The following is a 57,671-nucleotide window of genomic DNA, read 5'->3' as shown; positions in this document are numbered from 1 at the left end:
ACATGCACATGGTTCGACATCACCACGGTGGGGTGCACCGGCTCGTGCAGCTCGGAGACCAGCGCCTGGAGGGGGTGGGACTGCACGGGCAGCCGGAAGCCGGCCAGCCGTGCCAGCACGCCGCTGTGTCCGGCGGCCGCGAGTCCGACCCGGCCGGTGAGGATACGGCCGCGGCTGGTCTCGACGCCCACGACCCGGTCGCCGTCCTTGAGGAAACCGGTGACCTCACAGCCCTGGATCAGGTCCACGCCCAGCTCGTCGGCGCGGCGGGCCAGCGCCCAGGCGACGTGGTCGTGCTTGGCGATACCGGCCCGCGGCTGGAAGGTGCCGCCCAGGACCGGATACCGGGTGCGGGGCGAGACGTTGAGGATGGGGCAGACCTCGGCGACCTCGTCCGGCTCCAGCCACTCGGCGTCGACTCCGTTGAGGCGGTTGGCATTGACGCGGCGCACGCCCTCGCGGACGTCCTGGAGGGTGTGCGCGAGGTTGAGGACGCCGCGCTGGCTGAACAGGAAGTCGTAGTCCAGCTCCGCCGGGAGGCCTTCCCACAGCTTGAGGGCGTGCTCGTAGATCGCCGCGCTCTCGTCCCACAGGTAGTTGGAGCGGATGATCGTGGTGTTGCGGGCCATGTTGCCGCCGGCCAGCCAGCCCTTCTCCAGGACGGCGACCTTGGTGATGCCGTGGTTCTTGGCGAGGTAGTAGGCGGTGGCCAGGCCGTGGCCTCCCGCGCCGACGATGACGACGTCGTACGAAGTGCGCGGCTCGGGATTGCGCCAGAGGAAGTCCGGATGCTCCGGCAGCGGCTCGGCGGTCATGCCGCGGCTCCGTTCAGGTGGGGATAGAGGGGGAACGCGCCGGCGAGCTTCTCGACCCGGTCGCGCAGTTCGTCGTCGGCCTGTTCGCCCTTCAAGGCTTCGGCGACGATGTCGGCGACCTCGCGGAACTCCGTCGCGCCGAAGCCCCGGGTGGCCAGGGCAGGCGTGCCGATCCGCAGCCCCGAGGAGACCATCGGCGGGCGTGGGTCGAACGGCACCGCGTTGCGGTTGACGGTGATGCCGATGCGGTGCAGCCGGTCCTCGGCCTGCTGCCCGTCGAGCGCGGAGTCGCGCAGGTCGACCAGGACCAGGTGGACCTCGGTGCCGCCGGTCAGCACCGTGATCCCGGCCTCGGCCACATCGTCGGCCAGCAGCCGGCCGGCGAGGATGCGGGCGCCGTCCAGGGTGCGCCGCTGGCGCTCCTTGAACTCCTCGCTCGCCGCCACCTTGAAGGCCACCGCCTTCGCCGCGATGACATGCTCCAGCGGGCCGCCCTGCTGGCCCGGGAAGACCGCGGAGTTGATCTTCTTGGCCAGACCGGCCCGGCTGAGGATCACACCGCCGCGCGGGCCGCCGAGGGTCTTGTGCGTGGTGGTCGTGACGACGTCGGCGTACGGCACGGGGTTCGGGTGCAGGCCCGCGGCCACCAGTCCGGCGAAGTGCGCCATGTCCACCATCAGGTAGGCGCCCACCTCGTCAGCGATCCGCCGGAACGCGGCGAAGTCGAGCTGTCGGGGATAGGCCGACCAGCCGGCGACGATCATCCTGGGCCGGTGAGCGAGGGCGAGCTGCTCGACCTCGTCCATGTCGATGCGCAGGTCGGACTGGCGCACGTGGTACGGCACGACGTCGTACAGCTTGCCGGAGTAGTTGAGGCGCATGCCATGGGTGAGGTGCCCGCCGTGCGCCAGGTCGAGGCCGAGGATCGTGTCGCCGGGCTGGAGCAGCGCGAACATCGCGGCCGCGTTGGCCTGGGCGCCCGAGTGCGGCTGCACGTTCGCGGCCTCGGCGCCGAACAGGTCCTTCACCCGGGCCATGGCCAACTGCTCGATGACGTCCACGTGTTCGCAGCCGCCGTAGTAGCGGCGGCCCGGGTAGCCCTCGGCGTACTTGTTCGTCAGTACCGAGCCCTGGGCGTCCAGGACGGCGGCCGGGGCGAAGTTCTCCGAGGCGATCATTTCGAGCGTCGACCGCTGACGGCAAAGCTCGGCGTCCACCGCGGCGGCGACCTCCGGGTCGAGCTCGCTCAGCGGGCGGGAGAGGGAGGAGGTGACCGTGGTCGACGGGGTGGTTGCCATCTGTACACCATCCTGGGAAGACGACTAATAATAGCCAACTGATATATCAGTCTCTGCGGTAAGGTATGGGAGCTAGCCGGACAGGTCAAGAGGGCCGATGCGGCCAAGGGGGCTTCATGCAGCAGATGGCGACCGAGCCCAGGGGCGAGGAACTGTCCCTCGCCGAGCGCGCCTACCGCGCCCTCCGTGACCGCCTCGTCATGCTCGAGATCCGCCCCGGCGCGCCGATCAACGAGGACCAGCTGGCACAGTCCCTCGGTGTGGGCCGGACACCGGTGCGCGAGGCCCTGAAGCGGCTCCAGTACGAGCGCCTGATCACGACCTACCCCCGGCGCGGCACCTTCGCCACCGAAGTGAACATCACCGACCTGGCCCATATCTCCGAGGTGCGCCAGGAGCTGGAGCCCCTGGCCGCCGCCCTGGCCGCGCGGCGCGCCACGGCCACGGACCGGGCGACCCTGACAGCCCTGCGCCAGGAGCTGGAGCGCGCGGATTCCCGCCGGCGCGACGCCGCCGAACTCCTGCACCTGGACCTTCAGGTCCACCGCGCCATCTACGCCGCCACGCACAACCCGTATCTGGACGACACCCTCGTCCGCTACGACAACCTGGCCACCCGCATCTGGTGCCTGTTCATCGACCGGCTGTCCGACATGGCCGGCCATGTCGGAGAACACGGACCGCTGATCGAGGCGATCGTCGCCGGTGATCCCGACACGGCGGCACGGCTCGCCCGCAGCCACGTCGAGGGCTTCGAACGCGCCATTCGCGACGCCGTCTGAGACGGCACTGTGCGGCTGGCAACTCGCTTTTCTTTCACGCGAGTTCGCGACGGGGCCGGCGATTCTCCGTGTCAGTGCACCGGGCCCGGAGAGCCCCCGGTCGCAGCCGGGACCTGTCCGCCAAGGTGGTCCCAGACACGTCTCGGTGGCATCATCGTTGGTGATGTGTCGCAGGCCTGGCTGTAGTTCATGTCCAGGACCGTCACGAACATGCGGTGGAGTCTCTCGTCCGCACGGGCGCCACTGCCGAGATCGTCACTCCCGAGCGAACGCTCTCACATGTCGGCTCGTTCACGGCGTGCGGTTACTTCAACTCACTGGCGGAGAACGGCGTCGCGATCACGCCCCTCCGACCGGCCTCGGGGCCGTCGACTTGACGGAGCTCCTGGCGCGCAGGCCCCAGATGCTGGTGCGCAACGGTAGGAACGTCCATGCCGCGATGCTGGACGCCGCCCGCCTCTGCCGCGGGATCCGAACCCGCACCGCGGGAAAACCGGCCGCTGTACATTGGCGTTTGCGCAGCTCCGGGGCGCGAGGGAGGCCCCCAGGTCAGCAAGAGGCCAGCATGCGTCCCAGCCGCATCTGCGCCCGCTGACCTTCCGCCCGCTGCGCGGACGCGGGTGCGTGATCACTGACTTGTCGATCGGGGTGGACGCGACACGGTTCGGGTCTGAGGGCAGGGCCTCTTGGCAGCTCGGAGGTGTTTACGCCAACGAGCAGTCCAGGACGCCCTGTTGTCGCAGGCGCACGCCACCGCCGAGGCGGCATCCACCTCGGCCACCCCGTGTGTGACTGCTGGGCTCTCCGTCGACCATCCGGCGACTGCTGCCGACGCCCAGCTGGATGCGTGGCCGGGGCGGGCGGCCGGAGGTGTACTGCCACCCCGCGATGCCGGATGCGATCCGCTCTCTGGTGGACAACGGCATCAAATGGCGCGCCATGCCTGCCGACTTCCTGCCGTGGGATCGGATGTACGCGTTCTTCCGCCGCTGGCGTGACCACGGCTTGTCGCCGAGGCCGGATCCGAATGCCGGGGCTTCGACGGCGGCAAGCAGATCACCCAATTTCGCCATACTATAAGTAGTATGAGGTGCGATGTATCAGTGGCTCACGCAAGGTCTGGAGGTGCGCGGAGTTAATCTGATGATCGGTCGGTCGAAGCGGCGTGTCTCAGATGGACCGAGGCCACGCCGACTTGCTTGTCCTGACGACGGAAACGGGAGGCATCGTGGTCGCGTCTGGTCAGACAGCTTCGAAGGCTGGGGGAAGCGGCACCACTCCGGTGAGGCCGACTGCGGGAGAGGCGACCCCCGTTGACAGCAAGCAATCAAGGCACGCCTCGTATCTCGGCCTGGAGGTTTCGGCCGAGAGGACCAGGCTTCAGATCCCGCGAGATCTCTCCCTGGAGGCATGGTGCCGCCTCGGCGGAAGGATCCTCGCGGTATGCGACTCGTCGGCCTGGTGGATCGGTGATTGGTTGGTGTTCGGACAGAACCAGTACGGTGACCGATACCGCCGGGCAATGAAGGAGACCAAGCTCGACTATCAAACGCTGCGAAATTATGCCTGGGTGGCGAGGAAATTCGAGCCGTCCCGCCGGCGAGACGGCCTCACATTCCAACATCACATGGAAGTGGCAGCTCTCTCGGAAGCCGAACAGGACCACTGGCTCGACTTCGCAGTGCGACTGAACTGGTCGAGGAACGAGCTGCGCAAACAGATCCGGGCCAGCATGTCGGGCGAAGAAGGTGATCTCCGGCGCCAGGTTCAGCTCAGCCTCCAGTTAGACGAGTTACGTCTCGAACGATGGAGGGAGGCGGCGCGGCGTAGCAACCTGACTCTGACGGATTGGATCTCATCCGTCGTCGACGAAGCCATTTGATCGAATGCGCTCATACGGCATCGCTGCCTTACGGCACTGCTGCGTGACGGCCCCGAAAGGATTACGGGAGATCAACGTGCACACGGCCGTGATAATCGGGACCGGAATGATCGGCACGTCGATCGGTCTGTCGCTGCGGAAGCAAGGCGTCGACACCTACCTCATGGACGTCAGTCCCGTCGCACTGCGCATTTCCGAAGCGGTCGGTGCCGGGATGGCCGAGGAACCGCCGGAAGCGGTGGACCTGGCGGTGGTCGCCGTGCCGCCGGCCCAAGTGGCACCGGTGATCGCGTCTCACCAGTCGAGGGGAACCGCTCGCTTTTACGTCGACGTGGCGGGAGTGAAGGTCTCGTCCTTGCGTGAACTCGAAGCACTGGGTTGTGACCTTGCCACTGTGGTGGGTGGTCATCCACTGGTGGGACGGCCGGGATCCGGTCCTTTGGCGGCGCAGGACGACCTGTTCGACGGACGGCCGTGGGCGCTCGTGCCCGCAGCGGAAACAGATGCTTCCGCACTGAACTGCGCTCTCGAACTGGTCGCCTTGTGCGGGGCGATACCGGTCGTCCTGGATGCCGAGGCGCACGACCGGGCGATCGCCCTCGGCACGCTCGTCCCCCAGGTCGTTCTCACGCTCGCCGCCGCTCGCTTGACGGAGGCGGACAGCATCGCGTTACGGCTGCTGGGAGGCGTGTGGTCGGAGATACCCCAGCTCATCGGGGTCGACTCCGCCACATCGTGGACACAGGCCCTCGCCGCGAATGCGGCTCCGGTCGTGAGTGAGCTGGAAAAGCTGAGTCTGGACCTGACAACTCTGTTGGAGACACTCAGAGCTGTCGCGGACGGAAGCGGCTCGCCCGCGGAGCCTGATGGTCATCTGCTGGAGTTCATCCAGCGTGGCATCGATGGCTGCAACCGCATTCCCGGCAGGTACGGGATCCCCACGGAGACCGGACTCGCGGACATCGATGTTTTCGTCGAAGACCGGCCGACAGAGTTGGCTCGCCTCTTCAGGGACGTGGCAAGCGCCGGGGTGGTGATGCGCGGCATCAACATCTCGCAGCGGCCGGACAGCCTCGACCGTACGGTCACCATTTCGGTCACTCCGCGCAAGGCTGAGGACCTCCTGCACGAACTACGTCGCAGGAAGTGGCCAGCGGACGCCTGACATCGGGGGAGGGGGGTCACAGGTCGAGGGAGGCTGCCAGGGCCTCCTCAGCGATGTGCCCGAGGCTGTCGGAGGGCGCGGCGTAGACGCCCTCCGCGCGAGCCCTCCCGGGGTCCGTTCACCGCGCGGCACGGTCCGTCGGTGAACACTCGCGCATCAGCGGCGCTTACGGATCCGGCACCGATGCCCAGGACGAACCGTCGCCGGCTGCGCCGGCGAGGGCGATCGAAGCGGCCCACCTCGACCAGCAGCGAGGGGTGGGCCAGGGCCGACACCTCGGGTGAGCGTGCTCGCCGGGCGCACCTGCGCGAAGAACTCGACATGCACGGCGCCGATGGCCTACAGGGCGCTGATGCCGGTGACTTAGAATCGACCGGGAGGAATCGGCGATGGGCTCACCGCCAACCACTCACAGGCCGCGCCGAATAGAACCGACGATTCCGCACTTCTGCGCCGCCCGGCGGCGAATGAGCGATGAACGTGCGTGGATGCTGCTGAGCCTGGCCAAGACCTGCCTCTGGTCACCCATGTCCTGCACACGCTGATCCGGACCGAATCATTATGTCCTACGGGGGTCATATGAGTAACAGCGGTGATGAGGAGATCACGTCAATTTCGCCTAAAATAACCGGAAAAAGGGAACGAGTCTCGATCGGTTCTTTATTGCCGCCATCTAAACTACTGCGGTCTGGCGAGAGTACCGAACACATTCGTGCACTGGCTGAGACAGAGGAGACCCTGCCACCGATTGTCGTGCACCGTGAGACACGGCGGGTCATCGACGGAATGCACAGGCTGCGGGCAGCTCGTTTCCGTGGCGACGAATTAATCGAGGTCGTTTTCGTCGACGGTTCCTCAGCCGATGTGTTTGTCCTCGCGGTCGAGCTGAATCGTGCGCACGGCCTGCCGTTGACGATGGCCGAGCGTAAATCCGCCGCCGCGCGGATCATGGATTCGCACCCGCACTGGTCCGACCGCAAGATCGCACGGACCACTGGATTGGCAGCCAGCACTATCGCGTCTTTAAGGTCGTCATCCATCTCTGGCACGGTCGAGCGTAGAACCGGGCAGGACGGCCGAATCCGACCCAACGATGGCACGGGCGGACGGCAGCGCGCCAGCGACCTGCTGGCCCAGAATCCGAACGCGTCGGTTCGCGAAGTTGCCAAAATAGCGCGGATTTCGGTGGGCACCGCCAGCGATGTGCGCGCCAGATTGCGGCGAGGCGAGCCGGCGGTAACCGCCCGACAGCAGGCGGTCCTGAAACTGCGCCCGGCCGCGGCGACGCAACGGACCAGTCCGGACTATGGCCGCGTGCTGCAGAGCCTGCGCAAGGACCCATCGCTGCGTTTCACCGACGTCGGCCGACGCTTGCTCCGGCTGCTTGACGGCGCCGCCCCGGGCAGTGTCGAGCAGATTGCCCAGATCGCGGACAGCGTGCCGGAACACTGTCGAATCGTGGTGGTAGACATGGCCCGCGAGTGCGCGGCCGCATGGCAACATCTAGCCGACCAGCTCGCGGGCCGAGACACCGCCTGACGGAGAAATACGGTCTGATCCGGTGGCTGCGGGATGTTCAACTGCTCGAACCATACGGTTGAACATGGTCACCGGGTCCGGATCGGCATCTTGAACCGCCCCGGTGTGATGAAGAGGATGGAGAGACGGCTCAGCCCTCGAACCACCCTCGCAACACTCCGGGCGGTCAATGGTGGAACAAGACGCGTGAAATAACATCTGGGAGGTATTCGTCATGGCGACGAACCCGTTCGAGGACGAGAACGGCTCCTATCTGGTCCTGATCAATGGCGAGGGGCAGCATTCTCTGTGGCCTTCGTTCGCTGATGTTCCCAACGGGTGGACTGTCATTTTCAACGAGGCGTCGCGGCAAGACTGCCTCGATTACGTCAATGAGCATTGGACAGACATGCGGCCGTTGAGCCTGCAGCGGGCGATGGGTGGCGAGTAGCATCTGCTCATTCAAAAGTGGATTTGGCAATATGAGATAAATTATCGAAGGTTGTTCGAAGGCCGCCCCGCTTTACGGCAGGAGCAAGGCGTGATTCAATCGCGCAAAGCGTTCGATGCATGACTTCCCAGCGCTTGGAGTGTCGTCGAGATAGATATCGTGCAAGCTATCTCGGAAGTCACCTGTTCGTGCAGCATTCCCCTTCGGTCATTCGGGGAGTATGTTCCAATGGCATGGAGACTTAAGGGGGAAGTTTGTTAAACACGGGTCTGAACAAGGCTTCTCATCAGTCGGCGACAACAAGGACGGCACCGGTCACGCTGGCCGAACTCTGGGAGCGGACGGTACGCAGTCGGCCTAGCAGCCCGGCGATTGTCTCGAACAGCGAGATCCTGTCCTACGACGAGGTGAACGCCAGGGCGAACCAGCTGGCCCGACTGCTGCTCAACGAGGGGGCGGGGCCGGGCCGTCTGGTGGCACTGGCGCTGCCCCGATCCAGTCACATGGTGATCAGCGTGCTTGCCGTGGCCAAGGCTGGGGCGGCGTTCCTGCCGGTGGATGTCAACCACCCGAAGGAGCGGATCTCCTACCTGCTCGCTGATGCCGGGCCCGCATTGCTGTGCACCATCCGGGGCGCTGTCCCGAAGCTGCCTGCTGACATCGGGGTGCCGCAGCTGGTGCTGGACTCGGCCAAGCAGACTGCCACGCTCGACGCACTGCCCGACACCGACATGACTGAGGACGAACGCGGCGGCTCACTCGCCGCGACAAACCTGGCTTACGTGATCTACACCTCGGGCTCGACAGGCCGACCGAAAGGCGTCGCGCTGACCAGTGCCGGGTTGCCCGCCTTGGCCGCGGCCAAGGTCGCCACGATGCAGGTCACTGAGGACAGCCGGGTGCTCCAGTTCGCGTCGCCGAGCTTCGACGCCTATGTGACCGAGCTGCTGGCCGCTTTTACTGCCGGCGCCACATTGGTGCTGCCAGGACCGGACGCACTGGCCGGTGACCCGCTGGAAAAGGCGTTACGGGATGGCCGGGTCACCCACGCGGTGCTGCCGCCTGCCGCAGCCGCGACCGTGTCCCCGGACGCGGCGCAGGACCTACGCGTGCTGGTGGTGGCCGGCGAGGCGTGCCCGGCCGGCCTGGTGGAACAGTGGGCGCCAGGACGCCTCTTGGTCAACGCCTACGGTCCGACCGAGTGCACCGTGTGCGCGACCATGACCGGCCCGCTGACCCCGACGGACGAGGTCACTATTGGCCGGCCGATTCCGGGCGTGTCTGTGCACATCCTCGACAACGCGCTACGGCCAGCCGCGGTCGGAGAGATCGGCGAGCTGTACATCAGCGGTGCCGGGCTGGCGCGTGGCTACCTCAACCGCCCCGACTTGACCGCGCAGTTGTTCGTGGCCAACCCGTTCGCCGCCGACGGCGAACGGATGTACCGCACGGGCGATCTGGCCTCCATGCGGGCCGACGGCGACATCCTGTTCCATGGCCGGATCGACGACCAAGTCGAACTGCGCGGATTCCGAATCGAGCTGGGAGAGGTGGAGTCCGTGCTCAGCCAACATCCGGACGTGGCACAGGCGGTGGCCGTGCTGCGGGCGGGCGCAGCCGAGGGGCCGCAGCTGCTGGCCTACGTGGTGCCGACGCACGACACCACGCCCACAGCGGGCGAACTGCGTGAGCACGCCAGCCGCTTCCTGCCCGACTACATGGTGCCGTCTGTCTACGCGACCATCGACGCCGTTCCTCTGACTCCGGGCGGAAAGACAGACCGAGCCAAGCTGCCGGAGCCGATCAAGACCACCCGGTCCGCCGGCCAGGGACCGCGCACTCCTGCCGAGAAGATCCTTTGCGATATCTTCCGAGACCTGTTCGACCTTGTCGAGATCGACGTTCGCAGCAACTTCTTCGAAATGGGCGGGAACAGCATCTTGGCTGTCGACCTCATTCAGCGAGCGCAGGAAGCCGGCTTGGTGCTCTTGCCGAGGACCGTGCTCGACCACCCGACCATCGAGCAGCTGGCCGCGATAGCGACCCTCGGGGAGTGAGAGATGAGCACCCGTCCCACGGTGTCTCCCGACGAACTCGAACAGATCGACCTGGCCTCGCCGATTCTGCACGCCGAGTACGAGCTCGGTGAGGTCTTCCGCTACCTGCGGGCCAATCGGCCGATGTACTGGCAGCAGCCACGGGGTGAGCAGCCCGGCTTCTGGGTGATCAGCCGGTATGCCGACGTGAACGAGGTGTACAAGGACAAGGCGCACTTCACCACGGAGCACGGTAACGCGCTGGCGACCTTGCTGACTGGCGGTGACTCGGCCTCGGGCGCCATGCTCGCCGTCACCGACGGTGTGCGCCACCACCAGGTGCGCAACTTGTTGTCCAAGGGATTTTCGCCGCAGATGCTCGACCTCATCGCCAACTCGCTGCGGGAAACTGTTGACGGGCTGCTGCTGGCAGCGCTGGACCGAGGCGAATGCGATGCCGCGCAGGACATCGCGGCGAACGTGCCGCTGGGTGCCATCTGCGACCTGTTGGAAATTCCCCAGACAGACCGGAAATACCTGCTTGGCTTGACCGCGCACGCGTGGAGCACGGACTACGCGGACGAAACTCCTGAGGAGGGCTGGGTCGCCAAGAATGAAATCCTCCTGTATTTCAGCAAGTTGCTCAAGGAGCGTCGTGGTGGTGACCGGGACGATATGGTCAGCCTGCTGGCGAATTGCCGGATCGACGGCCATCCGCTCAATGCAGCCGAGCAGGTAGCCAACTGCTACGGGCTGATGATCGGCGGCGACGAGACCGGCAGACACGCCATCACCGGCACGATCCTCGCGTTGATCGAGAATCCCGACCAGTGGCGCGCCCTGAAGAACGGCGATGTCGATCTGAAGACGGCGACCGAGGAGGCACTGCGCTGGACCGTGCCGTCGCTGCACGGTGGCCGGAAGGCAACCGGAGACGTCGTGATCAATGGCCAGCAGATCAAGGCCGGCGATGTGGTCAGCGTGTGGATCTCCTCGGCCAACCGAGATGAGGCCATCTTCGATGCAGCGGACGAGTTCAAGCTCGCCCGCACCCCGAACAAGCACTTCACCTTCGCCTACGGCTCGCACTACTGCCTCGGCCACTACCTCGGCCGGATGGAGGTCTACGCCGTGCTCGACGGGCTGCGCCGGCTGGTAGGCGACCTGGAGCAGATCGGCGAAGAGCGGTGGATCTACTCCAGCATCTTGCACGGGATGAGCTCACTGCCGATCAGGATCACGGTCTGAAGGCCGGGGGGACGTGCACATGACGAGCACTGCCGACGCGGCCAACGCATTCGAGGACGGGCAGGGCACCGAGTTCTGCTCGGATCGCCGGGCAGTCCGCCTTGCGTACATCGAGCGGAATCGGTTGGCGCGCCGACCGCGGAGCGCAACCCGATGACCGGGCCCGCCGGATCCCCAGTGGCTTACGAGCCGGTCGCCATGGTCACCGGAGCCGGCCGGGGCATCGGCGCGGCCACGGCCGAGCGCCTTGCCGCGGAGGGCATGGCGGTGATCGTCGTGGACCGCGCCGAACAGGACACCACAGCCACCGTCTCAGCCATCCGCGCGGCTGGCGGACGGGCCCGCGGGATCGGCTGTGACGTCGCCGTAGCCCACGCGGTGACGGCCGCGGTCGCCTCGGCCGTCGAGGAGTTCGGTCACGTCGACGTGCTGGTGAACTGCGCCGGGGTCAACCAGGATCGGCTGCTGCTCACCATGAGCGACCAGGAGTGGGACACGGTCCTGGACGTCAACCTCGGCGGCACCATGCGCTGTTCGTTCGCGGTCGGCAGGCACATGTGCCGGCAGGGGCACGGCCGGATCATCAACTTCAGTTCTGTGGCCGCGCGCGGCAATGCAGGTCAGACCAACTATGCGACCGCGAAGGGCGCGATTGCCGGGTTCACCCGCACGCTCGCGGCCGAACTGGGTCCTCACGGCGTGACGGTCAACGCGATCGCACCGGGCTTCGTGGCCACGCCGATGGTGGACGAGCTGATCGAACGGCTCGGCGTGGACCGGGACACGGCCCTGCTGGAGGCGGCGATGTCCTCGGCCGTGGGCCGGATCGGGACGCCTGAGGAAATCGCCGCGGCGGTGGCCTTTGTCACCCGGCAGGAATCGGGCTACCTCACAGGGGAGACCATCCACGTGGAAGGTGGTCGGCGATGACAGGAGTCGCGGTCGTGGCCGGCGGCAGCGAGCACACGGGGCTCGCGGTCGCGCTCAGGTTGGCGGCGGGGGGCTTTGACGTCGCCCTGCTGGACACCGAATTCACGGCGGCCGACAAAACTGTCAGACGGATCGAGGAGTCCGGCAGGCGGTGCATCACCGTTGAGGCCGAGTTGACCGACGCCAGGTCGGTCGGTGTCGCTTTCGGCCAGGTGCGTACCGAGCTGAGCAGCCCGGCCGTGCTGGTCACCTGCGTCGGACCAGAGCCGGTGCCGGACGGGTTGCCCGAGGACGAATTCGCGGACGAACAGCGCTATACCCTGGTACGACGGTCGCTGCGCCCGGCGTTTGTATGCTGCCAGGCTGGGGCGGGCCAGCTACTGCACCACCGGTGCGGACGGATCATCATCGTCACCGAGCCGGTAGACGTCAGCGAAAATGCCTGGCGCACCTCCCAACCCGTGCTGGCCGGATTGATCGGTTTCACCCGGTCCGCGGCGCTGGAGCTGGCGAGGTCCGGTATCACCGTGAACCTCATCGCGCCCGCCGACTGCGCGGTCGACAGCCGGGCCCCGGCGCACCAACCGGCAGTCAACGACAGCGCGGGCTCCTACGCGGACGGGGTCGCGCACGTGACGGAGTTTCTGGTCGACGAGCAAGCTGCCGGAATCACCGGGCAGGCGATCTACGTCGCCGCTTCCCCAGCGGAAGTACCTCTACTTCGCGAAAGGTAGTCACTGGTGGCGAACAAGGACCACGGACCGGAGCACTACGTCACCCGCATCCTCGCCGAGGCGACCCGGGACGGCGCGCAACCGGTTGTCCGGTGGCGGGACACGGTAATCACCGGCACGGAGCTCCACCGATCGGTACAGCGGGTCGCGACAGCACTGCGCGAGGCAGGTGTGGCACGCGACCACGCGGTGGCCATCCTGACCCAGGTGAACAGCCCATGGATGCTGATCGTCCGCTATGCCGCACACCTGCTGGGCGCATCGGTCGTGTACATCACCGGGGCCAATCACGGCACCGTGACGCACGACCTGCCGGTGACCACCCGGGTCCGGATGCTGCGTGAAGCAGGCGCATCCGTACTGGTGTTCGACGAGCGCAATGCTCAGCTCGCCGAGACCGTCAACGAGACGGTTCCGGACAAGCTGGTGCTGTGCGGCCTCGGTCATCCGGCGTCCGGCACGGTGACCGTCGACGGCCGGCCGGTCGAGGACGTGTCGGTGGAATTCGCGCCCCAGGCACCCGAGCTGGCGATGGTCCTCTACACCAGCGGCACCACCGGTCAACCCAAGGGCGTGTGCAGACTGTTCCGGTCGTGGAACGCGTCGGTACTCGGCGGGGCCATGCATCCCCGGCCGGCTTACCTGGCCATGACCGCGGTGAGCCACACAGCCGGATTGATCGTCGACATGGCGCTGGCCGCCGGCGGGAGCGTGCTGCTGCGTGAGAAGTTCGACCCCGGCGACTTCCTGCGCGATGTCGCGCAGCACCGGATCACCGAGACGGTCATGGGCGTGGCGCAGCTCTACGCGATCCTCAACCACCCCGATGTCCGCACCGCGGACCTGTCCTCGTTACGACACCTGTTGTACCTCGGCTGCCCCGCATCGCCGGAACGCCTGCAGGAGGCGGCCACAGTGTTGCCTGGCGTGCTGGCCCAGTCCTACGGCTCCACCGAGGCCGGTCGGATCACCGTGCTCCGCGAGGCCGACCACGAACGTCCTGAACTGCTGGCCACCGTGGGCCAGGCGATGCCAGGGGTCACTATCGCCATCCGCGACCCGGAAACAGGACGAGACCTGCCGGTCAACCAGATCGGCGAGGTGGTGGTGCACAGCCCGGAAGCCATGGGCGGCTATGTCGCCGATCCTGAGCACACCGCGCGGGTGGTCCGGGACGGCTGGGTGCATACCGGCGACTTCGGCTCCGTTGACGAACGCGGGTACGTGCGGCTGTTCGGCCGGATGCACGAGATGGTCAAAGTGCAGGACACGCGAGTCAGTCCGACCGAGGTGGAGAAGGTACTCGTCGGCTGTCCCGGCGTGGTGGATGCGTGCGTGTACGGCCACCGCCGGTCGGACCTGATCGAGGAATTGCACGCCGCCGTCGTGCTCAGCACCGACGGCGCCCCGAGTTTCGCCGCTCTGCGCGACCACGTCGCGCAGGCCATGACCCCGACGCACGCTCCGATCCGGTTCGTCCGCTGGCGGCAGTTCCCGATCAACAACACCGGGAAGGTGGATCGGCTGCGGATCCGTGAGGTCAGCGCTGAGGCTCGCGGTGAGAGCCCGGACGTGCTGGTGGACAGGTGAGGTGAGTCATTCGATGAGAGTGCTGTTCACGAGCCTGCCCGGTATCGGCCACCTGTTTCCCATGGTGCCGCTCGCCTGGGCGCTACAGGCGGCCGGGCACACCGTGCTGGTCGCCACCGACCGTGAGTTCCTCCCGGTGGTGACGGCAGCCGGACTGCCTGGCGCGGCCGTGCTGGACCCGATTGACCCGGTCGAGCTGTTCAGACCGGCAGGCCCGTCCGGCGGTCCGGTGAGCCCGGCTGAGAGCACCGGCCACCGGTGCGCCGAGAGCGGTATCCGAGCGCTGCCCGCCATCCGTGCACTCGTCGACGTGTGGCACCCGAACCTGGTGATCGCCGAACCGATGGAGCTGGCCGGGCCTGCCGCAGCGGCGATTGCCGGCGTGCCCTGGGTGCGGCACTCCTACGGCCTGGCCCCGCCCCAGCGACTGCTGAGCGCCGCGGTTGCGGCCCTGGACACCGAACTGGCAGTACTCGGGCTGTCCCCGTTGGGGAGACCGGCCCGGACGATCGACGTGTGTCCCGACAGCCTCCAGCCTTCGGACGCGGTGGCGACCACGCCCATGCGGTATGTGCCCTACAACGGCCCGGCCTGCGTGCCCGATTGGCTACTGGCCGGGCCGTCGGCCCGGCCCCGGGTATGCCTGACCCTGGGCACGTCCCTGCCCCGGCGCGATCCGCAGGTCGCACCGCTGTGGCGGCTGCTGCTGGATGAACTGGTGGCTCTGGACCATGAGGTGGTCATCGCCATCGACGAGCGCCACCGGCCGCTGCTGGGTCACTTGCCCGGCGGTGTGCGTGCCGCGCGGATCCCGCTGTGCGACCTGCTGCCGACCTGCACCGCGATCGTGCACCACGGTGGCTCCGGGAGCACCATGGCGGCGGCGTCGTTCGGCGTGCCGCAACTGGTCATCCCGCACTTCGCCGACCATTTCGCCAATGCTGAGCGAATCACCGCAGTCGGCGCGGGCATGAGCCTGCCGCACGACACCGATGACCCAGCGCGGATCGCAGCAGCCTGCGCGCTGATCACCGGAGACGGCCCGTACCGCGCGGTCTCAAGCCAACTCGCCAACGAGAACGCGAGCCGACCGAAACCAACCGAGGTGGCCCAGGACCTGGTGGCACTGGCCCTCGAGCACGACACAGTGGAACACAATCGATGGGGGAATTACGCGAGATGGTAAGTGGGCCCACCGAGCTTGAGCACGTCCTTACCCGCCTGGAAATACTGCTGAACGACGTCTGGGACCAGCGACCAGCGGGGGCGGCGACGTCTGCCACCGCACCGCTGGTGAGCCTGGGGGTGGACTCGCTCACGCTCGCGCTGCTGCTCGACAAGGTGGGCAGAGAATTCCACATCGACTGGACCGCCGACACTCCTCCGGGCGCAGCAAGCTCGCTACGTTCTATCGCGGATCTTGTTCTGCGACGGGACGGTGGCGGCGCCACCGCTGCCGAGGCATAGGCGCAACAGATGCGGACATCAGGTATATACGTGGCCGGGATCGGAGTCTTCCGGCCCAAGACGGAGAGCGTCGATGTCGCAGTGCGGCAGGGGCTCGTCTCGAAGTACGCTGCTGACGCCTCCGGGATCACTGGCGTGGCCGTCGCCGGCGACGTCTCCCCTCCCGAAATTGCGCTGATCGCTGCACAACAAGCACTCAAGAGTAGTGGGCTGAGCGCCGATGACATCGGGCTGTTGCTCTGCACAGGGGTTTGGCACCAAGGACCCGACGGGTGGGGACCGCAGTACTTTCTCCAGCGACACCTGCTCGGTGACGATCTGCTGGCCGTGGAACTCAGGCATGGCTGCAACGGGACTTTCAGCGCATTGGAATTGGCCGTCCCGTATCTGAGGTCCGCACCTCACGTTGGCGGGGCACTGATCACCGCCAGTGACAATTTTGGTACCCCGCTGATCGACAGATGGAATCCCGGCGAAGGGCTGGCCTTTCTGGGTGACGGCGCGGGCGCGGTGGTGCTGGGCACTTCTCCGGGGTTCGCGGAACTGTTGTCCATATGCACCGCTTCCTTCTCCGGGATGGAGGAGGTCCACCGGGCCGGCGAGCCGCTTTTCCCGCCCGGCGCCACCACCGGTACCTTTCTGGACTACGGTGCCAGAGCCGCACGCTTCCAGCAGAAGGCGACCGATGACGGCACTTGGGTGCAGTTCCTCCTGGGCCACCAGAAGCACAACCTGGAGTGCGTGGAACAGGCACTCCACGAGGCCGGTGTGGACGCCCGCGACATCAAGACCGTCGTGATCCACAGCATGCCGCGACAGGCTGCCGCCTCCTACCTGAAGATCCTCGGTTTCTCGCTGGAAAGCTCGACCTGGGAGTTCAGCCGGACAACCGGCCACCTCGGGGCTGGCGACCATCTCGCTGCCCTGCACCACCTCTTGTCGACGGGCAAGGTCGGCCCCGGCGACAACCTGCTGCTCTGCGGTTCCTCGCCGGGCGTGACATACAAGGCGGCCGTCATCCGAATCCTCGACACCGCCGCCTTACGGAACCAGGAGGCTCGGCCCGATGGACTTTGACCTCAGCCCACAGCAGCAACAGCGGGTCGACCACATTCGCGCAGGGGCCGGCAAGCTGCCGTCCGCGAAACCCGATGGCGTCGCTGGAAAGGACAGCTGGCTGGCTGCGGCCGAACTCGGCATGACCGGCCTGTGCCTGCCCACGGAACACGGCGGCGGCGGGCTCGGCGCCCTGGACACGGCGCTGTGCCTCGAAGCGTTCTGCGCCGGCGGCGCGGACACCGGCCTCGCCTTCGGGATCGCCGCACACCTGCTCGCCTGCGGTACGGTCCTGACCGACCACGCGGGCGACCCGGTGCGGGCCGAGCTGCTACGCGGACTGACCTCGGGAACCGTGATCGCCGCGAACGCGATGACGGAGGACGACGCGGGATCGGACCTGAGCAGACTCGCCACGACAGCCGTAGCCGACAGTGACAGCTACGTCCTGAACGGAAAGAAGTCCTTCGTCAGCAACGCCCCGCTGGCAGACGTCTTCATCACCTACGCGGCCACCACACCGAGCGCCGGTTATCTGGGGATGTCGGCGTTCGCCGTCCCCCGAACGCTGCCCGGCTTGCGGATCAACTCCCCACTGGCCAAGATGGGGTTGAACGGCTGTGCCGCCGCGCAGGTCGAGTTCACCGACTGCAAGGTTCCTGGCCGCTATCTGCTGGGCCCCGAGAACCAGGGCAACAGCATCTTCCAACGCTCCATGATCTGGGAACGCGCCTGTCTGCCCGCGATCTACTTGGGTGCGATGGAGGTTCAATTAGCCCAGTGCGTGGACCATGCCCAAAGTCGCCGGCAGTTCGGCCGCAGCATCGGGACCTTTCAGGCGATCTCCCACCGGCTCGCCACCATGAAACTGAGGCTGGAAACCAGCCGCCTGCTTCTCTACCGCGCGTGCTGGTACCTCGACCAAGGCCGTTCGGCCGTGGAGGCGGTCGCATTGGCCAAGACGGCAGTCGCCGAAGCCGCCGTAGCCAACGCGCTGGACGCGGTGCAGGTGTTCGGCGCGCGGGGGTATCTGGCCGCGGACGGCATCGGCCAGCAGCTTCAGAACGCCATACCGCTGAACATCTTCTCGGGAACGACGGAGATTCAACGGGAGGTTGTCGCAAGGAGCATGGGGTTATGAGCGGTCGGGTCGAAAGCTGGAGTAGCAAGTGATCTCTGACGGTAGGACCAAAGCCTTTCGTGCCGTCAGCCGCTCACTTGACCAACCAACCTTTCCTACTGCGCACAGGAGCCGAAGCATGAGTGATCGGCGCGGCCTCCACGACCTGCTTGCCGCCTCCGCAGCTCGCACGCCCAACGCTCCTGCGGTTATCGGACCCGCCGGTTCGATGAGCTACGGAGAACTCGACGAACGAGCCAACGACCTGGCGGGCAGGCTGTCCGGTCGTGGAATCGAAAAGGGGGATCGAGTGCTGATCTGGTCCCCAAAGTCTGCCAACGCGATCGCCGCTATGCAGGCGGTCCTGCGCCTCGGTGCGATCTACATCCCGGTCGATCCCCTCACTCCCCCCGAGCGGTTCGCGGCGATCGCGCGCGAGTCCGGGGCGCTCGCCCTGTGTGCTCCGGACGACCTGTCCGCGCGGGTTCCCAGCCCCCTTCGCGACCGCCTAGCGTGTGTTGATCTCGACGCCGCGCCGGTGCCCAACGCCCTCCCGACTGCACCGGTGAACACGCGCGTTGAACCAGACGATCTCGCCTATATCCTCTACACCTCGGGTTCGACCGGGACACCCAAGGGCGTCTGCGTCAGCCACCGCAGTGCCCTGGCCTTCATCGATTGGGCCGTTGCGGAACTCGCTCCCGGCCCGCAGGACCGCTTTGCCAACCATTCAGGGCTTTCGTTCGACCTCTCCGTCCTCGACCTCTATGCAGCCTTCACCGTGGGGGCGGCCGTGTGTCCGATACACGCCGAGTTCGCGTACGCCCCGGAACGGCTGGTCGAGTTCCTGCACCGCGAGCGGATCAGCGTGTGGTATTCCGTGCCTTCCGTTCTGATTCTCATGCTGCGTGACGGCGGTCTGCTCGACCGGCCCGCGCCCGAGACGCTCCGCGCGCTACTGTTCGCCGGCGAGCCGTTTCCGATCGGCTATGTCCGAGCCCTCGCCGCCTGGTCCGACGCCCGGCTGCTCAATCTGTACGGACCTACCGAGACCAACGTGTGCACCTATCACGAGGTCCGCCCCGCGGACCTCGCGCGCGACCTGCCAGTCCCGATCGGAAGGCCGTGCAGCGGCGACCGGGTCTGGGCTCGCCGCCCCGACGGTTCGGAAGCCGAACCCGGTGAGGAGGGCGAGCTGGTCGTCAGCGGGCCGACAGTCTTTGCCGGTTACTGGGGCCGGCAGCCACAGGAGGGCCCCTACGCGACCGGCGATCGAGTCAAGGTCCGGCCAGATGGTTCGTTCGATTACCTAGGGCGCCACGACGACATGGTGAAAATCCGTGGACACCGGATCGAACTCGGAGACGTGGTCGCCGCGCTGAACTCCCACCCAGGGGTCGCCGAGGCCGCCGTCGTCGCGGTGGGCGAGGGGCTGGACCGGAACCTGGCCGCGTTCGTGATCCGAAGCCAGGGAAGCAGTTTTGGAAACGTCGCGCTGCGTCGACACCTGGCCGACAGACTCGCACCCCACATGATCCCCGGTGACATCCGCTTCGTCGACCAGCTGCCTCACAACGATCGGGGGAAGCTCGACCTCGCGGCTCTGCAAATACCACTCCACGGCGCACAGAAAGTTCAAGGGTGAGAAATGACGACCCAGACCCGAGAAGACATTTCGTCCGAGTTGCTCACCTTCATCCGCGAGAGCTTCCTGGCCGGGGACCCAGAGGGTGAGCTCGACGCGGACACCCCGTTGCTCGAACTCGGGATACTCAACTCCCTGAACACTGCCACTCTGATCGCGCACCTCGGGGAGAGGTTCGGCGTCCACGTGCCATTGATGGACGTCACCGCCACTACCTTCAAGTCCGTGCGCACCCTGAGTGAGATCGTGCACGAGAGCCTGTCGCGAAAGTGAATACTGTCGTCACCGCCAACAAATAGTTTGGATGTCCCAGTGAAATTGAACGCGGACATGTTCCTGCTACATGCGCCCAGCGTGTACGACTTCCGGGACCGTGACGACATCCTGTTCGCCTACCTGAGTGACAGCGACAGCGTCAACGTCACGTCCGTCTACGAGATGTACCCCATCGGCTGGTTCTCGATCAAGCAACAGCTGGCCGACCACGACTTCGACTGCCAGATCGTCAACATCGCCTCCCTGATGTTGAAGCACCCGGATCTCGATGTCGAGCGACTGATCGAGCGGCTGGAAGCGCCGGTCTTCGGCTTCGACCTGCACTGGATGACCCAATGCAACGGCGCCATCGAGCTGGCTGAAGTGGTAAAGCGAATTCATCCAGAGTCGCTGATCGTCTTCGGTGGCATCTCGGCGACCTACTTTGCCCGGGAACTCATCCAGTACCCGCAAGTGGACGTCGTTGTCCAGGGCTACGACACTCTCGCCCCCATCACCCAGCTGGTCGAGGCCGTGGTCCGGGGTGGCCGAGACTTCAGCTCGATACCCAACCTCCTCTACAAGGGTAATGACCGGGTCGAGACCACAGGATTCAGCCACAAACCCGCCACGGACTACAACAACGTCAGGAATGACTGGTCCTACTACCAGAACACGCCTGTGACACCGCTTGCCAGCAAGCTGATCATGACGCTGCCGAACACCGGGTGCGCCCACGACTGCGGCTGGTGCGGCGGCTCCCGCTTCGCCTATCGCAACATCATGGAGGTGGGCACCAAAACCCTGGTGCAGAAGGACAACGACCTGATCGTCGAAGAGCTCAAGACGATGGGCGAGGCGGCCAAACACACCTCCATCTACGCCCTCCAGTGCTACTCAGAGGGCAAAGCAAGGATGCACACGTACCTCGACGCCGTGCACGACCTCGGGTACCGGAGCGTCTTCTTCGAGCAATTCAACCTGACGCCCCACGACACGCTGAAGAAGATGGGCACATCCACAGACTCGTACATCATGCTCTCTCCCGAGTCGCACGACCCAAAGATCAGCAGGGCAGCCGGTCGCGGCACATACACAATGGCCGAGATGGAGGAATGGATTCCACGCGCGCTGGATGCCGGTGTCAAGGGCGTGATGATTTGGTTTTTCATCGGCATGCCATATCAGGACAGGCAGTCCGTGCGCGACACGGTCACCTACTCGGAGCACCTGATCCGCAAATTCGCGGGGCAGCCGGTCCTGCCGCTCATCTGTCCCATGGTGCCCTTCCTGGACCCGGGCTGCCGCTTCTTCGAGGAGCCCGACAAGCATGGCTACCGAATCCACCACCGCACGCTGGAGGAACATCGGCAGGCCATGGTCGAACCGCTCTGGTACCGCCGGCTGAACTACGAGACCAAGTGGTTGAGCCGACGCGGCATCCAGGATGTCTCCTATGAGGCGATCGAGCGGTTGGTGAGTATCAAGGGCGAGCACGGTGTTTTGTCCAGCGTGTTTTGCGAAGCGGTGCTGAAGACAATTGACCAGACCAAGCGGCTCCTTGCGGAGATGGATCACGCTCTCTCCCTGGACGGCCGGCTTCCCGCAACCCTGCGAGACGAGATGCGTGCTTACAACCGCAAGATCCTCGCTTATTCCAGCGACCAGATCCTGCCCATACCCCGCCCCTTCGGCGGACGCTGGTTCGATGACGTCACCGTGCCTGAGGAGATGATCCGCGAGCTGTCGATGACCCCGTGAACCCACGGAGACGGCAGACTCCCCAACAGCAGAGAGGACCAACTGAGCATGGCGAATGACAAACCGGTGGTGCAGAGCCTGAAGGTGCCTGGCGCGCGCTTGCACTACGAGATCCAAGGCGCAGGTCCCCTGCTCGTTGTGGTCGGTCTACCGATGGGCTGCAAGGGGTTCGCGCCGATCTCGCAGCTGCTGGCCGAGCACTTCACGGTCGTGACCTTCGACCCCCGTGGGGTCATCGGCAGCCCTCTGGAAGACCCAACCCAGGAGGCAGAGCCAGAGTTGATGGCCGACGACGTGCACCGGCTCATTTCGACGCTCGACGCCGGGCCGGTGTACTTGTTCGGCAGCAGCGGAGGCGCTGTAACCGCGCTTGTGTTGGCTGCCCAGCACCCTGAACAGGTCAGGGCGCTGGTCGCGCACGAGCCCCCGCTGCTCGAGTTGTTGATCGACCGCGAACAGATGCGCGCCGCCATCGATGAGATCTGCGACCTTTACCGTGAGAACCGCCCCGTGGCGTTGCAGAAGTACCTCGCCCTGGCCAACATCCGCCTCCACCGGCCGGCCCAGCAGCCGCCCGAACCGAATTCGTTCACCGACCCGGAAGACGTGTGGACCATCCTCGATCGGCTCTTTCATCACACCCTTCGCCCAACTACCCGCTACCGACCCGACATCAACGCGTTGCGCCCCATGGGCGACCGAATCGTCATCGCCGGCGGATCCACGGCCGAGGGGTCACTCTTCCACCGCACCGCGGTCGCGCTCGCCGATCAGCTCGGCACCAAACTCGTTGAGTTTCCCGGCGACCACACTGGCTTCCTGACCGAGTCGGAGTCCTTCGCCCAGTTGCTGTTCGAGGTGCTCACAAACGCACGTCCCGCATAACGGTGCTTGTCGGAGTGCTGGCGCACCACGCACACTCTCTGCCAGGATTTACACGTCCGCTCGTACCTAACCAGCACTCACGCCCACGGAATCCGCGCCATCGACGCCATTCACCTCCGGAACGGAAGCTTGGCTATCTGTATTTCCGTTACCCGGAGGTTCGCAAAGGGTCGCGGATCGCAGAAACCGTGGGTAGACTGATTGGCGATTTATCGTCAGCGGTTGGAGGAAGTAGCGTGTCCGAAAACCAGGAATATGACGTCATTGTGATCGGCGGAGGCCCCGGAGGGTCGATGGTGAGCTCATTGCTTGCCGACGGGGGTAAGAAAGTTCTGGTCCTCGAAGTTGCGAAGTTCCCTCGGTACCACATCGGCGAGAGTCTCCTCTTAGGCACCGTCGATCTGCTCGACAAGATCGGCGTCCGGGAAAAGCTCGAAGCCGGTGACTACATTAAGAAGTATGGCGTCGAGTGGGTGTGGGGAGAGCAACGAGAGCCCTGGAAGGTTGATTTCCGGAACGCGGTGTCCGTGACCCATGACTATACATATCAGGTCGAACGCGGTCCGTTCGACAAGATGTTGCTGGACAACGCGCGGGAGCACGGGGTTGATGTGCGCGAGCAGCACAGGGTCACAAACTTCTCCATCGACGACAACGGCCGGTCCACCGTAAATTACCGGCGTACCGACACCGGCGAGACCGGCACTGCCACGGCCCGTTGGCTGGTCGATGCTTCCGGCCAGGGCGGCCTGGTGACCAAGCGCCTCCACACCCAGGAATGGGACCCGTATCTCAAGAATATGGCGGTCTGGTCTTACTGGAAGGGAGTGAAGCGCTCCGAAGGCGAAGACGCCGGCAACATTTTTCTGCCCACCTTCGATGACGGTTGGTGGTGGTGCATTCCACTGCGAGATGACATCACGAGCATTGGAGCAGTGGTCGACCGCGAGTCCCTCAATGCGCTGAAGTCCACGCGTGTGCGGCAGTACTACCTCGACAGCATCGAGAAAACGCCCGAACTCGCGAGCCGAACGGAAAACGCCGAACTCGTCGATGACATGCACGTCCAGCGTGACTGGTCCTACATTTACGACCGTTTCTGCGGCGATGGCTACATCGCGATCGGAGACGCGGCCTGTTTCATCGATCCGCTGTTCTCCACTGGTGTCCACCTTGCGATGCTGAGTGGCTTTCTTGCTGCGACGGTCGTCAATACCATCCTCGACAAGCCCGAACTGGATACTGCGCGGATGCTGCAGTTCTATGAGGGCGCCTACCGCAAAGAATTCGCGCGACTGCGCGACCAAGTATATTTCCTTTACGCGGGCAACAAGGGCAGCAAGGAATCGTACTTCTGGCACGCGCGCAGCCATTTTGGCGTGCCGTCGATCGAGCCCGAGAAGGCCTTCGTCTCGCTCATCGCGGGCGCCTTCGCGCACCGCGCCTGGTACAACCACTATGCAAAACATCTTGACGTATCAGCGGACCTCAAAAAGTCGGTCGAGAGCATGTTCAATGGTGCTGGCATTGATTTGGACACCCCGCTGATCGCCAGTGCCTGCGGATCGGTGGTGAACGACTTCGCAGTCGACGGACGCTATCTCCGCGAAGCGCGCTCCCTCGTGCACACAAATGGTGCGTCGATCGCGTATACACCGGCCGTCAGGGCGGCAGTTGAACACGCCGACGGAAAACGCACGGGCCGCGAGATCATCGAAATAATCACCGACCGCGGAATCGACAGTGAGGATCGCGCCCGAAGCATCGTGCACGAAGTCATCAGCTACGGATTCGTAGAACCCAAGGCGTAAGCGCGGTACGTGACGAGGACTTCTCGCCCGAAGGCTTCCAGTACTCAGGTTGAATCTGCGATATCCGGTTCGTGGATCAGCCCGTTGAGATCCAGACCGGTGGCCGGCAGACAGCCGACGATCAGGTGTGGTCGGCTCCAGATCCTGTCGCACTTCGTTCGGTGATGTTCGGTGGACGCTCGCGTGTGGTGGTAAATCGGCCGGGCGGCCAGATTTCGCTTTGATCGACCACGTAGTCCCGCACGCATTCATGTCATGCACCTCCGGCGCAACTGGCCAACCGCATTTCCTCGTCAACCTTCTGAGTCGAGGCACTGGACCCGAATGGAAGTGACACCTATCGTGGTCAGCGTGGCAGACAATTCATTGCAAGCTCAGCCCGAAGGACCTACACAAGGCACAAGCAGCGGCTCATGGCTGTATCTGAACCTCATGAAGAAGGTGCTGGCCGGGACTGTGTACGAGGATCCCGCACACCGGCAAAACTTCTCTCATGACGATGCAACGTACCGGGAAGAGGTCCGCAATGAGGGGCGGGACTGGCCGGCCAACGCGCACACGATGATCGGAATCAAACGCCTCGAAAACATTCAGCAATGTGTCGAAGACGTTATTGGCAACAATATCCCCGGTGACCTCGCGGAAACCGGGGTGTGGCGTGGTGGAGCGTGCATCTTTATGCGGGGAATCCTGCGCGCCCACGACGTGCGCGACCGCACTGTGTGGGTCGCCGACTCCTTCCAGGGCATTCCTGACGTCGGTGCGGACGGCTATCCCGGTGACCGGAGGATGGCGCTGCATCGGCACAATGCCGTGCTCGCGGTGTCCGAGGACGAGGTCCGGCGCAACTTCCGCAACTACGACCTGCTCGACGAGCAGGTCCGGTTCCTCCCCGGCTGGTTCAAGGACACCCTGCCCACTGCGCCGATCGACGCGCTCGCCGTGCTGCGAATGGACGGGGATCTGTATGAGTCTACTTGGGACACCTTGACCAATCTCTACCCGAAGGTGTCGGTCGGTGGCTACGTCATCGTGGACGACTACCTGATGTGCCCGCCGTGCAAAGACGCGGTGGACGAATACCGCGCGAGGTTCGACATCGCCGACGAACTGATCAGGATCGACCGCGACGGTGTCTACTGGCAGCGTACCCGGTAGTCCACAGCGAGTTGATCAATGCGGGATGCTGGTTTCGGTTGCCGGGCATGGTGATTGACGGGTTTTCGCGCCGGATCACGGGGTCCCACGCACCCGAGATGTGGTCCCGGTGGGAGGCGTGGCTGGATGCCTCGGGCATGCTGGACCACCGAGCGGGGACACGAGAACAGGCCGCCGCGCAGCGGTTGATGGTGCGTCGGCCGCGCCCGTCGACATCGGTGGCATCGGTAGCGCCTGGCCGGCGTGCGGGAACGGCAGCTTGGCGGAGTCCGCGCCGGCGGTGAGCCGGCCGCCGATCGCCGCATCGAGCGCATCGCCGTCGATGCGCTGCAGTACCCGGCGCGCAGTCACCTCGCTGGGCGCCCGGTAGGGCCGGTGCGGTTCGCGCAGCATGGCCCCGCAGCGGAGAAAGAGCTGTTCACAGGCGTCGTCGGCTCACTCGGGGATCGCGGTGAGGGACTTCGCTCCTACCAGGACCGCGCAGGCGGCCAGGGCCGGGACGTACGGCAGCGGGTGACGGCGACCCCGGTGGCGGGGGTCGGGCAGGCGGGACAGCCGGGCCCGTAGGCCGGGCAGTTCTTCGGGCGGGCCGGACCGGAGCCGGCGAGTTGACCCAGCCCGGCGGGGATGGCTGATGCCTGCGTGGCAGGCACGGAATTCCGTCGTGGTGATCAGCGAACTCGACACTCCATGGTCACCGGAAGCTGTGCCTGCGCGTGTACCTGCCGATCCATCACCATCACGGCCGAGTTGCCGTATCAGGCCCATACCGGCTCTGTCGCACCGACCGCCAAAACGATGGAGCCCTGCACCCACTTTTCCGACAGGAGGTCCCCTTTTTGGGCTGCGCGGTGATTTGATAGTGATAGAGACCGACGGTCTGTGGGCGCTCGTGTGAGAGCGCTACTCATGGCGTGTTGCGCCGTAAATCCCATGGAAGGCCCTGGCCTGAGCGATTTGCCGCCATGCCCATAGGCGGCCAGGACTGACGGAGGAAGTCATGCCCGCTCTCCCGATAGATCAAGAATTCGACTGCGAACGCTTCCGTGCCGATATACGCGCTACCGCCGCCGCGATCGGCGCGCCCATTGCTCACCGTCTTACCGACACCGTCCTTGAGGCCTTCCGTGACAACTTCGCCCAGGGCGCCACCTTATGGAAGACCACCAGTCAGCCTGGAGATCAACTGTCGTACCGGTTCTTCTCCCGCCTCAAGATGGATACCGTCAGCCGTGCCATCGATGCGGGGCTGCTAGACGCCGCACATCCGACCCTGGCTGTGGTGGACGCCTGGAGCAGCCTCTACGGCGGCGCGCCGGTACAGTCGGGCGACTTCGACGCTGGGCGGGGGATGGCCAAGACATGGCTGTACTTCGGCGGCCTGCGGCCAGCCGAGGACATTCTCACCGTTCCCGCTCTGCCGGCGTCGGTGCAGGCTCGGTTGAAGGACTTCCTCGCACTGGGCCTGGCACACGTCCGGTTCGCAGCGGTGGATTGGCGCCACCACAGTGCGAACGTCTACTTCCGCGGCAAAGGTCCCTTGGACACCGTTCAGTTCGCCCGCATCCACGCCCTGTCCGGCAGCACACCACCAGCTGCACATGTGGTGGAAGAGGTCCTGGCGTACATGCCCGAGGACTACTGCGTCGCCATCACCCTCGACCTGCACAGTGGCGACATCGAGCGGGTGTGCTTCTACGCCCTGAAAGTCCCCAAGAACGCGCTGCCACGCATCCCCACTCGCATCGCCAGGTTCCTTGAGGTGGCGCCCAGCCATGACGTGGAGGAGTGCAACGTCATCGGCTGGTCGTTCGGCCGCAGTGGCGACTACGTCAAGGCCGAACGCAGCTACACCGGCAACATGGCCGAGATCCTGGCCGGCTGGAATTGCTTCTTCCACGGTGAAGAGGGCCGCGACCACGACCTGCGCGCACTTCACCAACACACGGAATCGACCATGGGAGGTGCCCGATGAGCAAGGCTTTGGCGAACATGCCCGGAGACGACTATTTCCGTCACCCGCCGGTGTTCGACACCTACGCCGAACACCGCGCCTATCTCAAATTTCGGCACGCCGTCGCGCTGCGGCACTTCGCCCGCCTCGGTTTCGACCAGGACGGCCTCGCCGGCTTGATCACCGTCGCCGATCCGGAACACGCCGACACCTACTGGGCCAATCCGCTGGCCCACCCCTTCTCCACCATCACGCCGGCGGACTTGATCCGTGTCGACGGCGACAGCACCGAGACCGTCGACGGGCAACGCCGCGTGAATATTGCCGCGTTCAACATCCACGCCGAGATCCATCGGGCTCGCCCCGACGTCCAGGCCGTCATCCACCTGCACACCGTCTACGGCCGTGCCTTCTCCGCCTTTGCCCGCAAGCTCCCCCCACTGACTCAGGACGCGTGCCCGTTCTTCGAGGACCACGAGGTGTTCGACGACTACACGGGTCTGGTGCTCGCCAAGGACGACGGGCGCAGGATCGCCAAACAGCTTCGCGGGCACAAGGCGATCCTGCTGAAGAACCACGGTCTGGTCACCGTCGGAGAAACACTCGACGCCGCCGCCTGGTGGTTCACGCTCCTGGACACCTGCTGCCATGTCCAACTGCTGGCAGACGCGGCCGGGGGCGCGGAACCGATCCCCGCGGAGGTGGCGCGCCTGACAGGTCAGCAGCTCGGCTCACACTTGCTGGGCTGGAACAGCTACCAGCCCCTGCACGAGGCAACCTTGGCCCGCAACCCCGACCTCGCGGCCATGGCGCCTGCACTCCCGCCCCAAACGCCCGCCCTGGCAAGGTAGGGCTGCCGACGTCACATTGCCCGGGCCGAACTACGCGGTCAGCCCGGGGGACCGCACCACAGAACGTAAGGACGCCGGTGAGCGTGGAGAATCCAGGCTACGAGCACGGTCTGCCCAGCCGCAGGCGAGTGTCAATGCGGCGAGGACTCTGGGCCGGCCGGGGGGCTTGTAAATCGCGATGCCGCAGGATGGGGTAGCGCAGCGTCTTCCGCGTGGCCCTGGTCATCTCGCTGTCCAGGGCGAGGAGTTGGAGTCAGCAGCTGAGATCGGCGGCAGGGGTGGTGGCGGTGAGCCAGGCGGCGTTGACGTCCAACTCGGGCGAGGGCAACAGGCCGGTCCCGGAAGCCGCGTAGCTGGGGTGGAGGGGTTCCTTGCAGGCGATCACCCGGTGGTGCCGGCGGCCGGCCAGGCAGGTCGCCGAGCAGAGCGGTGATGTCAGCGACGAACGCGTTCTCGCGTACGCCGCCATCTGGGCCGCCGCTGGCCGGCCGCCACAGGCCCTGCTTGTCGCACATCTCGATGGCGGCCTGTTCGTGTGCGGTGAAGGCCCAGCCGACGGAGTACTCCCAGCGGAACGTGGGGCTCTGACGGTCGCCCGCGCAGGCGATCCAGTCGATCAGCTGGTGGGAGAAGCCCGGGAAAGCCCCTGCTCGTCGGCTTGGTTCAGCGCCCGCCATACGGTGGAGTGAGAGGCGACCGCGCCGAAGACCGGCCGCGTCGGGCCAGCGCCGTCGACAGCGCCCCGGTCAGCCCAATTCACAGTGAAACAACGAAACCACCCACTGCCTCATTCGTCTTGACAACCAACGCGGCGGAGCTGGAAGCTCACATGGTGAATCGGTGGTTAGTTACTGGTGCGGCAGGAATGCTCGGGCGAGATTTAGTGGGGGTTTTGCAAGGGTTGAACGAATCAGTGGTTGCTGTCACTCGACAGGATCTCGACATCACCGACCGCTTTTCAGTCCGAGCCGTTGTCTCCAGGTATCAACCGACGACGATTGTCAATTGCGCAGCGTGGACGCGATTCCCTGAAGCGGAGGTCAGTGAATCGGAGGCCCTTCTTATCAACGGAAGAGGGGTCAGAGAGCTTGCTTCGATATGCAGCGATCGATCGATACGGTTGGTCCACCTCTCCACTGATTATGTTTTCGATGGCACGAGTTGCCAGCCCTATGCCGAAAGTGCGGCCACCAGTCCGATCAACGCGTACGGCCGGACAAAGCTGGCCGGCGAGCAGGCTGTGCTCGAGTTGCTGCCAGACGACGGGACGATCGTACGAACCGCCTGGCTTTACGGGCGACATGGCACGAACTTCATTCGCAAGATGGTCCGGCTGGAGCAGATGCGCAAGACGGTGGACGTGGTGGACGATCAGTGGGGCCAGCCAACGTGGACCGTGGATTTGGCACAACAGATCGTGGCACTCGTTCGGCAGGGCGCATCCGGCGTGTTCCACGGAACGAGCTCAGGTGAGACCACTTGGTACGACATCGCCCGGATGGTCTTCCGGTTGCTCGGTGCGGATCCCGGACGCATCCGCCCGGTGCGCAGCGACCAAGTCGCCGGTGGCGAACTGCGGCCCCGGTACACGGTGTTGGGGCATGCTGCCTGGCGCGAGGTCGGGCTGACGCCGATTCGGCATTGGGCTACCGCTCTGACGCAGTCGTTTCCCCTTCTGGTTGACGGTGAATCGTAATATTCCTAGAGTAAGAGAAAGGAGATGCCGCGGATGCGACTTCTGGTGACGGGCGGTGCCGGCTTCATCGGCTCGGAGTTCGTCCGGGCTACCTTGCGTGGCGTTCTGCCGGGTTCATCGGGAACTCATATCACCGTTCTGGACAAGTTGACGTATTCCGGCAATGAGCTCAACCTGGCACCGATCGCGGACCTTCCGAATTACCGGTTCGTGCAAGGCGACATCTGTGATCGGGGCCTGGTAGACGATGTGGTGGCCGGACACGACGCGATCGTGCACTTCGCTGCCGAGACACATGTGGATCGCTCGATCGACAGTGCCGCATCGTTTGTCCGTACGAACGCACTGGGCACGCAGGTGCTGCTGGAAGCAGCCTCCCGTCACCGACTTGGACGGTTCGTTCACATCTCGACCGACGAGGTGTATGGATCGATTCCCGAGGGCGCCTGGACCGAGGTGTCCCCGGTAGCCCCGAACGCACCGTACGCGGCAGCCAAGGCGGCGGGAGATCTGCTGGCGCTGGCCTGGCACCGGACCCGGCGGCTCGACGTAGTGGTCACCAGATGCACCAACAATTATGGTCCGTACCAGTATCCGGAAAAGCTGATCCCGCTGTTCACGACCAATATCCTGGACGGGCAGCAGGTTCCGGTGTACGGCGATGGCCGCAACCGCCGTCAGTGGCTGCACGTGTCGGACCACTGCCGCGCCATCCAGTTGGTGCTCCTCGGTGGTCGGCCCGGGGAGGTTTACCACATCGGCGGTGGCATCGAGTTGACCAACCTCGAACTGGCCGAACACATCCTCGCTGCCTGTGGTGTCGGCTGGGACATGGTGCGGCATGTTCCGGACAGGCTGGGGCATGATCTCCGCTATTCCCTGGAAACCGCCAAAATTCGTACGGAACTCGGTTTCTCACCTCGTGTCGCGTTCGCGGAGGGGCTGGCGGAGACAGTGGAGTGGTACCGCACTCACCGTGGTTGGTGGGAGCCGCTCAAGAATCCTGACAAAGCGACAGGTTCACCCAGCGACGCCGGCAGATGATGGCGCAACCAGGCGGCGGAACACTTCGTGGATGTCGTCACGGATCTCCCAGCGGATGCGCCGCGGTCGGCGGCGTGAGTTGGGTGATGCTGCCGCCGGTCAGCGACACCTGCTCTTTGGTCAACCTATTCCAAGATTCCAAGATCCATTTTGTTAGCAGTTCTTGCAGGTGAGGAATCGACTGCCCAAGACCGGCGGTTTGCATCCCGTGAGGGGGAGGAAGAGTTGCAGGACATCGTGCGGCCCATCAACAAGTGCCGGGTGTGCGGGCACAACGATTGGCTTGATGTGGTCTCGTTCGGATCGACACCACTGGCCGGAAACCTGCTCGGCAAGGAAGACGCCCCAGGGGGCGAGACTCTGTTCCCGCTGGATGTCGTCGTGTGCCGGAAATGCTGGCTGATGACACTGCGTCATGTCATCGAACCGGATGTCCTTTTCGGGCACTATCGTTATGTCGCCTCGGACGCAGGCTCGATCATCCAGCACATGCGGCAGCTCGTCGAACTGTGTATCGGGTGGATCGGTCTGACCGATGGAGATCTCGTCGTGGAGTTCGGCAGTAACACCGGCGCTCACCTGCAGCTGTTCCAGCAGGCCGGCATGCGGGTGCTTGGCGTTGATCCTGCGCGCAATCTCGCCGACATCGCCAACGGCCGCGGCGTGGAAACGATTCCTGCTGGTTTCATCACCGAAGTCGGCCAGGAGATCGCGAGTGGACATGGTCCGGCGCGACTGGTTTACGGGCGCCAATGTTTCGCCCACATCCACGACATTCACGAAGTCCTCAACGGAGTCTCCGCCCTGCTGGCGCCTGATGGCCTGTTCTTCGTGGAAGTTCCCTATCTAGTCGAACTGCTCGCAAACAATCAGTTCGACACCATCTTTCACGAACACCTTTCCTACTTTTCGCTTGGCTCGCTGTGCAGGCTGTTCGAGTCGCACGGCCTTCGCGTCGTGGACGTACACACAGCCGATGTGCACGGCGGCTCGATCGTGGTCTTCGCCGCCCCGACCACCGCCGGCTATGAGGTGCGGCCCGCTGTTGCCGAGATGCTCGCGGAAGAACGAAGCCAGGGCATCGCAGAGGAGGGAACATACCGGAAATTCGCCGAGCGTACGGAACGAGTTCGCGCACAGATCCGAGAACTGGTATGCGGCGTGGTGGCAGAGGGCAAGTCAGTGGCTGGATACGGCGCACCAACTAAAGGCAGTGCACTGCTCGCCGCATGCGGGCTGGGGCATCAGGAGATCCGGTTCTGTAGTGACACAACAGCTCTGAAACAGGGAAAAATCCTACCAGGGTCCAGAATTCCGATCTGGTCACCGGAACAGGCAGGCGACCATGTACCGGACTACTACCTGCTGTTGGCCTGGAACTACGCGCCGGAGATCATCAGCAAGGAGAAGTCGTTTCTGGAAAACGGCGGCCGTTTTATTGTTCCCATACCCGAACCACGCGTGATATCGGCGGAGTCGGCGTTGTGACGTGGCCACGGTGTCGGCTGCGGTGATCCCGTTCCACGTGGCGAGAAGGTCGGAAGGGGGGACGAAGGGACAGGGCTGCCGGTGCATTTCGGTGTCCGTCCCTTGGACGCGATGCGGGGAATCCTTCTTGCGGGCGGTACCGGCTCCAGGCTGTGGCCGGTCACCCGGGCTGTTTCCAAGCAGTTGATACCGGTCTTCGACAAGCCGATGATCTACTACCCGCTGACCACGCTGATGATGGCTGGCATACGGGAGATACTGGTGATCACGCGCCCCGAAGACCAGCGCCAGTTCCGCCATCTCCTCGGCGACGGCTCGCAACTGGGCCTGCGCCTTGAGTACGCTGTCCAAGAGCAGCCCGAGGGTATCGCGCAGGCGTTTGTCCTAGGTGCCGAGTTCATTGGCGACCAGTCGGTGGCCTTGGTTCTCGGGGACAACATCTTCCATGGCGGGGGCCTGGGGACTCGGCTGCGTGAGTACAGCGACCCCGTCGGGGGGCGGATCTTTGCCTACGTCGTCGCCGACCCCACAGCCTACGCAGTAGTGGAGTTCGACGAGGCCGGTATGGCCGTCTCCATAGAGGAGAAGCCGGCCGATCCCAAGTCGCGGTACGCCGTGCCGGGGTTGTACTTTTACGACAACCGGGTGGTGGAGGTCGCTCGCGGCCTGGTGCCGAGTGAGCGTGGCGAGCTGGAGATCACCGCCGTCAACGAAACGTATCTGAGGTGGGGTCAGTTGCGGGTGACCGCACTCGACCGGGGTACCGCCTGGCTGGACACGGGAACGTTCACCTCCTTGGTCCAGGCATCGGAGTACGTGCGTGTGGTTGAAGAACGACAGGGCCTCAAGATCGGCTGCGTGGAAGAGGTCGCCTGGCGCTGCGGCCTCATTGAGAATGACCAGTTGCGGGAACTCAGCCGCCCATTGCTCAAGAGCGGCTACGGCCAATATCTCCTCGACCTGCTCGCCGAGAGGGAGTTGAAGGAGTTGAAGGTGTCGTGAAACTGCGCCCGCTCGGTATCGAGGGTGTCTGGGAGATCACCCCTAGGCAGCACGCCGATGCGCGCGGGGTCTTCCTGGACTGGTACTGCGTCGACCGGTTTGCCGCAGAGGTCGGCCGCCCACTGCGGCTGGCCCAGGCCAATCTGTCGGTATCCGCTCGCGGCGTGCTGCGCGGCATTCACTTCGCCGATGTGCCGCCGGGGCAGGCCAAGTACGTGACGTGTGTGCGCGGCGCGGTGTTCGACGTGGTGGTGGACCTACGCGTCGGCTCGTCGACTTACGGGCGCTGGGAAGGTACCCGACTCGACGATGTCAGCCGTCGTGCCGTCTACCTCTCGGAAGGCATCGGACACGGCTTCTGCGCGATCTCAGACGAGGCCACGCTGTGTTATCTGTGTTCGCAGACCTACAACCCGGCATCCGAGCATGGTGTGCACCCGCTCGATCCTGAATTGGCCATCAACTGGCCCGCCGGGACCCCGCTGCTCTCCGCCCGTGACCAGGACGCGCTCTTGCTCTCCGAGGCCCGGGATTCGGGCTTGTTGCCCAGCTATGCGGCCTGTCAGGCGTTAACGGCGTTGACTCGTCGATGATGGTCCGCGGCGTGCCGACCCGCGGGTCGGCACGCCGCGGCAGCGGGTCGTGGAAGTCGCGTCTGGTGGCGGGGACCGAGGCCAGCGACAGGGCGCCCCCGGCCGTGGCCATGGCCGAGCCGGTGGCAGCCGGGTGGCTACGCGCGGTGGCCGCCGAACTGGCCCGAAGGCAACGGGACGTGATGCGGGTACGGCGCCGGACCATGCCGGCGGAGAACTTCCTCAGCTACCGCAAGCTGTCGGACCACTGGCTGCAATTTCCCAACGGCGACCTCCTCACCCCACGCCTCCGGTATCCGGTGCAGCGTCGAGCAGCCGTCGTCCGGCTCATTCAGATGGTGTCCGCCATGGGCGTCCATGAGGCGGCACGCTTCCTCGGCGTCCCCGACACGCGGCCCGAGCGCCGAGCCGGCCACCAACGCTTGCCCATCGCCCTGTTCCTGAACGACCGAAAGATCGAACTCCTGGCGAACCGGATCAGCGACACCACCTGCACAACCGACCAGCGCCATCGCCGGATCAGCCTGGCAACCCGGACGCTGCCCCCAACGCACCGGGCCACTGTCTGGGGGCAGGTCGCTCCGAGGCCCGACACCACCCCGCCCCTCGACAGCCCACGGAAGCACCAGCCGCCCCTGACGGAGTACGCCGACCAGTTCGTCAGCACCATCGACCAGCGCAACCGTACACGCGTGATGCCGCCTTCAGCAGCACCCTCCACCGGGGCAGGGTTCGGCGGGAGGCCGGGGCTGGCGGCCTGACGCAGCGCGACTGGCGACCGCGGAGGGTTACGCCGGAAAAAGTGCCCGGGGCGCTATGCGACAAGGCGCCGAGAAAGCCCGTGAGTTCTCGTCTGACGCATTTTCAAGAAGTCAAGGCAGGGGGGATTGGCTTCTGTTGTGCGGGAGTCGCACAGCGGCGTATGGAGGCGTTCTCGTCCCGTCGGTCAGGAGCGTCTTCGGTATCTTGGGCGGCGTCCCGGTGGCCGACGGCCCCGAGGCCCATGAGCCTTGGGACCCTGTTCGGGCTGCCGTGCCCTGTCTCCGCCAGTTGTCCGGCCGCTCCCGCACCGTGGTGCGGGAGCGGGGTCTGTTATGCCCGAAAGAGAGCATCTGTGACCACTTACGACACTCGCACCGCCACCGATACCCCCGGATCCCAGCAGCCCGGCCACGTGGGGGCGGCGTCGTATGACGCCAACGCGATCACTGTTCTGGACGGCCTGGACGCCGTACGCAAGCGGCCCGGGATGTACATCGGCTCGACGGGAGAGCGGGGGCTCCATCACCTGGTGCAGGAGCTCGTGGACAACTCCGTGGACGAGGCACTCGCGGGGGTGGCTGACCGGATCGACGTGACGATCCTGGCCGACGGCGGGGTGCGGGTGGTCGACAATGGCCGCGGCATCCCGGTGGGGACGCACCCGGTGGAGAAGCGGCCGGCCGTCGAGGTGGTGCTGACCGTGCTGCACGCGGGCGGGAAGTTCGGGGGCGGCGGGTATGCGGTCTCCGGCGGTCTGCACGGTGTGGGTCTGTCGGTGGTCAACGCCCTGTCGACCCGGCTTTCGGCGGAGATCTGGACCGACGGCTACCGGTGGACGCAGGACTACAGGGACGGCGCTCCCACCGCTCCGCTGGCCCGCCACGAGGCCACCTCCAGGACAGGCACCTCGCTGACGTTCTGGGCAGACGGCGACATCTTCGAGACCACCGAATACTCCTTCGAGACGCTGGCCAGGCGTTTCCAGGAGATGGCCTTCCTCAACCGCGGGCTCACCCTGACGCTCACGGACGAACGGCCCTCCGCGCGCGCGACGGCCGCGGCCGACGAGGCCGACTCGGACCCGGCAGCGAAGACGGTCTCCTACCGCTACGACGGCGGCATCACCGACTTCGTCGCCTACCTCAATTCCCGCAAGGGCGAACCGGCCCATCCCTCGGTCATCACTATCGCCGCAGAGGACACGGAACGGCTGCTGTCGGCCGAGGTCGCCCTGCAGTGGAACGGCCAGTACACCGACAGCGTGTACTCCTACGCCAACGGGATCCACACCCATGAGGGCGGCACCCATGAGGAGGGCTTCCGTACGGCCCTGACCACCGTGGTCAACCGCTACGCGCGGGAGAAGAAGCTGCTGCGGGAGAAGGACGCGAACCTCTCCGGCGAGGACGTCCGCGAGGGCCTGACCGCGATCATCTCGGTCAAGCTCGGCGAGCCGCAGTTCGAGGGCCAGACGAAGACCAAACTCGGCAACACCGAGGCGCGCACCTTCGTTCAGAAGATCGTCCACGAGCATCTGACCGACTGGTTCGACCGCAACCCGAACGAGGCCGCGGACATCGTGCGCAAGGCCATCCAGGCGGCCACGGCCCGGGTCGCGGCCCGCAAGGCGCGCGACCTGACCCGCCGCAAGGGCCTGCTGGAAACGGCGGCGCTACCGGGCAAGCTGTCCGACTGTCAGTCGAACGACCCGGCGATGTCGGAGATCTTCGTCGTTGAAGGAGACTCCGCCGGCGGCTCGGCCAAGTCCGGCCGCAACCCGCAGTACCAGGCGATCCTCCCGATCCGCGGCAAGATCCTCAACGTGGAGAAGGCCCGGATCGACAAAATTCTGCACAACCAGGAGATCCAGGCGCTCATCTCCGCGTTCGGCACGGGCGTGCACGAGGACTTCGACATCGCCAAGCTCCGCTACCACAAGATCATTTTGATGGCGGACGCCGATGTCGACGGCCAGCACATCAACACCCTGCTGCTGACCTTCCTGTTCCGCTTCATGCGGCCACTGGTCGAGGAGGGTCACGTCTACCTCTCCCGCCCCCCGCTGTACAAGATCAAGTGGGGCCGGGACCACGTCGAATACGCCTACTCCGATCGCGAACGCGACGTGCTCCTGGAACGGGGCCGGCAGGACGGCCGCCGGATCAAGGACGACTCCATCCAGCGCTTCAAGGGCCTGGGCGAGATGAACGCCGAGGAACTGCGCGTCACCACCATGGACCCCGACCACCGGGTCCTGGGCCAGGTCACCCTCGATGACGCGGCCGTCGCCGACGATCTCTTCTCCGTCCTGATGGGTGAGGACGTCGAAGCCCGCCGCCACTTCATCCAGCGCAACGCCAAGGACGTCCGCTTCCTCGACATCTGACCCTGGGCACTGCTCCCGCCCTCTCGGACGCGTGACCAGAAGCCCCGCCACTACCCTCTGTTGCCCAGGAGAGCACTGCGTGAGTACACTCCCCGCCCCGGCCGCCGGCAGCCGCCCTCAGGACGGCTCCGACTACACCGCACGGCACCTGATGGTGCTCGAAGGACTCGAAGCCGTACGCAAACGCCCCGGCATGTACATCGGATCCAGCGACAGCCGCGGCTTGATGCACTGCCTGTGGGAGATCATCGACAACGCCGTCGACGAGGCCCTGGCCGGCGCCTGCGACTACATCGAGGTCATCCTCCACGACGACGGCTCCGTGGAAGTCACCGACAACGGCCGCGGCATCCCCGTGGACACCGAACCCCGCACCGGCCTGTCCGGAGTCGAGATCGCCTACACCAAACTCCACGCCGGCGGAAAATTCGGCGGCGGCTCCTACGCCGCCTCCGGCGGCCTGCACGGCGTCGGCGCCTCCGTGGTCAACGCGCTGTCCGCCCGGCTGGACGTCGAGGTCGACCGCCACGGCCGCACTCACGCCATCAGCTTCCGCCGCGGCACACCCGGCACGTACACCGGCCCCGGACCCGACGCCCCTTTCACCCCCGCCCAGGGACTGCGCCAGACCACCAAAATCCCCAAGTCGCGGACCGGCACGCGCGTGCGCTACTGGGCCGACCGCCAGAGCTTCCTCAAGGACGCCAAGCTCTCTCTGGAGAACCTGCACCAGCGTGCCCGCCAGACGGCCTTCCTGGTGCCCGGCCTGACCATCGTCGTGCGCGACGAGTTCGGCCTCGGCGAGGGCGGCAGCAAGGGCGAGGAGTCCTTCCGTTTCGACGGCGGCATCAGCGAGTTCTGCGAGTTCCTGGCGAGCGACACGCCGGTCTGCGACATCCTCCGCTTCAGCGGACAGGGCACCTTCAAGGAGACGGTCCCGGTCCTGGACGAGCACGGCCAGATGACGCCCACGGAGGTCACCCGAGAGCTCGGCGTGGACGTCGCGCTGCGCTGGGGCACCGGATACGACACCACGGTGCGGTCCTTCGTCAACATCATCGCCACCCCCAAGGGCGGCACCCACGTCGCTGGCTTCGAACAGGCCGTCGGCAAGACGCTCAACGAGGTGCTGCGCGCCAAGAAGCTGTTGCGCGTCGCCGAGGACGACATCGCCAAGGACGACGCCCTGGAGGGCCTCACCGCCGTCGTGACCGTGCGCCTGGCCGAGCCGCAGTTCGAGGGCCAGACCAAGGAGGTCCTCGGCACCTCGGCGGCCCGCCGCATCGTGAACAACGTGATCAGCAAAGAACTCAAGGCGTTCCTGACCTCCACCAAGCGCGACGCGGCCCAGCAGGCCCGCGTGGTCATGGAGAAGGCCGTCGCCGCGGCCCGCACCCGCATCGCCGCCCGCCAGCACAAGGACGCGCAGCGCCGCAAGTCGGCCCTGGAGTCCTCGTCCCTGCCGGCCAAGCTCGCCGACTGCCGCAGCGACGACGTCGACCGCAGCGAGCTGTTCATCGTCGAGGGCGACTCCGCGCTCGGTACGGCCAAGCTGGCCCGGAACTCAGAGTTCCAGGCCCTGCTGCCGATCCGCGGCAAGATCCTCAACGTGCAGCGGTCGTCCGTGTCGGACATGCTGAAGAACGCCGAGTGCGGTGCGATCATCCAGGTCATAGGAGCCGGGTCGGGCCGCACCTTCGACATCGACACGGCCCGCTACGGCAAGATCATCATGATGACCGACGCCGATGTGGACGGCTCCCACATCCGGACGCTGCTCCTGACGCTGTTCCACCGCTACATGCGGCCCATGGTCGAGGCCGGCCGGGTCTTCGCCGCGGTGCCGCCCCTGCACCGCATCGAGCTCGTTCAACCCAGGAAGGGCCAGGAGAGGTACGTCTACACGTACTCGGACCGCGAACTGCGCGACAAGCTCATGGAGTTCCAGAGCAAGGGCATCCGGTACAAGGACTCGGTCCAGCGCTACAAGGGTCTGGGCGAGATGGACGCGGACCAGCTGGCCGAGACCACGATGGACCCGCGCCACCGCACCCTGCGTCGCATCAACCTCACCGATCTGGAAGCCGCGGAAGGCGTATTCGACCTGCTGATGGGCAACGACGTAGCTCCCCGTAAGGAGTTCATCACCAGCTCCGCCGCCACGCTCGACCGGTCCAGGATCGATGTCTGAGAAGTGCTCTGACCGCATAGGTTCGCCGGGTTGCGTTCAGGCCGCCGCGGCGAGGGGGCGACTGCCCCAGCGGATGCCTTTCTCGCTGCGGATGCGGGCACGATGCTCGTTCGGCAGCCAGGACGTCACGATGGCGGGCGTCGGCGTTGCGCCAGGGCAGATAGGCGTGAGGGCCTTGTTCTTCTGTGCCCGGCGGCTGATGTCGGCGCCTTTGTGAGCGGACAAGTTGTCCGTCGAGCTGGGCTACGGAGACACAGGCACAACGTCGGCTCCGCTGCCAGGGTCAGCTGAAGACCACGGTTCGGTTGCCGTGGATCAGGACGCGGCCCTGGCAGTGCCAGTTGACGGCGCGGGCCAGCGCCAGGCGCTCGGCGTCGCGGCCGACGGTGACGAGTTGGTCGGGGCCGGCACGGTGATCGACGCGGATGATCTCCTGCTCGATGATCGGTCCCTCGTCCAGATCGGCGGTGACGTAGTGGGCGGTGGCGCCGACGAGTTTCACTCCGCGGCGGTGGGCCTGGTGGTACGGCTTGGCTCCGGCGAAGCTCGGCAGGAAGGAGTGGTGGATGTTGATGGCCCGGCCTTCCAGTCGCTTGCACAGGTCGTCCGAGAGCACCTGCATGTAGCGGGCGAGGACGACGAGGTCGATGTGGTGTTCCTCGACCAGGGCCAGCAGCTGGGCTTCGGCCTGCGGCTTGGTGTCGGCCGTGACCGGGATGTGCTCGAACGGCACTCCCTCGGCCGCCACCAGTGGCTCCAGGTCAGGATGGTTGGAGGCCACCAGGACGATCTCGGCGTCCAGAGCGTTGCTGCGCCAGCGGTAGAGCAGGTCGGCCAGACAGTGGTCGAACTTGGACACCATCACCAGCACGCGCGGCTTGAGCGCGGCATTCCGGAGCTGCCATTCCATCCCGAACTCGGTGGCCACGGGCGCGAAGGTGTCCCGCAGCCGGTCCAGGGTCACCTCGCTGTCGGGCGTGGCGAAGCTGGTGCGCAGGAACACGATGCCGTTGTCGGCGTCGTCGAACTGCTGGTGCTCGGTGATGTCGCATCCGTGCCCGAGCAGGAACGACGTCACGGCGTGGAGGATGCCGGGGCGCTCGGGGCAGCTGAGGGTGAGGACGAACTCGTTCTTCATGGGGGCTCCTCAGCACTCGACGACGTTGAGGGCGAGACCGCCGCGCGCGGTCTCCTTGTACTTGTCCTTCATGTCGGCTCCGGTCTCCCGCATGGTCTTGATCGCCTGGTCGAGGCAGACGTGGTGGGTGCCGTCACCGTGTATGGCCATCCGTGCCGCGGTGATGGCCTTGAGGGAGGCCACCGCGTTGCCCTGCTGGCCGGGGGAGACCGAGGAGTTGATCTTCTTGGCGAGTTCGGCGGTGGACAGGATGACACCGCCGCGGGGGCCGCCGAGCCTTTTGTGCGTGGTGGTGGTCACCACGTGCGCGTGCGGTACGGGAGAGGGGTGCAGCCCGGCGGCGACCAGGCCTGCGAAGTGGGCCATGTCGACCATCAGGCACGCGCCGACCTCGTCCGCGACGCGACGGAACTCCGCGAAGTCGAGCCGGCGGGGGTAGGCCGACCAGCCGGCCACGATCAGCTTCGGCCGGTGCTCGTGGGCGAGCTTGCGGACCTGCTCCATGTCGATGCGGTCATCGTGCTCGCTGACCTGATAGGCCGCCACTTTGTACAGGCGCCCGGAGAAATTGAGCCGCATGCCGTGGGTGAGGTGGCCGCCGTGGGCCAGGTCCAGCCCCAGGATCGTGTCGCCGGGCTGCAGCAGGGCGGCCATGACGGCGGCGTTGGCCTGCGCACCGGAGTGGGGCTGCACGTTGGCGGCTTCGGCGCCGAACAGTTCCTTGACGCGGTCGATGGCGAGCTGCTCGATGGCGTCGACGTGCTCACAGCCGCCGTAGTAGCGGCGTCCGGGGTAGCCCTCGGCGTACTTGTTGGTCAGCACCGATCCCTGGGCCTGCATGACGGCGAGCGGTGCGAGGTTCTCGCTCGCGATCATCTCCAGGGTGCCGCGCTGCCGGGCCGGCTCCGCCTCGATGGCCGTGGCGATCTCCGGGTCGAAGTCACCGAGCCGAGCGCCGAGAACCGCGGATCGGGCCACTCGCTGGGCGGGGATGTGGGAAGTCATGAAACTCCCTGGTGAGCGACTGAAAGTCGACTGATATATCAATCCGCTGTTGCGATACGCTACGAGGACGGATCGGGTCGCGTCAAGGGAGGGCTGCGCGGTGAGTGTGTCGACCGTCGCTGGTCAGGGTGATGGAACGCTGGCCGACCAGGCTTATCGCTCCATCTCGGACCGTCTGGTGACCCTCCAGATCCGCCCCGGTGAGCCCGTCAATGACGAGCGGATCGCCGCGGAACTCGGTTTCGGGCGCACTCCGGTCCGGGAGGCCCTCAAGCGGCTGGAGCATGAGCGCCTCATCGTCGCCTATCCCCGGCGCGGAACCTTCGCCACCGAGGTGCAGATCGCCGATCTCGGACACATCTCAGAGGTCCGCAAGCAGCTCGAACCGCTCGCTGCGGGCCTGGCAGCCGAGCGCGCCGGCGAGGGCGAGCGAGCCGGCCTCGACCGATTGCTGGCACAACTGGCAGACGCATCCGATGGGGACACGGACCTCATCCGGCTCGACATGACCGTGCACCGCGCCATCTACGCGGCGGCCCGGAATCCCTACCTCGAGGACACCCTGATCAGGTACGACAACCTTGCCACGCGCATCTGGTGCCTGTTCCTCGACCGGCTGCCGGGCCTGGCGGGCCACGTGCACGAGCACAGGCACCTGCTGCGGGCCATCATCGACGGCGACGCGGAGAAGGCTGCCGCCCTTGCCACAGGACACGTGGAAGGGTTCGAGGCGGCGATCCGCAGCGTCATCTGACGCACGCTCATCTGCAGAGGCCACGCCCGTAGGACGCAGAGGCCACGCCCGTAGGACAGCGAGGTCCGGTCGGTGACCTGCGCCGGTGCGGACGATGCCGCCGAGTTCGAGGCCTCTCCGGACGGTATCCGCTTCACGGACGGACGGAAGCGGCGCTGTCCCGCGGCCGGCGAAGGTCCGCCTCCCCCGACCGCGCCGCGTGTACGGCGGGCGGTCGCCGACCCAGTGAGCGGACGTACGGACGACGCTCGTCCTCCGCGTCAGTGCGTCGCGCCCCGCGAGTCCCCCGGGCGCATACGGGGCCTGCCCGCCAAGCTGGTCCACAGGTGCGGCGCGGCGTCGTCCTCCGGGAGCTGGGCGATCATGAAGCGGACACAGCGCTCGATCTTCACCCGCCACAGCCTGGCCGCCTCGTTCCCGTCGGCGTTGCACAACGCGTCGTGGACGGCCGCGTCCTCATGGGCGATGGTGTCGCAGGCCTGGCTGTAGTCCATGTCCAGAACCGTGACGAACATGCGCAGCCGGGCCGTGAGGCGTTCGAAGGTGGTTGCGGCCTGTGGCAGGTCCGCGATGCGGGCGAGGGCGTTCTGGTACCTCAAGTCGTCTTCACGGATGCGGAGATGGTCGTTGTCCCTGGCGGCGGCGCGGACCTCGGCCAGGGCCGCCGAGGCCGGGGCGAGGTTCTCGCGGCCGAGCACGGCGATGCGGCGCATGAGCAGCGCGCCGAGGCTGGCGCGCAGGGCGTAGAGGTCGAGCACGTCCTTCGCCGTAACGGCAGGCACCGCGGTAGCTCCGCCGGGCAACAGGTCGAGCATGCCCTCCTCCGCCAGAACATGCAGGCCCGCGCGTACCCCCCGGCGTGACAGGCCGAGGCGGAGGGCGAGCGGGGCCTCCCGGACGCGGTCACCTGGCCGGTAGCCGCCGGTGAGGAGGGCTTCGCGCAGCAGACCGACGACGGGGTCGGCGGTGACAAGGGCGCCGGGTGGGACGTCCGGGGAGGCGATCTGCGCCGCCCTGGGCAGGGCGTGATGGTCGCGGGCGCGCACATCCTGGGCGTTCGAGTCGTTGTCAGGGCCGCAGATGGCCGGGCTGTCGTACGACGGGCGGGGGGCGGCGATGCGAGTGAAGGCGGCTCCGGACGGGGTCCAGGTACTGGACCAGGTGAGGAGGGCGTCTCGGAGGCGGGGCAAGCCGGATGTGACCTCACGAGGGAACTGGGCATGGGTGGCGAGCAGACGCCGGGTCTCCATGGTCCACTCCTCGGGGCTGGGCGCGTGGTGCCAGCGCGGCCGCGGGGACACGGCCGTACCCGATCCGTCGAGGGCCGCGCGGGTCTGAGCCGGTACGCCGTACGCCAACAAGTGAACCCGTGCTCCAGCCGCCGCCACCGACCGCACCTGCTCCAGGAACACGCTGAGCGTGGAGTGGTCCGTCCCGGGCGCGTTCGCACCGTGCTGTTTGCCCCGCAGGGCAGCGAAGGCACAGGCCACGGCCAGCACATGGGACGCCTCCTGGTCGTGGCCGAACAGCCGGTCCGCCGGCGGCGTCGCAGAGGTGCGTGCGGCCCTGCGATGCCCCCGGCGGACCGCCCGAGCCGTCACCGCGAGGACGCACAGGGGCGGGGCGATGAACAGACCGACCGCCTCCTCCGCCTGGTCCGGCAGGGACCACGCCCGGCGCGGCCCGACCGTGGCGCGGTCCTCCCGCTGGATGCCGTAGGTGCGCCAGATGCGGTTCACCGTGCTCTGGCTCAGGCCGGTCTCGGCCGCCATGGAACGGGTCGACCAGGTCTGCCTGGCCCCAGGCGGGGGCGGGGTCAGGGTGCGGACGAGGACGTGGGCGACGGTGTCGTCGTCGGCCGTGGGAGGCCGGCCTGGACGCGGTTGCTCGTCCAGGCCGGCCAGTCGTTCGGCGAGGAAGCGGGCGCGCCACTTTCCGACCATGTCGCGGGAGACGCCCAGGCGCCTGGCCACGTCGCTGTTGGTGGGTTCCTCCGCGCACGCCAGCACGATCTGCGCGCGCCGGGCCCGGGCCTGTGAGCAGGTGCGACTGCGGGTCCACCGCAGCAGTGCGGCCCGTTCGTCCTCGGTGAGGACCACGGCGTTGCGGGGGCGGCCGACCATGTCTGCGACCGTAGTCGAATTTTTGACTCGGATGAACCCCTGCGTCGGGTGCCGCGGTGGGGCCATTGTTGGCCGCTGCTCGGCTTCACATACTTCGAGCCATCCGGCGGCCACGCTGCCGGCGTCCCCGAGCAACCGCGAGTTCGCTCACTGCGAGTCCGGGCAGGCCGACCACGCTCACCGGGCAGCACTCGCGGCATCGGAACCGCAGTGTTCCTGGCTCGGTCGGCCGACACCCAGGCAGCGACCGAGCATTCGGCACCGACAAGACATCAACCTGGACCTGGACCTACCCTTCACGGAGTACGTCCGGGAACCGCTCCCCGAGGCCGTGATGACCGTAAACGCAGGCAACAGAGGGGCAGGCGCACATCGCGGCGCTGCGACGGAGCGGAACGTACTCCTGGACGGGCATATGGTCACCACGCCCCACCTCGCGCCACGCCTCCGTCAGACGCCTGCGCGAGCGGGGATACGACGTCGAACGGGTCGAGTCCCTGGGCGCGATGCGATCGGCAAGGCGGACGTCGTCTGCGCCACCCTGGCCACCGAGCCACTCCGGGCGTAATGCGTGCGGCATCGCTGCCAGGAGGCGCCGGGCAGGACTGCTCCGATCGCGTTCACCAGGCCGGTGTGGGCGTCGGAGATGACCAGTTGGACGCCGGACAGGCCGCGGGCAGTCAGGGAGCGCAGGAAGGCGAGCCAGCCGGCGCCGTCCTCGGCGGTGGCGACGTCGAGGCCGAGGATCTCGCGGTGCCCGTCGGCGTTGACGCCGACCGCGATCAGCGCGTGGACGTTGATGATGCGGCCGCCCTCGCGGACCTTCTGGGTCAGCGCGTCGACCCAGACAAACGCATACGGCCCGGCGTCCAGGGGCCGGTTACGGAAGGCGGTGACCTGCTCGTCGAGGTGTTTGGCCATTGCGCTGACCTGGGACTTCGACAGCTGGGTGACGCCGGGGGACTCGGCGAGCTTCTCGACTCTGCGGGTGGAGACGCCGAGCAGATAGGCGGTGGCCACCACCGAGATCAGGGCCTGCTCGGCCCGCCGGCGTCGCTCCAGCAGCCAGTGCGGGAAGTAACTGCCCTGACACAGCTTGGGGATGGCCAGTTCGACAGTGCCGGCGCGGGTGTCCCACTCGCGCCGGCGGTAGCCGTTGCGGTGGTCGACTCGCTCGTCGCGACCTGCCCGTACTCTGCATTGCAGAGAGCGTCGGCCTCCGCGGACATGAGCGCGTCGGCGAACGTCTTGACCATCGCGCGCAGCAGATCGGGACTCGCCGCGGCGAGATTGTCCTCGGCGAGGGCGTGCAGAGGCAGACTGTCAGGTGCGGTCATCGTGCTGATCTCCTTCGAGCTTCGACACCTCGAAGATCAGCCGGTGGCCGTTCGTCTATGCGAGGGGGAGAAGCTGCTGGTGAGCAGGCCGAGCAGCTGGAGCCTCGGGCATGGCCTGGCAGTTCGCCCGGCTCTTGGCAGCCGGTGCCCGAGGCTGCTGCAGCCCTGAGAAAGCACGGAGGCCGCCCAGGGGTGGTGCCTCACTGGGCGGACACCGATGACGGCAAGGACCCTGACACGGCTCGGGGCATTGTTCGGGCAGCAGCTGTCTGGCCGGCCGGATGTGCCAGTGGTCCCGGGTACGCCGACGCCGTGGGGCCAGGCGGCCCAGGTCTGAGTGACACCGCGCAGCATGTTGGTGACGCCGGTGGCCGGGATGCCCGGCTCGTCCTCCAGTCCCTTGGGCCACGTCCGGTCTGCACCGTCGATCCGAGGACTCACGGCGGGCGCTCTCCGGCTCCGCTGGGCTTTCAGGGTGAGCCGATGACCATGATCGCCGACGGGAGGTTGTACCAGATGCCGCCCTCCTGGTAGGCCCCGAATATCGTGTAGGTGCCGGCGTTGAAACTCTTCGCCGCGGTGGTCAGCGTGTACCCGGCCTGAGTGATCACCACGTTGTGCGCGCCGTGGAAGTCCTGGTTGTTCCCGGCACTGTCGCGCACGGCCACCGTGAGCGTCTGCACGGTGAGCGCGGTGTCGGCGGAGACCTCCAACACCGCCGAGAACGCCTCGCCGGCCGTGGCGTAGGCAGGTCCCAGGTAGTCCTGTGTGACTGCCGGCATCGTCTCTCCTCCTCCGTTCGCGGGCTTCTCTCGCGGCGTGGTCTCCTGCTCTGCGTCAGTCTCAGCGCCAGACCTGGATGTAGTCGGCTCGGAAGACCAGCGGGCCGGGGGGTATCGGGGTGGGGTGGAACGCGCCGGCGCAGACCGACAGGTTGAGGATCAGGAACGCCGTCCAACTCGCCGGAACGCCGGTCCCGTCGGAGAAGACCCTCGTGCCGTTGATGTACCAGTCCACCGACGTCGCGCCGTAGAGCGTGCCGATGGTCACCCATACCAGGGGGGCCACGGCTTGGGCGTTGGTGTAGTAGTCCTGCCCGAAGCGAACGTGGTTGGTGAACTCCAGCAGATTGGGGTTGTCCGGGTGGTACTCGAAGTTGTCCACCTCGTTGTCCCCGTCCCGCCACGTCCACAGCGCGGGCCAGGCTCCGAGTTCGGCCGGCATCTGGACCAGGGTCTCGACGTAGTCGTTCGCCCGGACCTCGAACGCCTCGAGGGTTCCCTCGGTGGTGATCAGTCCGGTGTTCCACGCCTTCTTGCCGTTCTCCAGCGTTTCGTTCCCGGGAACGGCGGTGAACGTCACGATGTTGTTCGCGACCGTGACTTTGTCGGCGTGGATCCAATCGAGTTTGTCGTCGTTCGGATTATGGGTGTAGTACTGATAGGCACTGGTGCCGGCGCTGTTCCATCGGTCGCGGGAGAGCGGGTGTTCGAAGTGTTCGGCCCACACCACGCTCTTTCCCTCGGTGGGACCGCTCCCGCCGCCATGGGCCTCGCCGACGATCATCAGAACCGAGGGCAGGCTGTACCACACACCGCCCAGCTGGTAGGCCCCGAAGATCGTGTATTCCCCGGGGTAGAAGGTCTTCGACGGGGTCGTCAGTGTGTAGCCGGCCGGGGTGATGGTCACGTTGTGCACACCGATGAAGTCCAGGTTGTGCCCGAACGCGTCGCGTACTGCTACGGTCAGCGTCTGGGCGGTGAAGCTCACGGTGGAGCGGACCTTCAGAGTGGCCGCGACCTCGTTTCCGGCGATTGCGTAGGCGGGCGCGAGGTAGAGCTGCGTCACGGTCGGCATTGCCAGCCTCCATTGGTGTGCGTGTCCGTGCGGCTCTGACGCGTGGCACAAGCGGCAGGTCGTCACGCGCGGGGCCCGGCCGTGAGTCCTGCGTCGATGGGTTCCGTGGAGGGCTGTCTTCCCTGCGCATATTCGACGCGGGGAGGGGACACCGGACGCTCTTGTGTGCCCACCAAGGCGACGGTCGGTCAGCTCACCACCGGTGAAAAGGCTTCGTCTGGGCGTAACCCCGGCTTGCTACTTCTCTTTGATAGCGAACTGCCCATGGCAAGGGAAGAGGGCCTCAGATTTTTAGTAGTGAATAAGATAATCTGATTGCGCCGCTGTTCTCTGCCGCACCACCCAGGTCGCACCGCTCCGGCAGAGCACGTGACTGCTGATCGGTCAGTTGCGGGGCAGAGCAGATGCTATCGCTCCCTACCCGGCCGAACCTCTTTTCCACTCATTGAAGATGCGATTCTGCTCTTCCGCAGGGAGAGCAGCAAGCGTCGTTGACGCGCCATCTGGAATGAAGATCGACCACAGATCCGGCCACCATCGAGGCCCATCTTCTCGGTCCGGCACGGGCGCAAGGGTCCCCGCGCTACGCGTGTCGTCCGCGAACGTGTACGACTGGCCGCCCGCATCCACGTAGACGGCAGCACTGGCGAACCGGCACGAGCGCGTCTTCGTGAGCGCCGCGAGGTGCGTGAGACGTCAGGACCGAAGGCTTCGAGCGCGTGCTTGACCATCGGCCCGGGTTTTGTGCTGTGCGATCACCGCCATGGAAGTCGTCTGGATTTCATCGAGTTCCAGTACCGCCCGCCACTGCGATACGCCATGGTGCGAGATGTTCCTGAGCTGTGCGGAACTGCCGTGCAGCCAAGCCAAGCTGGCCTCGATCTGGCTGATGGTTCGGCGCTCGGCGGCACCGACATCGGCGATCACTCCCCGGCAACTCGGCACCCTTCTTGATCGTACGAGGTCGACGAGAAGCTGACCGTCGTCATCGTCTTGGCGCTGGGCGCCCTGATCGCACCTACTCCGGCAGGCCAGAGAATCCAGAACAATCTGGGGCAACTTGCCAGCGGCGTCACGTAGGTCGGCCGATGAGCCCCCGTACTCACGAGTCACCACCTGCCCATCTGGGGCGGTGTACGATCCGCGTTCGATCATTGCTGCTGGAGGGGGCTGGGGATGAGGGTGTCGTTGCGGCGGCTTGCGGCTGGTGTGGCTGCCGGGGCCGTGCTGGTGGCGCTTGGGGCAGGGTCGGCGAACGCGGCGGGGTATGCGGGGAAGTTGCACTTCGGGCGAGTGACCGGAGTGCCGAAGAGTGTGCACCGTGGGCAGACGATCACAGTGGAGCTGTGGTTTCGTCAAAGCTCCCCGTACTACGTCGAGGTCCACTCGTACGGGCTGCACTTCTGGAACCCAGCGGGTGTGAACGCTCGCGGGGAGTCGGCGCCAGGTGTGACGGTGACCTGGTACGACTCGGCGAAGAAGCGGTGGGTGCCCTCGGATGAACGGATGGACCGCAACTCGAATCAGATCTGGGACGTTCCCGGGCGCGGAGTGATGGTGCCGTCGGGGGTGTGGAACCACCAGCTGGCGCAGATCACCTTCGCGTCGTCGGCGAAGTCCGGTCTGTGGCACTTCGAGGGTGAGGCACCGGCGTCTTGGTCGGTAGTGACGAAGTCCGGTGATGGAACCTCTGCTGACCTGCAGCTGGACCAGCCGCCACTCCAGCAGATCCGGGTGACCAAGTAGTTCTGTTCCTCTGTGAGCCGAGGTGCCCGACCGGACGGACGGGCACCTCGGTGGGCTGGTGGGGCAGCAGTCGCATGCCGGTTCACCGGCACCCGCAACAGGTACTCGGCCGCAGACGGAACGATGCCTGCCCGAATTCGTGGCCGCCAGGATCATCCCGCCATAGCTGCCTGGACCTCATCGAGCCGCTCCGTCCACTACTGCAGCAGCGCCTCATCGTCCAGGAACAGATCGTCGAAGCCGTGGTTGCCGCGCTTGTGGTGAAAGCTCAGCTGCCAGAAGTCGGTCATCCGCTTCCGCCACGGTCGCTGCACCTCATCGGCGAGATCCTCCGGTGACAGTTCGACCGCCCACCGATAGCCGGCCACGAGTGGGGACTCGTGTGAAAGTGTCCAAGCAGTTCGTCCGCACTGCAACCGCCCTGGCCGTACGCATCCCACCCAGCGGCGGGGAGGCCACGGCACCCGAGGAGTCCATGAGAAGGACGTCGCCCCCGGCGCGGGTGCCCAGCCAGCGAAGCAGCACACCAGATCTACTGTGCGGTTCGACACCGGAACGCCCCCTTCGCAGTGCAATGTTACCCTTCGTGCCACCCTTCGACGCCGTAGCTTCCGTTGTGCCCGCCCGGCACCAGGCCGGGCAGCAGCTCCCGCCGAGCGGGAGAGGGAGGGGAACGGAATGAAACTCAGGAAGCGCCTCGCAAGCAGCGCCGCCGCGCTCGGTCTGGCCACCGCAGGCGTCGTCGGCGTAGGGGCCACGGCGGTGCCCGCCAGTGCCACCGCGCACTCGGACACCACGAGCGCCGCCCCCGTGTCATCGATGGTGGCGACGCAGGCGCCGGTGAAGCACGTCAACGGCTCTCCGAACCCGAAAGCCGCCTTCCGTGCGCTCTCCAACAAGGTTCAGACAACGTCGGCCCACCAGAAAGCGATCCTGGGCGGGCTCACGGTGCGCTACGAGAAGGTATCCCTGGTGTCCCTGCCCGCCGCTACCAGGGCGGCGCTAAGACGGCGCAGACGAACGTGACGCCGAACGCCGTGTACGTCGCGGAGCTCGTCAGCAGTTGTTGCAGCGGCAGGTGTTGGTGATGAGGTTGAACCAACTGTCGCAGGCGTTGCACCAGATCGATCCGGGCATCGGGGGAGTCTTGGAGCGCTGCATATTGCGGTCGTGCACACCGGTGGGGATTCCTTTCGGAAGTTGCGGGGCAGTTGGGCACGGGGCCCGTCGGAGGCGAGGACTGCGACGATGCGGTCGAAGTCCTTGGGCTGCCAGAGGGCGGTGTCGTAGCCGCAGGCGGCGAATGAGCCAGTCGCGCCGTGCAGCGATCGTGCGGACGTGGCGGCGGAACTGCTCCTCGGCCACGTGGCACTCCGACGCGGGCGCGGGTCAGTGGCTTCGAGGAAAGCGGCGCATTGCTCGGCGGCGTCCGGGTCTGGCTTGGGCTGCTGCGTGACGGGGACGGGCGGAATCCGGAGGCTGCGCCGCTGTTCCTTGGGGAGTTCGGGCAGGAGGCGCCGGGTCTGTTCCTGGAGGAGTCCATCGAGGGTGCGGCTGTACCGCTCCAGGATGAGGGCCTCGTATAGAGCGTTTTCGTCAGCCATGGCGAATGGTTGGCTTCGCCCGTTCCCTTTGTGGAGGATCGAACTGCTGCAGTCTCCATCACAACTGTGGGTCACGTCCGCTGGAGTGGTGTATCGACGGCCACTCGGTGATCTCTTCTTTGAGGCTATGCGGTGAGTTCGGTGGGCAGGGCGGTGTCGTCGGTTTGTGACTCGATCGGGTGGAGGCGGGCCTTCGCGAGCAGGTCGAGGCCCATGTAGCGGCGGGCTTCTGGCCACTCGTCGTTCTGCTCGGCCAGGACCGGCGCCGACGAGCCGGATGACGGCGGTGCGGTCGGGGAAGATGCCGACCACGTCGGTGCGGCGGCGGATCTCCTTGTTCAGCCGCTCCTGCGGGTTGTTCGACCAGATCTGCCGCCAGATCTCCCGCGGGAAGGCTGTGAAGGCCAGCACGTCGTGCTGGGCGGCGTCCAAGTGGGCTGCGGCCTTGGGGAACTTGGCCCCCAGCGCGTCCAGGACGTGCCGCATCTGTGCTTGGACCGCGTCGGTGTCGGGCTGTTCGAAGACCGTCCGCAGCAGCGTGGCCACCCAGGGCTGGGCCGACTTCGGGACCTGGCTCAGCAAGTTCCTCGCGTAGTGGGTGCGGCATCGCTGCCACGAGGCGCCGGGCAGCACCGCACCGATCGCGTCGACGAGGCCGGCGTGTGCGTCGGAGATGACGAGCTGGACGCCGGACAGGCCGCGGGCGATCAGGGAACGCAGGAAGGCCAGCCAGCCGGCGCCGTCCTCAGCGGTGGCCACGTCCAGGCCGAGGATCTCGCGGTGCCCGTCGGCGTTGACACCGACCGCGATCAGCGCATGAACATTGACGATGCGACCGCCCTCGCGGACCTTCTGGGTGAGCGCGTCGACCCAGACGAACGAGTACGGGCCGGCGTCCAGGGGACGGTTACGGAAGGCGGTGACCTGCTCTTCCAGGTGCTTGGCCATCGCACTGACCTGGGACTTCGACAGCTGCGTCACTCCGAGGGACTCGGCGAGCTTCTCCACTCGGCGGGTGGAGACACCGAGCAGGTAGGCGGTGGCGACCACCGAGATCAGAGCCTGTTCGGCCCGGCGGCGACGCTCGAGAAGCCAGTGCGGAAAGCAACTGCCCTGCCTCAGCTTGGGAACAGCAAGCTCGACGGTCCCGGCCCTCGTGTCCCACTCGCGCGGGCGGTAGCCGTTGCGGTGGTTGACTCTCGCGTCGCTGACCTGCCCGTATTCGGCGTTGCAGAGCGCGTCGGCCTCGGCGGACATGAGCGCGTCGGCGAATGTCTTGATCATCGCGCGCAGCAGATCGGGACTCGCCCCGGCGAGGTTCTCCCCGGCGAGGGCATGCAGGGGCAGACTGTCAGGTGCGGTCATCGTGCTGATCTCCTTCGTGACTCGACATCTCGAAGATCAGCCGGTGGCCGTTTCTTGTATCCGGACCCTCACTCCGACGCCGGGCCAAACACCCGGATCAGGTGGGAGTCCGTACACCACTTCTCAGGACGCAACCGGAGGGGTTGCCGGCAATACGTTGGCAGCCAACGGCCCAGCACATATAGCCTCCTGGCATGTCCGAGACACTTGGAGGTCACGCGGTGCGTTGGCGTATGCCGCCGCAGATGGTCGGCGGGCAAGCACTCGGCCCCGTCGTCATGGCCCGCTCCGGACGCGGAGTCGTGGTTGTCCGGCAGGTGCTCGCATTTCCCACCGGCGTCTTGATCGAGGTGGAGGCCCACGGGCGAGGCACATGGTCTGATTCAGACCTGGACGGTTCTCCGCTGCGGTTCTCGATCCGGTTCGGGGACGGCCGTGTGGCCGTCCTGGACGATGATGCTGGGCTCCGGAACGGCCAGGGGCCAATGCTGCACGCGTACCAGACGCAGAGCAGTGGCGGCGGCCCGGACGCCAGCGAAGAGATCCAGATGAGTTTGTGGCTGTGGCCGCTCCCTCCCGCTGGCCCGGTCGGTGTGACGTGCTCATGGGTGAGTGCTGGAATCGGCAGTGCCGAACTCGTCCTGGACGGCGACGCTCTCTGCTCAGCCGCTGAGCAAGCAGAACCGTTCTGGCCCGCGCAGTAGCCAGTAGGTGCTTCTGCCCCCAGCCCGGTCGGTGGGGCGGGCGGTGAGGTGCGTGCTCCAGTCGCGTTGGGCATGGGGGGGCCACTTCAATGCGGCGTGGGTGTGGACGTCGATGAGGTCGGCCCGTACCGGTGCGGGCAGCTCGGTGGCGAGAGCGATCAGGGCGGCGGTGCGGGCCGGTCTGGTGTGGATGCCGTGGCGTGCGGCCGGTCGTTGAACGCTTTGTGGCTGAGCGGGTTGCCGGGAACGACGCCGGGGAACAGCCATGGGGCCTGGTCACTGAGGCTTCGGGTCAGGGCAGAGCGCCGGCGGGGTGGGATCCACAGACTGGCCTTGCCGAGCTGGAGGAACGCCTTCTCCGGTGTGGATCCTTGTATCTGGTTGATGGTCAGGTGACGCAATTCGTTCGCCGAGGGTGCCGTAGAGGAGGACCCCGCGCCCGGCCCGGTACCGCGCCGCACGCTGCCGCGAGGTGCGGAAGACCGCCTCACCGTCGTCCGCTGCGGCGGCACGCGCGTCAGCAACAGGTCAGTGTCAGTCCTCAAACACCCGGCGACAGCTGACCACACATGCGAAACGTTGTAGCCTCCGAACATCGCCCTTGACCTGCAAAAAGCAGGCAGGGAGCAGACGAATCGGGAGTTTCTTCGTGTTTCGTACGATGTTCAAGTCCAAGATCCATCGAGCCACCGTCACCCAGGCCGACCTGCACTATGTGGGATCGGTGACCATCGACGCCGACCTGCTCGACGCCGCCGACCTGCTGCCGGGCGAGCTCGTGCACATCGTCGACATCACCAACGGTGCCCGGCTGGAGACGTACGTCATCGAGGGCGAGCGCGGGTCCGGGGTGATCGGGATCAACGGAGCGGCGGCCCATCTCGTCCACCCCGGGGACCTGGTGATCATCATCAGCTACGCCCAGGTCACCGACACCGAGGCGCGCGAGCTGAAGCCGCGGGTCGTGCATGTCGACGCCGACAACCGGATCGTGTCCCTCGGCGCCGACCCGTCCGAGCCGGTCCCCGGCTCCGACCAGCGGCGCAGCCCGCAGTCCGTCCCGGCCTGACCAGCGGCGCACCTTCTCAGCCCGTGCCGGCCCGATCAGGGACCGCGCCGGGAGCCGGCCGGAAGGCGTGCCGCGACCATGCGTGAGCGGGCGCATTCCGGACGGCGCCGAGCGGGCGGCTCGCCCTGTCGGGTGAGTGGCCGCTCGGGGGCCGGGTAGGTGGGGGAGTAGTCCAGAGGCGACGCCCCGCGAGTGCCCGGAGGACACCATGACACACCCGTTCCCCGACCCCGTCCCACCAGGCCCGGCCCCGGACCCCTACCCCACCCCGGTCCCACCCCCCGAGCCGGGCCCCCAGCCCACGCCACCCCCACCAGAACCCACCCCGCCCCCACCGGAGCCCACCCCACCCCCGGGCCCACCGGAACCCTCCCCGTCCCCGATCCCGCCGGGCCCCGAGCCCGTACCCAACCCAGAACCGGGCCCTCCGCTCACCTGAAAGCACCGGGCACCACGGAAAGGCGCGCGGAGCTGTACCGATGTGCGGCTCCACCGCGATGGGGGTCCCCCGGGTTCGAGCGAGGCCGATAACCTGAGAACCTGGGGGAGCGACCAACCCCCACGAGCGCACGCGCCGACCGCGAGTTCCCCCACCCCCTTACGCGGAAGCTTCCGACCGGTCCCCGCCCCACAACGTGTGGAACGCCCCCTCCCGGTCCACCCGCCGATACGTGTGCGCCCCGAAAAAGTCCCGCTGTCCCTGCGTCAGAGCCGCCGGCAGGCGCTCGGCGCGCAACCCGTCGTAGTACGCCAGCGCCGCCGCGAACCCCGGCGTCGGCACACCCTGCCGCACCGCCGCGATCACCACCTCACGCCAGTCGTCCTGCGCGTCCGCGATCTCGCGTGCGAACGTCTCGTCCGACAGCAGGCTGGGCAGATCGGCACGGGCGTCGTACGCGGCGCGGATGCGGTCCAGGAACGCCGCCCGGATGATGCAGCCGCCCCGCCAGATCGAGGACACCGCACCGAGGTCGATGTCCCAGCCGTACTCCTCGCTGCCCGCGGCGATCTCGTGGAAGCCCTGCGTGTACGACACGATCTTGGACGCGTACAGCGCCTGCTCCACCCGGTCGGCGAAGGCCGCCGCCTCCTCCTTGCCCAGCGGCACCGCCTGCGGCCCCGCCAGCTCCCGCGAGGCCTCACGGAGCCCCGCGTGCCCGGACAGCGAGCGCGCGAAGACCGCCTCGGCGATGCCGGACACCGGAACGCCCAGGTCGAGGGCGATCTGGACCGTCCAGCGGCCCGTGCCCTTCTGCTCCGCCTGGTCCACCACCACATCCACGAACGGCTTGCCCGTCGACGCGTCCACGTGGGAGAGCACCTCGGCCGTGATCTCGATCAGGTACGAGTCGAGCCGGCCCTGGTTCCAGATGCGGAAGATCTCCGCGATCTCGGCGGGGGAGTACCCGGCGACGTCACGCAGCAGCTGGTAGGCCTCGCCGATCAGCTGCATGTCGGCGTATTCGATGCCGTTGTGGACCATCTTCACGAAGTGCCCGGCGCCGTCGGGGCCCACATGCGTCACACAGGGCGCGCCGTCCTTCGCCTTCGCGGAGATCTTCTCCAGCATCGGCCCCAGCGAGTCGTACGACGCCGTCGGGCCGCCCGGCATGATGCTCGGCCCGTGCAGCGCGCCCTCCTCGCCGCCGGAGACGCCCATGCCGACAAAGTGGATGCCCTGCTCGCGCAGCGCCCTCTCCCGGCGCCGGGTGTCCGCGAAGTGCGCGTTGCCGCCGTCGATGATCATGTCACCGGGCTCCAGCAGCGGCGCGAACTCCTGGATCACGGCGTCCGTCGGCTCACCGGCCTTCACCATGATCACCAGGCGGCGCGGGCGCTCCAGCGCCGCCACGAACTCCTCGGCGGTCTCGGCCTTGATGAAGTCGCCCTCGCCGCCGAACTCCTCCACCAGCGCCTTGGTACGCGACGCCGTACGGTTGTGCACGGCGACCGTGTAGCCGTTGCGGGCGAAGTTCCGGGCGAGGTTGCGGCCCATGACCGCGAGGCCCGTGACACCGATCTGCGCTGAAGTGCTCATACCGCCTGCTCCTTGGCTGCCTCGTGACTACGGCTCCGTCAGTACGGGTCCTCGCCCATCCTGACGTGCCGCCCTGGCGGGCGCACATGGGACCCGCCGGGCTTGAGTACGCGACAACAGCGCCCGAAGCCTCAGTCTTCCGTGGATCAGGCCAAGCGGGGGACTTTCCAGGCCACTTGAGGGGTGCGTGCGGCCGGTTTTCCGTCTTGTCATGGCCTGTTCGCGGCGCTTACTTTTGCCCCTCCTGACGCATGCCGAGGGGAAGTCGGACATGGCCGTACGCGGCCGGCACCGCCGGTACCAGCCGAACAGGATCAACCGCGCCTCACTCACCGTCACGGCGGGCGGCGCCGGACTCGCGATCCCTCTGGTCGCCGCCGGCACGGCCGACGCGGCCGACGCCTCCACCTGGAACAAGGTCGCCGCCTGCGAGTCCAGCGGCGACTGGAGCATCAACACGGACAACGGCTACTACGGCGGGCTGCAGTTCACCCAGTCCACCTGGGAGGCGTACGGCGGCACCCGGTACGCGCCGCGTGCAGACCTCGCCACCCGGGACCAGCAGATCGCCGTCGCCGAGAAGGTCCTCGACGGGCAGGGGCCGGGCGCCTGGCCGGTGTGCTCGGTGCGGGCCGGGCTCACCCGGGGGGACGCCGGCCCCGGCCGGCACACCGAGAGCGTGCACACGGACAGCGCCGCGCCCCGGCCCATGACCGCCGAGAAGAAGAGTTCCGTACGCGACGTACGCCCGCAGACCACCCCGCAGTCCCGCGCGGGCCGGACCGAGATGTACACCGTGGTGCACGGCGACACGCTCTCCGGCATCGCCGAGGACCACCACGTCCGCGGCGGCTGGCACACGCTCTACGCCGGCAACCGCACGATCATCGGCGCCGATCCCGACCTGATCCTGCCGGGCCAGCGGCTCAGCCTGCGCGGCACGGCCGGCACCAAGTCCCCGGGCACCAAGTCCCATGAGAAGAAGGCCTCTTCGGGGCACAAGGCCTCGCCGCAGAAGACCAGGAGCAGCGGCCGCACACTCGCCGCGCCGGTCGACGCCCCCATCGGCACCGGTTACCGCGTCGCGGGATCGCACTGGTCGAAGGGCTACCACACCGGCGTCGACTTCCTCGTGCCCACCGGCACCTCCGTGCAGGCTGCAGAGACCGGGCAGGTGGTGGCCGCGGGCTGGGGCGGCGCGTACGGCTACCAGGTGGTCATCCGGCACGCCGACGGCCGCTACACCCAGTACGCCCACCTGTCGGCGATCTCGGTGCGGATCGGGCAGACCGTCGCCACGGGCCAGCGCATCGGCCGTTCCGGAGCCACCGGAAACGTCACCGGTCCGCACCTGCAC

At 66.5% G+C, this 57,671-nt stretch carries 50 protein-coding genes and 3 pseudogenes (1 of these 53 running past the window's edge); 37 read left to right on the top strand and 16 right to left on the bottom strand.

From position 1 onward, the window contains the following. Together M878_RS55405 and glyA are read right to left on the bottom strand one after the other, a co-directional pair. Window positions 1-815 carry the 5' portion of a sarcosine oxidase subunit beta family protein gene (locus M878_RS55405; protein ID WP_023545121.1) on the bottom strand. It extends 406 nt beyond the left edge of the window, so 815 of the gene's 1,221 nt are visible here — the first part of the coding sequence; its start codon is at window positions 813-815; the stop codon falls past the left edge of the window. Next, a complete protein-coding gene (gene glyA / locus M878_RS55400) occupies window positions 812-2,113 on the bottom strand; it encodes a serine hydroxymethyltransferase (RefSeq protein WP_023545120.1) in 1,302 nt (433 codons plus the stop codon). Before glyA ends, M878_RS55405 begins: the two co-directional genes overlap by 4 nt. A 116-nt stretch (window positions 2,114-2,229) precedes the next feature. Here glyA and M878_RS55395 point away from each other — a divergent pair, with 116 nt between their 5' ends. The 23 genes from M878_RS55395 (at window position 2,230) to cloR (ending at window position 28,412) form a co-directional block, all read left to right on the top strand. Then, a complete protein-coding gene (locus M878_RS55395) occupies window positions 2,230-2,895 on the top strand; it encodes a GntR family transcriptional regulator (RefSeq protein WP_023545119.1) in 666 nt (221 codons plus the stop codon). An 843-nt stretch (window positions 2,896-3,738) separates the two neighbouring features. Further along, window positions 3,739-3,975, top strand: coding sequence for a transposase (locus M878_RS93680; RefSeq protein ID WP_245238045.1), 237 nt, complete (start codon window positions 3,739-3,741; stop codon window positions 3,973-3,975). 148 nt (window positions 3,976-4,123) lie between these two features. Further along, a complete protein-coding gene (gene cloE / locus M878_RS47070) occupies window positions 4,124-4,777 on the top strand; it encodes a clorobiocin biosynthesis transcriptional regulator CloE (RefSeq protein ID WP_165821706.1) in 654 nt (217 codons plus the stop codon). A gap of 76 nt (window positions 4,778-4,853) precedes the next feature. Further along, entirely contained in the window at window positions 4,854-5,942 is a 1,089-nt protein-coding gene (locus M878_RS55385) for a prephenate dehydrogenase (protein WP_023545116.1), read from the top strand. A 579-nt stretch (window positions 5,943-6,521) separates the two neighbouring features. Then, entirely contained in the window at window positions 6,522-7,481 is a 960-nt protein-coding gene (locus tag M878_RS55380; protein ID WP_063750643.1) for a ParB/RepB/Spo0J family partition protein, read from the top strand. A gap of 214 nt (window positions 7,482-7,695) precedes the next feature. Then, window positions 7,696-7,911, top strand: a complete 216-nt coding sequence (locus M878_RS55375) for an MbtH family protein (RefSeq protein ID WP_023545114.1) — start codon at window positions 7,696-7,698, stop codon at window positions 7,909-7,911. A 254-nt stretch (window positions 7,912-8,165) separates the two neighbouring features. Then, entirely contained in the window at window positions 8,166-9,968 is a 1,803-nt protein-coding gene (locus M878_RS55370) for an amino acid adenylation domain-containing protein (protein ID WP_209445495.1), read from the top strand. Window positions 9,969-9,971: 3 nt separating this feature from the next. Beyond that, entirely contained in the window at window positions 9,972-11,195 is a 1,224-nt protein-coding gene (locus M878_RS55365) for a cytochrome P450 (protein ID WP_023545112.1), read from the top strand. 153 nt (window positions 11,196-11,348) lie between these two features. Further along, entirely contained in the window at window positions 11,349-12,125 is a 777-nt protein-coding gene (gene fabG, locus M878_RS55360) for a 3-oxoacyl-ACP reductase FabG (protein ID WP_051430065.1), read from the top strand. Beyond that, the gene (locus tag M878_RS55355; protein ID WP_078630196.1) at window positions 12,122-12,859 is read left to right on the top strand and encodes an SDR family NAD(P)-dependent oxidoreductase; all 738 of its coding nucleotides are present in this window, start codon (window positions 12,122-12,124) and stop codon (window positions 12,857-12,859) included. The genes fabG and M878_RS55355 overlap by 4 nt, the downstream gene beginning before the upstream one ends. 6 nt (window positions 12,860-12,865) lie before the next feature. After that, the gene (locus tag M878_RS55350; RefSeq protein ID WP_023545109.1) at window positions 12,866-14,449 is read left to right on the top strand and encodes a class I adenylate-forming enzyme family protein; all 1,584 of its coding nucleotides are present in this window, start codon (window positions 12,866-12,868) and stop codon (window positions 14,447-14,449) included. A 13-nt stretch (window positions 14,450-14,462) separates the two neighbouring features. Next, entirely contained in the window at window positions 14,463-15,635 is a 1,173-nt protein-coding gene (locus M878_RS55345; RefSeq protein WP_078630195.1) for a nucleotide disphospho-sugar-binding domain-containing protein, read from the top strand. Further along, on the top strand, window positions 15,611-15,916 hold the full coding sequence (locus M878_RS55340; protein WP_106962669.1) for a phosphopantetheine-binding protein: 306 nt from the start codon (window positions 15,611-15,613) through the stop codon (window positions 15,914-15,916). Before M878_RS55345 ends, M878_RS55340 begins: the two co-directional genes overlap by 25 nt. Window positions 15,917-15,946: 30 nt before the next feature. After that, entirely contained in the window at window positions 15,947-16,993 is a 1,047-nt protein-coding gene (locus M878_RS55335; protein WP_023545106.1) for a ketoacyl-ACP synthase III family protein, read from the top strand. Then, a complete protein-coding gene (locus tag M878_RS55330; RefSeq protein WP_023545105.1) occupies window positions 16,983-18,113 on the top strand; it encodes an acyl-CoA dehydrogenase family protein in 1,131 nt (376 codons plus the stop codon). The genes M878_RS55335 and M878_RS55330 overlap by 11 nt, the downstream gene beginning before the upstream one ends. Window positions 18,114-18,231: 118 nt before the next feature. Next, complete coding sequence (locus M878_RS55325) at window positions 18,232-19,737, top strand: amino acid adenylation domain-containing protein (RefSeq protein ID WP_031224166.1); 1,506 nt, start codon at window positions 18,232-18,234, stop codon at window positions 19,735-19,737. 3 nt (window positions 19,738-19,740) lie between these two features. Continuing rightward, a complete protein-coding gene (locus tag M878_RS55320) occupies window positions 19,741-20,010 on the top strand; it encodes an acyl carrier protein (protein ID WP_023545103.1) in 270 nt (89 codons plus the stop codon). A gap of 39 nt (window positions 20,011-20,049) precedes the next feature. Continuing rightward, window positions 20,050-21,753: a B12-binding domain-containing radical SAM protein gene (locus M878_RS55315; protein ID WP_245238042.1), complete on the top strand. Its 1,704-nt coding sequence runs from the start codon at window positions 20,050-20,052 to the stop codon at window positions 21,751-21,753. A 48-nt stretch (window positions 21,754-21,801) separates the two neighbouring features. After that, window positions 21,802-22,638, top strand: a complete 837-nt coding sequence (locus tag M878_RS55310) for an alpha/beta fold hydrolase (protein WP_031224164.1) — start codon at window positions 21,802-21,804, stop codon at window positions 22,636-22,638. Between the two features lie 236 nt (window positions 22,639-22,874). Next, window positions 22,875-24,449 carry an FAD-dependent oxidoreductase gene (locus tag M878_RS47065; protein ID WP_023545100.1) on the top strand — a complete coding sequence of 525 codons (1,575 nt, stop codon included), beginning with the start codon at window positions 22,875-22,877 and terminating at the stop codon, window positions 24,447-24,449. 432 nt (window positions 24,450-24,881) lie between these two features. After that, window positions 24,882-25,607 (top strand): TylF/MycF family methyltransferase, encoded by a 726-nt coding sequence (locus M878_RS55305; protein WP_078630194.1) that lies wholly within the window; start codon window positions 24,882-24,884, stop codon window positions 25,605-25,607. A 1,000-nt stretch (window positions 25,608-26,607) separates the two neighbouring features. Next, window positions 26,608-27,582, top strand: a complete 975-nt coding sequence (locus M878_RS55300; RefSeq protein WP_023545098.1) for an aromatic prenyltransferase — start codon at window positions 26,608-26,610, stop codon at window positions 27,580-27,582. After that, the gene (cloR, locus tag M878_RS55295) at window positions 27,579-28,412 is read left to right on the top strand and encodes a bifunctional 4-hydroxy-3-prenylphenylpyruvate oxygenase/4-hydroxy-3-prenylbenzoate synthase (protein ID WP_209445493.1); all 834 of its coding nucleotides are present in this window, start codon (window positions 27,579-27,581) and stop codon (window positions 28,410-28,412) included. The genes M878_RS55300 and cloR overlap by 4 nt, the downstream gene beginning before the upstream one ends. Window positions 28,413-28,665: 253 nt before the next feature. On the opposite strand, the gene M878_RS55290 is transcribed toward cloR, so the two are convergent. Continuing rightward, window positions 28,666-28,881, bottom strand: a complete 216-nt coding sequence (locus tag M878_RS55290; RefSeq protein WP_023545096.1) for a hypothetical protein — start codon at window positions 28,879-28,881, stop codon at window positions 28,666-28,668. Window positions 28,882-29,208: 327 nt separating this feature from the next. On the opposite strand from M878_RS55290, the gene rfbD reads away from it, so the two are divergent. Together rfbD and rfbB are read left to right on the top strand one after the other, a co-directional pair. Then, the gene (gene rfbD, locus M878_RS47060) at window positions 29,209-30,108 is read left to right on the top strand and encodes a dTDP-4-dehydrorhamnose reductase (protein WP_342452711.1); all 900 of its coding nucleotides are present in this window, start codon (window positions 29,209-29,211) and stop codon (window positions 30,106-30,108) included. Window positions 30,109-30,141: 33 nt separating this feature from the next. Next, the gene (gene rfbB / locus M878_RS55285; RefSeq protein WP_023545094.1) at window positions 30,142-31,152 is read left to right on the top strand and encodes a dTDP-glucose 4,6-dehydratase; all 1,011 of its coding nucleotides are present in this window, start codon (window positions 30,142-30,144) and stop codon (window positions 31,150-31,152) included. Between the two features lie 37 nt (window positions 31,153-31,189). Here the strand turns inward: rfbB and M878_RS97320 are convergent, their stop codons facing one another. Continuing rightward, on the bottom strand, window positions 31,190-31,357 hold the full coding sequence (locus M878_RS97320) for a hypothetical protein (RefSeq protein ID WP_158692641.1): 168 nt from the start codon (window positions 31,355-31,357) through the stop codon (window positions 31,190-31,192). Window positions 31,358-31,377: 20 nt separating this feature from the next. Here M878_RS97320 and M878_RS55280 point away from each other — a divergent pair, with 20 nt between their 5' ends. From M878_RS55280 to M878_RS55255, 6 genes are all read left to right on the top strand, one after another. Continuing rightward, window positions 31,378-32,640, top strand: coding sequence for a class I SAM-dependent methyltransferase (locus M878_RS55280; RefSeq protein WP_023545093.1), 1,263 nt, complete (start codon window positions 31,378-31,380; stop codon window positions 32,638-32,640). A gap of 111 nt (window positions 32,641-32,751) precedes the next feature. After that, entirely contained in the window at window positions 32,752-33,642 is an 891-nt protein-coding gene (gene rfbA / locus M878_RS55275; RefSeq protein WP_031224157.1) for a glucose-1-phosphate thymidylyltransferase RfbA, read from the top strand. Then, window positions 33,639-34,235, top strand: coding sequence for a dTDP-4-dehydrorhamnose 3,5-epimerase (rfbC, locus tag M878_RS55270; protein WP_023545091.1), 597 nt, complete (start codon window positions 33,639-33,641; stop codon window positions 34,233-34,235). Before rfbA ends, rfbC begins: the two co-directional genes overlap by 4 nt. Before the next feature lie 11 nt (window positions 34,236-34,246). Then, window positions 34,247-34,996 (top strand): hypothetical protein, encoded by a 750-nt coding sequence (locus M878_RS55265; protein ID WP_209445492.1) that lies wholly within the window; start codon window positions 34,247-34,249, stop codon window positions 34,994-34,996. A 353-nt stretch (window positions 34,997-35,349) separates the two neighbouring features. Beyond that, entirely contained in the window at window positions 35,350-37,383 is a 2,034-nt protein-coding gene (gyrB, locus tag M878_RS55260; protein WP_023545089.1) for a DNA topoisomerase (ATP-hydrolyzing) subunit B, read from the top strand. A 79-nt stretch (window positions 37,384-37,462) separates the two neighbouring features. Next, on the top strand, window positions 37,463-39,574 hold the full coding sequence (locus M878_RS55255) for a DNA gyrase/topoisomerase IV subunit B (protein ID WP_023545088.1): 2,112 nt from the start codon (window positions 37,463-37,465) through the stop codon (window positions 39,572-39,574). 283 nt (window positions 39,575-39,857) lie between these two features. Here M878_RS55255 and purU read toward each other — a convergent pair whose 3' ends face one another. From purU to M878_RS55245, 3 genes and pseudogenes are all read right to left on the bottom strand, one after another. After that, complete coding sequence (gene purU, locus M878_RS55250) at window positions 39,858-40,712, bottom strand: formyltetrahydrofolate deformylase (protein ID WP_023545086.1); 855 nt, start codon at window positions 40,710-40,712, stop codon at window positions 39,858-39,860. A gap of 9 nt (window positions 40,713-40,721) precedes the next feature. Further along, window positions 40,722-40,862 (bottom strand): L-serine ammonia-lyase, iron-sulfur-dependent, subunit alpha, encoded by a 141-nt coding sequence (locus M878_RS000000101735; protein ID WP_245238366.1) that lies wholly within the window; start codon window positions 40,860-40,862, stop codon window positions 40,722-40,724. A 35-nt stretch (window positions 40,863-40,897) separates the two neighbouring features. After that, window positions 40,898-41,717, bottom strand: a pseudogene (locus M878_RS55245) (serine hydroxymethyltransferase); the annotation flags it as partial. Window positions 41,718-41,817: 100 nt separating this feature from the next. Between M878_RS55245 and M878_RS55240 the strand changes: the two are divergent. Beyond that, on the top strand, window positions 41,818-42,471 hold the full coding sequence (locus tag M878_RS55240; protein WP_023545084.1) for a GntR family transcriptional regulator: 654 nt from the start codon (window positions 41,818-41,820) through the stop codon (window positions 42,469-42,471). A gap of 260 nt (window positions 42,472-42,731) precedes the next feature. Here the strand turns inward: M878_RS55240 and M878_RS55235 are convergent, their stop codons facing one another. From M878_RS55235 to M878_RS99470, 6 genes and pseudogenes are all read right to left on the bottom strand, one after another. After that, complete coding sequence (locus M878_RS55235) at window positions 42,732-44,594, bottom strand: helix-turn-helix domain-containing protein (protein WP_023545083.1); 1,863 nt, start codon at window positions 44,592-44,594, stop codon at window positions 42,732-42,734. A gap of 561 nt (window positions 44,595-45,155) precedes the next feature. Then, a pseudogene (locus tag M878_RS55230) lies at window positions 45,156-45,931 on the bottom strand (IS256 family transposase); the annotation flags it as partial. A 470-nt stretch (window positions 45,932-46,401) separates the two neighbouring features. Further along, on the bottom strand, window positions 46,402-46,713 hold the full coding sequence (locus M878_RS97315; protein ID WP_023545081.1) for a hypothetical protein: 312 nt from the start codon (window positions 46,711-46,713) through the stop codon (window positions 46,402-46,404). 61 nt (window positions 46,714-46,774) lie between these two features. Next, a complete protein-coding gene (locus tag M878_RS47050; RefSeq protein ID WP_023545080.1) occupies window positions 46,775-47,788 on the bottom strand; it encodes a glycoside hydrolase family 16 protein in 1,014 nt (337 codons plus the stop codon). A gap of 417 nt (window positions 47,789-48,205) precedes the next feature. Beyond that, the gene (locus M878_RS99475) at window positions 48,206-48,418 is read right to left on the bottom strand and encodes a non-canonical purine NTP pyrophosphatase (RefSeq protein WP_245238038.1); all 213 of its coding nucleotides are present in this window, start codon (window positions 48,416-48,418) and stop codon (window positions 48,206-48,208) included. Between the two features lie 66 nt (window positions 48,419-48,484). Beyond that, window positions 48,485-48,715, bottom strand: a complete 231-nt coding sequence (locus tag M878_RS99470) for a hypothetical protein (RefSeq protein ID WP_245238036.1) — start codon at window positions 48,713-48,715, stop codon at window positions 48,485-48,487. Window positions 48,716-49,081: 366 nt separating this feature from the next. Between M878_RS99470 and M878_RS55220 the strand changes: the two genes are divergently transcribed. Next, window positions 49,082-49,534 carry a hypothetical protein gene (locus tag M878_RS55220; protein WP_158692639.1) on the top strand — a complete coding sequence of 151 codons (453 nt, stop codon included), beginning with the start codon at window positions 49,082-49,084 and terminating at the stop codon, window positions 49,532-49,534. A gap of 197 nt (window positions 49,535-49,731) precedes the next feature. Here the strand turns inward: M878_RS55220 and M878_RS97310 are convergent, their stop codons facing one another. Then, window positions 49,732-49,902, bottom strand: a complete 171-nt coding sequence (locus M878_RS97310; protein ID WP_023545078.1) for a hypothetical protein — start codon at window positions 49,900-49,902, stop codon at window positions 49,732-49,734. A gap of 310 nt (window positions 49,903-50,212) precedes the next feature. On the opposite strand from M878_RS97310, the gene M878_RS55215 reads away from it, so the two are divergent. Further along, complete coding sequence (locus M878_RS55215; RefSeq protein ID WP_023545077.1) at window positions 50,213-50,560, top strand: hypothetical protein; 348 nt, start codon at window positions 50,213-50,215, stop codon at window positions 50,558-50,560. Between the two features lie 703 nt (window positions 50,561-51,263). Here the strand turns inward: M878_RS55215 and M878_RS55210 are convergent. After that, window positions 51,264-52,503: pseudogene (locus M878_RS55210) on the bottom strand (IS256 family transposase). Window positions 52,504-52,697: 194 nt separating this feature from the next. Between M878_RS55210 and M878_RS55205 the strand changes: the two are divergent. Both M878_RS55205 and panD read left to right on the top strand, forming a co-directional pair. Beyond that, complete coding sequence (locus M878_RS55205) at window positions 52,698-53,207, top strand: hypothetical protein (protein ID WP_158692638.1); 510 nt, start codon at window positions 52,698-52,700, stop codon at window positions 53,205-53,207. A 649-nt stretch (window positions 53,208-53,856) separates the two neighbouring features. Further along, on the top strand, window positions 53,857-54,276 hold the full coding sequence (panD, locus tag M878_RS55200) for an aspartate 1-decarboxylase (protein ID WP_031224146.1): 420 nt from the start codon (window positions 53,857-53,859) through the stop codon (window positions 54,274-54,276). A gap of 598 nt (window positions 54,277-54,874) precedes the next feature. Here panD and gndA read toward each other — a convergent pair. Further along, window positions 54,875-56,314 (bottom strand): NADP-dependent phosphogluconate dehydrogenase, encoded by a 1,440-nt coding sequence (gene gndA, locus M878_RS55195; RefSeq protein WP_023545069.1) that lies wholly within the window; start codon window positions 56,312-56,314, stop codon window positions 54,875-54,877. Between the two features lie 271 nt (window positions 56,315-56,585). Between gndA and M878_RS55190 the strand changes: the two genes are divergently transcribed. Continuing rightward, a partial coding sequence (locus M878_RS55190) for a transglycosylase family protein (RefSeq protein ID WP_023545068.1) occupies window positions 56,586-57,671 on the top strand: 1,086 nt, incomplete at its 3' end.

This window comes from Streptomyces roseochromogenus subsp. oscitans DS 12.976, from assembly GCF_000497445.1.
In the GTDB taxonomy this organism is placed as follows: Bacteria; Actinomycetota; Actinomycetes; order Streptomycetales; family Streptomycetaceae; genus Streptomyces; species Streptomyces oscitans.
Note: the sequence above shows the minus strand (reverse complement) of the source record. Positions and strands in the feature narration are given on the sequence as shown.

What these genes read in the sequence shown, in the direction of transcription:
- M878_RS55330 (WP_023545105.1), top strand. Translation starts at nt 16,983, where the DNA reads ATGGACTTTGACCTCAGCCCACAGCAGCAACAGCGGGTCGACCACATT.
- gndA (WP_023545069.1), bottom strand. Translation starts at nt 56,314, where the DNA reads ATGAGCACTTCAGCGCAGATCGGTGTCACGGGCCTCGCGGTCATGGGC.
- M878_RS55365 (WP_023545112.1), top strand. Translation starts at nt 9,972, where the DNA reads ATGAGCACCCGTCCCACGGTGTCTCCCGACGAACTCGAACAGATCGAC.
- M878_RS55235 (WP_023545083.1), bottom strand. Translation starts at nt 44,594, where the DNA reads ATGGTCGGCCGCCCCCGCAACGCCGTGGTCCTCACCGAGGACGAACGG.
- M878_RS55320 (WP_023545103.1), top strand. Translation starts at nt 19,741, where the DNA reads ATGACGACCCAGACCCGAGAAGACATTTCGTCCGAGTTGCTCACCTTC.
- purU (WP_023545086.1), bottom strand. Translation starts at nt 40,712, where the DNA reads ATGAAGAACGAGTTCGTCCTCACCCTCAGCTGCCCCGAGCGCCCCGGC.
- cloR (WP_209445493.1), top strand. Translation starts at nt 27,579, where the DNA reads ATGAGCAAGGCTTTGGCGAACATGCCCGGAGACGACTATTTCCGTCAC.
- M878_RS55395 (WP_023545119.1), top strand. Translation starts at nt 2,230, where the DNA reads ATGCAGCAGATGGCGACCGAGCCCAGGGGCGAGGAACTGTCCCTCGCC.
- M878_RS55345 (WP_078630195.1), top strand. Translation starts at nt 14,463, where the DNA reads ATGAGAGTGCTGTTCACGAGCCTGCCCGGTATCGGCCACCTGTTTCCC.
- M878_RS55290 (WP_023545096.1), bottom strand. Translation starts at nt 28,881, where the DNA reads ATGGCGGCGTACGCGAGAACGCGTTCGTCGCTGACATCACCGCTCTGC.
- M878_RS55355 (WP_078630196.1), top strand. Translation starts at nt 12,122, where the DNA reads ATGACAGGAGTCGCGGTCGTGGCCGGCGGCAGCGAGCACACGGGGCTC.
- fabG (WP_051430065.1), top strand. Translation starts at nt 11,349, where the DNA reads ATGACCGGGCCCGCCGGATCCCCAGTGGCTTACGAGCCGGTCGCCATG.
- M878_RS55380 (WP_063750643.1), top strand. Translation starts at nt 6,522, where the DNA reads ATGAGTAACAGCGGTGATGAGGAGATCACGTCAATTTCGCCTAAAATA.
- M878_RS55215 (WP_023545077.1), top strand. Translation starts at nt 50,213, where the DNA reads ATGAAACTCAGGAAGCGCCTCGCAAGCAGCGCCGCCGCGCTCGGTCTG.
- M878_RS93680 (WP_245238045.1), top strand. Translation starts at nt 3,739, where the DNA reads ATGCGTGGCCGGGGCGGGCGGCCGGAGGTGTACTGCCACCCCGCGATG.
- M878_RS55310 (WP_031224164.1), top strand. Translation starts at nt 21,802, where the DNA reads ATGGCGAATGACAAACCGGTGGTGCAGAGCCTGAAGGTGCCTGGCGCG.
- M878_RS000000101735 (WP_245238366.1), bottom strand. Translation starts at nt 40,862, where the DNA reads ATGGCCATACACGGTGACGGCACCCACCACGTCTGCCTCGACCAGGCG.
- M878_RS97320 (WP_158692641.1), bottom strand. Translation starts at nt 31,357, where the DNA reads ATGCAAACCGCCGGTCTTGGGCAGTCGATTCCTCACCTGCAAGAACTG.
- rfbA (WP_031224157.1), top strand. Translation starts at nt 32,752, where the DNA reads ATGCGGGGAATCCTTCTTGCGGGCGGTACCGGCTCCAGGCTGTGGCCG.
- rfbB (WP_023545094.1), top strand. Translation starts at nt 30,142, where the DNA reads ATGCGACTTCTGGTGACGGGCGGTGCCGGCTTCATCGGCTCGGAGTTC.
- M878_RS55305 (WP_078630194.1), top strand. Translation starts at nt 24,882, where the DNA reads ATGAAGAAGGTGCTGGCCGGGACTGTGTACGAGGATCCCGCACACCGG.
- M878_RS55205 (WP_158692638.1), top strand. Translation starts at nt 52,698, where the DNA reads ATGTCCGAGACACTTGGAGGTCACGCGGTGCGTTGGCGTATGCCGCCG.
- M878_RS55325 (WP_031224166.1), top strand. Translation starts at nt 18,232, where the DNA reads ATGAGTGATCGGCGCGGCCTCCACGACCTGCTTGCCGCCTCCGCAGCT.
- M878_RS55300 (WP_023545098.1), top strand. Translation starts at nt 26,608, where the DNA reads ATGCCCGCTCTCCCGATAGATCAAGAATTCGACTGCGAACGCTTCCGT.
- M878_RS55375 (WP_023545114.1), top strand. Translation starts at nt 7,696, where the DNA reads ATGGCGACGAACCCGTTCGAGGACGAGAACGGCTCCTATCTGGTCCTG.
- glyA (WP_023545120.1), bottom strand. Translation starts at nt 2,113, where the DNA reads ATGGCAACCACCCCGTCGACCACGGTCACCTCCTCCCTCTCCCGCCCG.
- M878_RS47050 (WP_023545080.1), bottom strand. Translation starts at nt 47,788, where the DNA reads ATGCCGACCGTGACGCAGCTCTACCTCGCGCCCGCCTACGCAATCGCC.
- M878_RS97315 (WP_023545081.1), bottom strand. Translation starts at nt 46,713, where the DNA reads ATGCCGGCAGTCACACAGGACTACCTGGGACCTGCCTACGCCACGGCC.
- M878_RS55340 (WP_106962669.1), top strand. Translation starts at nt 15,611, where the DNA reads ATGGGGGAATTACGCGAGATGGTAAGTGGGCCCACCGAGCTTGAGCAC.